This is a genomic window from Propioniciclava sp. (genome assembly GCF_029977985.1).
Taxonomy (GTDB): domain Bacteria; phylum Actinomycetota; class Actinomycetes; order Propionibacteriales; family Propionibacteriaceae; genus Propioniciclava.
The window spans coordinates 1-57,046 of the sequence record NZ_JARKOT010000231.1 but is presented as its reverse complement, the minus strand read 5'-3'; the positions used below and the strand labels follow the sequence as shown (position 1 = coordinate 57,046).

Here is a 57,046-nt window from a genome sequence, read left to right as displayed (position 1 = left end):
TCGTCGGTCAGCATCGCGTGCACGGCGGTCGGATCGGCGGGGTAGCTCTGGGCTGCGGTGATCTTCATGCGTCCTTCCTACCGGATGCGTCCGTTCGGCGCCCACTCGCGAGCCATCGGCGGGGGGCCTCCGCCCCGGCGGAGTACGTTCCGCGCGGGCGCCACGGTAGGCTGGTCAACGGCAGTTGTGTTCAAGGAGGAGCGTCGCTGTGTCTGTTGACGAGAAGATTTCGTTTCCGGTGGGCGAGGCGGCGCAGATCATCGCGTCCGAGTTGCCCGACTTTCCTGAGCCGGCCGGCTTCGCCCGCGCCTGGTTCCCGCGGCAGATCGACGCCGGCGGCGTCCTGGTCGGCGAGCCGCGGCTCGCGGCCTCCCACGCGCGGCTAGGGGCCGTCCGCGCCCCCGGCGAGGACCTCATCGCCAGCTTCACCCCCCGCGAGGCCACCGACGGGTGGGGGGTGCGGGGATCGACGATCCTCCAGGTCGTCACCGACGACCGGCCGTTCCTCGTCGACACGGCCACCCTGGTACTGACCGAGGCCGGCTGGACGGTGCGCGGGCTCCACCACCCGATCCTCTCCGTCACCAGGGACGCCGCCGGTCGCCTCAGCGGCGTCGGCGCCGGCGGCGCCTCCGAGTCGTGGATCACGATCGAGGCCTACCCGCCGCTCGGCCGGTCGGCGGACGCGGAGCTGCCCGGCGTCCTGGAGCGGCTGCGGGCCGGACTGGCGGCGTCCCGCCTTGCCCACGACGACCGCCCGGCCATGTTCGAGCGCCTTCGCGCGGCCACCGCCGCCCTGGAGGACACGCCGCAGCCGGCCTCGGCGCGCGAGGTGGGGCGCATCACCGACTTCCTGGGCTGGGTGTCCGACGGCAACCTCGAACTGCTCGGCTACCGCGAGTACACGGTCGACGCCAGCACGTTCACCCCTGTCGCGGGCACGGGGCTCGGCATCCTGGCGGGCGACGTGACCGATCCCTTCCACGCGGTGCCGGACGCCGCGGCGCCCGAACTGCTCGTCGTCACCAAGGACTCGCGGCGCGCCCCGGTGCACCGTAACGGTTACCTCGACTACGTGGCCGTGCGGGTGTTCGACGGCGGCGTCCAGGTGGGGGAGAAGCGCTTCCTCGGCCTGTGGAGCGCGAGTGCCTACTCCGAGCCGGTCGACCGCATCCCTCTCGTCGCCGACAAGGCACGCCATGTCTGGGCGGCCCTCGGCATCACACCCGCGACCCACGCCGCACAGGTCGCCCAGGACGCCTTCGCGACCCTTCCCCGCGAGGAGTGGTTCTCGGCCGGCGTCGACGATCTCGCAGACCTCGTCCGCACCATCGCTACCGTGCAGGAGCAGCGGCAGACGCGGCTGCTGCTCCGCGAGGGCGCCTACGGCCGCTTCTGGTCCTGCCTCGTCTTCGTGCCCCGCGACCGTTACCGCACCCTTTTCCGCGAGCGCGTGAGCGCCATCCTTCTCGAACGGCTCGGCGGCGAATCGATCGACTTCCGCGCCCTCGTGAACGAGACCGCGATGGCCCGCCTCCTGCTCGTCGTCAAGCGTCCGGACGCCGCCGCCCCCCTCACCGTGGACGTCGCCCGCTTGGAGGCCGACGTGATGGCCGCCGCGACCACGTGGGACGACGAGTTCAGCGCCATGGCCGACTCCTTGCCCGCGCAGGAGCGCGGCGTCGAGTTCGGCGAGGCGTACGAGTCGGAGTACACGGTCAGGCAGGCCCTCGCCGACCTCGCGCTGGCCAACGAGTTGACCGACCCGGGCGACCTCCGGTTCGCCGTGTACGCTCCCGACGACCCCGACGACCCAGCCACGCTGCGGTTCAAGGTTGTCACGGGAGAGGCGATGTCGCTCACCCGGGTCATGCCGTACCTCAACGCCCTCGGCGTCACCGTCACCGACGAGCGACCCTACGAGTGGGATCTGCGCGGCAAGCCGCTCTACGTCTACGACTTCGGCTTCCACCTGCCCGACGGCGACACCGCCGCCGACTGGGACGCCGCCGACCGTGCGCGGTTCGCCGAGGCTTTCCGGGCGTCCTACACGGGCGCCTGCCACGCCGGCGAGATGAACCGCCTCGTCATGGGGGCGGGCCTCACGTGGCAGCAGGTCACCTGGCTGCGCGGCATCGCGCGCTATCTGCAGCAGGCAGGAATCCCGTACTCGCAGGTGTACGTCGCGTCCGCCCTCAACGCGAATCCGGACATCGCGGGAGCACTCGTGGCGGCGTTCGAGTCCCGGTTCGATCCGGACCAGCACGCGACGCCTGAGGCGCGCGAGGAGGACTTCGACGCCGAGATCGCCGAGATCCTGCGCGCCCTCGACGCCGTCGAGAGTCTCGACCAGGACCGGATCCTGCGCATGTTCGTGGCGGTCATGCGCGCCATCGTGCGGACGAACGCGTTCGCCGCCGACCAGCCCGCCCTGGCGTTCAAGATCCGGCCGACGGAGCTCGGGTTGCTGCCCGAGCCGCGGCCGGCGCACGAGATCTTCGTGTATAGCCCGCGCGTGCAGGGCGTCCACCTGCGGTTCGGGGCGGTCGCCCGTGGCGGCCTGCGCTGGTCCGACCGGCGCGAGGACTTCCGCACCGAAGTGCTCGGCCTCGCGAAGGCGCAGATGGTGAAGAACACCGTCATCGTCCCGGTGGGTGCCAAGGGGGGCTTCGTGCCGCAGCGGCTGCCCGACCCGCGCGCCGACCGCGCCGCCTGGCTCGCCGAGGGGGTCGCCTGCTACGAGATCTTCGTGAGCTCACTGCTCAGCCTCACCGACAACCTGGTCGACGGCGCAGTCGTGCCGCCGCCCGATGTCGTCCGGCACGACGGCGACGACACCTACCTCGTCGTCGCCGCCGACAAGGGCACGGCCACCTTCTCCGACATCGCCAACCGCATCAGTGTCGAGCGCGGCTTCTGGCTGGGCGACGCGTTCGCCTCCGGCGGTTCGGTCGGCTACGACCACAAGGGCATGGGCATCACCGCCCGCGGCGCGTGGGAGTCGGTCAAGCGGCACTTCTTCGAGCTCGGCATCGACTGCCAGACCGCCGACGTCACCTGCATCGGCATCGGCGACATGGCGGGCGATGTGTTCGGCAACGGCATGCTGCTGAGCGAACACATCCGGCTCGTCGGCGCCTTCAACCACCTCCACGTCTTCCTCGACCCGAACCCGGACGCCGCCGCCTCCTTCGCCGAACGCAAACGGCTGTTCGAGACGCCGCGCTCGACGTGGGCCGACTACGACCACCACCTGATCTCTGCCGGCGGCGGGGTCTGGCCGCGGACGGCGAAGTCGATCCCGATCGGCCCCGAGGTGCGGCAGGCGCTCGGGCTGGCCGACGGCGTTTCGTCGCTGACACCCAACGAGGTGATCAAGGCGCTGTTGTCCGCGCCCGTGGACCTGCTGTGGAACGGCGGCATCGGAACGTATGTGAAGGCGTCCACTGAGACCGACGCCGAGGTGGGGGACAAGGCGAACGACGCCGTCCGGGTGGACGGGCGCGACGTGCGGGCGCGGGTGGCGGGCGAGGGCGGCAACCTCGGCTGGACCCAGGCCGGACGCATCGAGTTCGCGCACGCCGGTGGAAGAATCAACACCGACTTCATCGACAACTCGGCCGGCGTCGACACCTCCGATCACGAGGTCAACATCAAGATCCTGCTGCAACCCGAGGTCGCCGCCGGACGGCTGGACGCCGATGCGCGGGCCGAGCTGCTGGCGTCCATGACGGACGAGGTGGCGCAGCTGGTGCTGGCGCACAACGTCGACCAGAACCTGGCGCTATCGGTGGGGCAGGCGCAGTCCGTGGAGATGGCGAGCGCCCAGGAGCAGTGGATGCGGACCCTCGAGGCCGACGGTCTGCTCGACCGCGACCTGGAAGGACTGCCGAGCCGCGCCGAGATGGCCCGCCGCATCGAACACCACCAAGGGCTGACCCGGCCCGAGCTCGCGGCGCTGCTGGCGTGGACGAAGATCCGGCTCGAACAGCTGGTGCTCGCCTCCGACCTGCCCGACGACCGCTACCTGGCCGACCGGCTCGTGACGTATTTCCCCAAGGCGCTGCGCGAGCGGTACGCCGACGCGATGGCCTCCCATCCGCTGCGCCGCGAGATCGTGACGATGGTGACCGTCAACCGGTTCGTGAACTCCCAGGGGATCTCGGCCTACCACCGGCTGGCGGAGGAGACGGCGTCCGATGTGCGCGAGATCGTGCGGGCGCAGCTCGCAGCGCGCAACGTGTTCGCGGTGGCGCGCGACGAACTGTCCCTGCCACGGCTGGGGCTGGACGCCGACACGGAGATCCGGATCCGGGTGGAACTGCAGCGCATGGTGGAACAGACGACGCGCTGGTGGCTGCTCAACCGGCGCGGCAATCTCGACATCCTGGGCGAGTCTGCGGCGTTCACCGAAGCCGTGGCGGCGCTGCGCGCCGACTTCGAGCAGCTGTGCACCACCCGCCAGCGGGAGCACTACGAGGCCGACCTGGCCTGGTACCGCGAGCGCGAGGTGCCGGCTGAGTTGGCCGAGGGGATCGCCAAGGCCCGCGGCGCGCACCTGACGCTGCCGGTTGCGCAGCTGGCGAGCGAACTGGGGCTCGACGTGCGGCTCGTCGCGCGGGTGTACTTCGCGCTCGCCGAACGCCTCGGGCTGGACCGTCTGCTCGAGCGGGTCAACGAGCTGCCCCGCGTGGACCGCTGGGACACCATGGCCCGCGCGGCACTCCGCGACGACCTCGGCCGGTTGCAGGCCGACCTGACGCGCGCCGCTCTGGCGGTCGGCTCCGACGCGTCGGACGCCGCGGGCGTGGTGGCGGCGTGGGAGGAGTCCGTGGGCGGCGTCGCCCGCGAGGCGGCCGAACTCGCCGAGATCACCGCGGACGACACGTCCTTGGCCCGCATGTCCGTGGGCCTGCGGACCGTCCGCACGCTGCTCGTCTGATCCGCCGAGAGCCCCGGGTTTATGCGCCGAGAGTCCCTCGCACCGCCTGCTTCGGTGACACTGAGCCGGTGGGACTCACTGATCTTCGCTGGCCGCGCCGGACGGCGCGCCTGGAGTTGCGGCCGTTCACGATCGCGGATGCCGAGGCCGTGTTCGCCTACCGAAGCCTGCCCGAGGTGGGGCAGTGGCTGTCCGGACTCCTCACCGACGTCGAGTCGCTCCGGGCGCGGGCGGCGGACTGGCAGAGCGCCCAGCTCGTCATGCTTCATCAGGGGGAGGTCGTCGGCGACCTCATGCTCAGGATCGAGGACGCATGGGCACAGGCTGAAGTGGCCGAGCACGGCAGGGGCGTCCAGGCGGAACTGGGTTGGGTCGTCGCGCCGTGGGCCCAGGGCCGCGGCTTCGCGCGCGAGGGGATCGCCGAGCTGCTCGTCGTCGCCTTCGACGAACTCGGGCTGCGCCGGGTCACGGCGAACTGCTTCGCAGCCAACGAGGCCTCCTGGCGCCTGATGGAAGCGTTCGGCATGCGTCGCGAACTCCACGCCGTCGCCGAGAGCCTCCACCGCGACGACGGGTGGCTGGACGGCTACGGCTACGCCCTCCTGGCCGACGAATGGCGTGAGCGGCGGCGTCCAAACGCCGTGTGACGGTCGGGGAGCACCCCCGTGTTGCGGTTGGGGCTCACAAAGAAGGCGCTCCAGCGCCCCATCCGTGAGCCCCAACCGTCACACAGGGGAGGGCCCCGACTGTCACACGGGGGGGCGGGTGATTGGGGGACGCCGTGGGCGGAGCTGGGACGGGGCGTGGGGATGGTTGACTGGAACCATGCGCATCGACCTCCACACGCACTCGCTGGTCTCCGACGGCACGGACACGCCCACCCAGCTGGTACGCAAGGCGGCCGAAGCCGGGCTGGACGTCATCGCGCTCACCGACCACGACACCTTCGACGGGATCCGTGAAGCCAAACTGGCCGCAGAGCGCGCCGGCATCGACGTCCTGGCCGGCGTCGAGATGTCGACGCAGCTGAACGGCAACTCCGTCCACCTCCTCGGCTACGGGTGCGATCCGCACGACCATGCGCTTCTCGATGAGCTTGCCCGCGTGCGCGTCGGCCGCTCCGACCGGGTGCCCGCCATGGTCGCCAAGCTGTCCACGCTCGGGCTGCCGCTCACGGTCGAGGACGTCCTGGCGCAAGCGGGGGGTGCCTCCCTCGGACGCCCCCACGTCGCCGACGCGATGGTCGCCAAGGGCTACGTCGCCACCCGCGACGAGGCCTTCGCCGGCTACCTCCACGATGGGGGGCTCGGCTACGTCGACCGCTACAGCACGCCGCTCACGACCGCCATCGACCTCGTGCACGGCGCTCATGGGGTGGTCGTGCTCGCCCACCCGTGGGGACGCGGCCGGCGCGAGGACCTGCCCGAGGCGTATCTCACCGAACTGGTCTTCGAGCACCGGCTCGACGGGGTCGAGGTCGACCACCCCGACCACGACGACGACACCCGCGCCGCGCTGCGCGCCTTCGCTGAATCCCTCGGTCTCCTCACGACCGGTTCGAGCGACTACCACGGACTCGGCAAGACCCGGAATCCGCTCGGCGCCCACTCGACGCACGCCGACGTCCACGCCGAGATCGTCCGCCGCATCCGGTCTCGCGGCGGCCAGCCGTGACCGGCGGCGTCCGGTCTGGGGGTAGGGTGAGTCCCATGCAGAGCAGGGGGTGGTGGCGGCCGTGACGACGGCCTGCTGATCCACCCTGCACGACGGCCGTCCCGCGGGCGGCCGTTTCGCATGCTTGCGGGACCTCACTGACAAGGAGTAACCCCATGACCGACCAGGTCACCGACACGACCGAGGCCACCGAGGACGCCCTCGCCTCCTCCACGTCGGACGCCTCGCTGCGCCGCTCCGAAGAGCGCAGCCGCGCCATCGAGGAGCAGATCGCGCGAGACCCGTCCGGCTTCCGGATGCTCACGGGCGACCGCCCCACCGGCCACCTGCACATCGGCCACTATTTCGGCTCGCTGATGAACCGTGTCCGGCTCCAGGACGCCGGCGTCGAGACCTTCGTGCTCGTCGCCGACTACCAGGTGATCGCCGACCGGGACGGCACCGGGCCGATCCACGAGCGCGTCACCTCGCTCGTCACCGACTACCTCGCCCTCGGCATCGACCCGGCGAAGACCACGATCTTCGCTCACAGCCAGGTGCCGGCGCTCAACCAGCTCATGCTGCCGTTCCTGTCGCTCGTCTCCGATTCGGAGCTCTACCGCAACCCCACCGTCAAGGCCGAGCACGAGGCGACGGGCGGACGCCCCATGTCCGGGCTCCTGCTCACCTACCCCGTGCACCAGGCCGCCGACATCCTGTTCTGCAAGGCGAACCTGGTGCCCGTCGGCAAAGACCAGCTTCCGCACCTCGAGCAGACCCGCGTCGTCGCGCGCCGGTTCGACGAGCGCTACGGTCGCGTCGATCCGGCCACCCCCGTCTTCCCGCAGGCGGAGGCGCTGCTGTCGTCGGGGTCGCTGATCCTCGGCACCGACGGCACGAAGATGAGCAAGAGCAAGGGCAACACGATCGAGTTGCGCATGAGCGCGGACGAGACCGCGAAGATCCTCAAGAAGGCCGTCACCGACTCCGACAGGTTCATCACCTACGACCCGGTGAACCGGCCGGAGGTGTCCAACCTGCTGACCCTCGCGGGCCTCGCTTCGGGGCGCGATCCGGTCGCCATCGCCGACGAGATCGGCAACGGTGGCGGGGGTGGTCTCAAGAAGTACCTCATCGAGGCGCTGAACGAGTTCTTCGCGCCGATCCGGGCGCGGCGGGCCGACCTGGAATCCGATCCCGGCCACATTCTGGACGTCCTCCGGCAGGGCAACGCCCGCGCCAACGAGGTCGCCGACGCGACGTTGGCCGAGGTGCGCCAGGCGATGGGAATGGCCTACTGATGCCTGCGCGCTGGCTCGTGAGCCGCAGGGTCGGCGTCCGCGGGTTCTGGGGAGCTGTCGCGGTGCTCCTGTTCGGCTACGCCGCGACGCTGGCCCTCGCCGACGCGGTGCGCGCGCCGAGCGTGCCTTCGGTGGTGTTGTTCGTCATCCTGCTCACGTTCTTCGCGATGGCGGTGGTGCTGGCTTTGGAGTCGGTGTCGTCGGGGTTGCTGCGCCTCGGCGCCGACGGCTACCGAACCCTTCTCGGACGCCGCCGACGCTGGTCCGAGGTGCTCGCCCTGGGAACCGGGCGCGTCGACGGGCGGGACGCCGCGGTGGTCGCTGTGCGCGCCGACGGCGGCGGGCTGGTCGATCAGGATGCTTTCACGGGGTTCGCCGAGGACGAGACCGCCCTGGTCGTCGCCGCCCTCCGCGAACGGGCGCCGGTGACGCCCGGCTTCCGCGAGGTGGTGGCGGGCGCCGACCACTGGCGTGCCGTCGAGGCCGAGGCCGATCGGGCGTCCGCCTCGGCGAGGGAGGTTGCGGGCCGGACGCCGCTGGTGCGCGAACGCGTCGCCTACGGTTTCCCGGGGCTCGTGGACACGATTCGGCTCGATTACGGCACGAACGCGGCGGGGGAGGGCGTGGAGATGCTCGTCCGCGACGGTGTCGACCTGGCGCTCGTCACTCACGGACGCCGCTGGATCCGGCAGACCCGACGCCGTTCCGCGTACGCACCCACGCAGGTCGGGTTGCTGTTCGGCGAGCACGCCTCGGTGGTCGAGGGGGCGACCGCCGGGGGCTTCGACCGCCTCGTCGTGACCGTCCCCGGCCGGCGCGATCTCGTCTTCAACGCCGAGGAACCCGACCGGTTCTGAGGCGTCCGTCGCCTCCAGTTTCCGTCGCCTAGAGTGGTCCGGTGCCGACCTCGGAACCTGCTCCCGCAACCGTCGACGACCGCCCCGAGCCGCCCGCCACGGCCGGAGAGGCTGATGCGACGCTCGGGTTCCTCGGCGTCCTGCGAGCTACGATCGATGGGAGCACGGGCCAGTGAGACCGCGCCTCGAGGCCACATCGGTGTCGATCTCGTCGCCGCGGCCCCCCGAGTTGGCCGCGTTCTACGCACGACTGCTGGGTGTCGCGGTGGCGGCGTCCGAACCGGGCTGGGCCCAACTGCGGCCCGAACCCGGACGCCTCCGCATGACTCTCAACTTCGAGCTCGACGAGCTCCACACCCCGCCCACGTGGCCCTCGGTGCCCGGCGCGCAGCAGCCGCAGGCGCACCTGGACGTGTGGGTCGACGACCTGGACGCCGCCGAACGGTGGGCCCACCACTGCGGCGCCACGACGCACCCCCACCAGCCCCAAACCGACGTCCGGGTGCTGCTCGACCCCCATGGCCACCCGTTCTGTCTGTTCACCGCGCACTGACCGGGGGCGACGGCGTCCAGAGTGTCAACCTCGCCGCCCTGCTGTTCGTAGGACAGAGTGTGACCGTGGCGACCCGAACACGGGACGAGGAGTTCACGGACTTCGTGCGCGAGGCCCGTGCCACGCTCATGCGCTCCGCGGTGCTCATCGCGGGCAGCCGCACGGCGGGGGAGGACCTCGTCCAGGAGGCGCTCGTGCGCGCCTACGTGCGCTGGGGGTCGATCGAGCCGGCCACGGCAGTGGCCTACATCCGGCGCATCATGGTCAACCTGGCGACCGACCAGTTCCGCCGCCGCAAGCACGAACCGGTGGCCATGGATCTGGACGGCGACCGGGCGTGGGCGGAGGCGCCGGCGTCGGCCCGGGATATCGGGGCGGTCGACGACCGCGCGGACATCGTCGGGCGCCTGCGCGTCCTGAACGCGCGGGAGCGGGCCATCGTGGTCTTGAGGTACTACTTCGATCTGTCGGAGATCCAGGCGGCTGAGGAAATGGGCGTGAGTGTGGGCACCATCAAATCCACCTGCAGCCGCGCGTTGGCGAAGATGCGGGCGGCTCCGGGCTACGCGACCCCTGGGGGACACCATGGGTGACTTCGACGACGAGTTCGGCCGTTCCCTCTTCCGCGATGAGGCGACCGGCGACGCGGCCTGGGGGGACTTCGCCCGCCAGATGCGGCAGGCACCCATGCCCGAACTCACGGACGCAGCCATCGCGGACGTGATCGCGCGGGGTCGTCGCGAACGGCTCCGGCGCATCGTCTTCCTCAGTGTCGCCGCGGTCCTGGCGATCGCGCTCGGCGTCGCGACGATCGTGACGCTCGACGCCTGGCAGCGCGACCGACAGGCCGTCCCCGGACCGAACCCGCTGGCCAGCGCGTCGGCCACCGCCTCGCCGACGAGCGAGCCGTCGCCGGTTCAGTCGACGAGCCCCACGGCGGCCTCCACGGCGACGCCGTCGCCGAGCGCCGCCACGGGCACCCTGACGCCGCCCACGGGGACGCTCGTGAACGCCGCCGATTATCTCGACGAGTCGATGGGTGCCGGCCACTACTACGCCGTCGCGCCGTCGGGCAACATCGCGTGCGGGATCTTCACCGATGCCCTGGGCGGCATCCAGGCGGGCTGTCAGGCCAACTACCCGGTCGCGCAGGTCGACTGCGGTGCCAATCCCGACTTCGCCCAACCCCTCGCCACGTGGGACGCCGCCGGTGCCCTCAGCGTCACCTGCACGTCCGAGGGCATTTTCCGGCCTTCGACGGCCGCCCGGCCGTTGCCGTACGGGTCAAGTCTGACGGTCGGTGACTACACGATGACGTCGACCGAGCAGGGTGTCTGGATGGTCCGCAGCGACGGCACCGGGTTCCGCGTCAACCGCGGCGAGGGCATCGTCAGCTTCCGCTGACCTCGCCCTGGGCCGCCTGCTGCTCGCCCTGGCCCTGGCTTTCGCCCTGGCCACGGCCGCGTCCGCGGCCACCGCGGCGACGCCGCCGGCGAGGCGCCCCGTCCTGCTCGGACCCGGGGGACGCCTCAGCAGCCTCCGCGCGCGCCGCATTCTCGACAGGCGCCGGGGCCGCACCGGCGGCGTCCGACCCCTCGACGGGCTGGCCGTTGCGGAGGCGACGGCGGTTCCGGTCGCGCTTGGGGCGCTCCTCGCGGGGCTTGCGCTCACGGGGGGCGGCTTCCTCGCGCGGACGCGGCTCGCGGAGGCGACCCTTGGTGCCGGCCGGGATGTGGAGGTCGGCGAACAGGTGCTCGGAGGTCGAGTAGGTCTCGGGCGGCTCGGGGAAGTCGAGGTCGAGGGCCTTGTTGATGACCTTCCAGCGCGTGACGTCGGCCCAGTCGACGAGGGTGACGGCGACGCCCTTGGCGCCCGCGCGGCCCGTGCGTCCGATGCGGTGCACGTAGGTCTTGTCGTCGTCGGGGCACTCGTAGTTGATGACGTGGGTGATGTCGGCGACGTCGATGCCGCGGGCGGCCACGTCGGTGGCGACGAGCACCTTGACGCGGTCCTCGCGGAAGCGGGCGAGCGCCTTCTCGCGCATCACCTGCGACAGGTCGCCATGGATGGAGGTGGCGGCGAAGCCGCGCTCCTCGAGGTCGTCGGCGAGCCGCTGGGCAGCGCGCTTGGTGCGGGTGAAGATCATCACCTTGCCGGCGTGGTCGGCCTGGAGGATCTTGCTGACGATCTCGGGCTTGTCGAGGTCGTGCGCCTGGTAGACGAACTGGGTGGTGTCCGGCACGGTGGCCTGGGCGTCGTGCGCCTCGGCGCGGATGTTGACCGGCTGGCTCATGTGCATGCGGGCCAGGCCGGCGATGGCCGAGGGCATGGTCGCGGAGAACAACAGCGTCTGCCGGGCGGAGGGCGTCCGGGCGATGAGGCGCTCCACGTCGGGCAGGAAGCCGAGGTCGAGCATCTCGTCGGCCTCGTCGAGCACGAGGACGCGTACGTGGGACAGGTCGAGGGAGCGGCGGTTGGCCAGGTCGAGCAGGCGGCCGGGCGTGCCCACCACGACGTCGACGCCAGACGCCAGCGCGTCGAGCTGCGGCTCGTACCCGACGCCGCCGTAGACGGTGAGGATGCGCGCGGCCCGCACCTGCGAGGCGTCGGCCAGGTCGCCGGCGATCTGGAGGGCGAGCTCGCGCGTGGGCGTCATGATGAGCGCCTGCGGCTTGCCGGGGTGCTCGAGATCGGCATATGCCTCGTCGGTCGGAACCGCGATGCGCTGCAGCAGGCTGACGCCGAACGCGAGTGTCTTGCCCGTGCCCGTGCGGGCCTGGCCGATCATGTCCGTGCCCGCCAGCGCGATCGGGATCGCCATGGACTGGATGGGGAAGGGGTGAACGATGCCCTTGTGGGCGAGGGATTCGACGATTTCGGTGCGGACGCCGAGGTCGTCGAAGGTGGTCTGTGTATCTGCCTGGGGCAGGTCCGAGATGGTCAGCGTGGTGCCTCACTACTCACCGGCCGCGAGGCCGGGCGGAACACCGCAGGGACGGGGCGCTCGCACTGGGCGCGCCCATCGCCGCGGGGGCGCGCGGGTGCACGCGCCGCACGCAGTCTACCGGTCAGGCGGTGACCGCGCCGAACCCCACCGGCCGGGTGTGTTCGCTGCCCAGGTCCACGTAGGCGATCTGCTGGGCCGGGATGAGAACCTTGCGGCCCTTGTCGTCGGTCAGCGCGAACACCCCGCCGGACGCGATCGCCGCGGCCAGTTGCTCCTCCAGGGCGGCCGCCGTGGCCTTCGTCTCGAGCGAGACCTCGCGCTGCACGTTGCGGATACCGACCTTGACCTCCATGGGCCCTCCTTCTGATCGCCGCCCACCCTAGCCGGGGCGCCGCCGTTGCCGGCTGGTCTTCGCCGCGGGCGAACGCCGCAGAGGAATGATTCAGGCGGGCAGGACGCCGCGGGCGCCGGTGAGCAGCGGGGCGAACAGGTCGCCGTGGGCCTCCACCCGGTCGAGCACGTCGGCGGCCTCGAACCGCAGCGGCGAACCGCCGGCGGCGGCGTCCTCGACCTCGTCCCAGGCGAGCGGGGTCGAGACGGTGGGGGCGTCCTTGGCGCGCAGGGAGTAGGCGCACACCGTGTTGCGGCCGGCGAGGTTCTGGTTGACGTCGACGAGGATCTTGCCGGGTCGGGCGGCCTTGGCGATCTCGGTGAGGAACAGCTCGGGATGGGCCGCGGCGAGCCGCGCGCCGAGGGCGCGGGCGTACGTGATGACCCGGCCCGCCGGCGTCGGTTCGAGCGCGGCGTAGAGCTGGAGGCCCTTGCTGCCGGAGGTCTTCACGTGACACAGGAGCCGGTCGTCGGCGAGTGCGCCGGCCACGAGCAGCGCGGCGGAGGCGATGAGGGGCATGGCGACGCCGGGCCCCGGGTCGAGGTCGAGGACGAGCTGGTCGACGAGGAGTTCCTCGGTGAGCTCGGTGGCGGACGCGCCGGGCGCGGCGCGCCACTGGTGGGTGTGGAGTTCGAGGGCGGCGAGGTTGGCAAGCCACACGAGGGTGGCGAGGCTGTCGACGAGGGGGTAGTCGATGTCCTCGCGGCTGCCGGCGACGTGGTGGACGGTGACCCACTCGGGCGTGCCGGCGGGCACGTTCTTCTCGAAGAACGACGGCGCCTGGGTGCCGTTCGGGAACCGGATCCGGGTCACCGGCCGGCCGGCCAGGTGGGGGAGCATGACGGGGGCGATCCGCCGGTAGTAGTCGATCACCTCGCCCTTGGTGAAGCCCGAGGGGTAGAGGACCTTGCCGAGGTTGGTCAGCTTGAGCGTCCGGCCGTCCACCTCGGTCGTCACGTCGGTCATGGCGGCCAATCTAGATTGTCGGCGGGGTGTGGTGGGATGGCGAGCATGATCAATCCGGTGGCTGACGCAGCTGGCCCGGTGCTCGTCCTCGGCGCGGCGGCCACGGGGAAGACGACGCTGCTCGTGGACGCCGTCGCTGCCCGCATCCGCGCCGGCGCGCTGCCGCCGCTGGTGTTCGCGCTGACGCGCCAGGCGGCGTCCGAGTTGCGCGACCGCATCGTGCGCGCGGCCGGGCGCACCACGCTCGCCCCGCAGGTCATGACCGTGCACGCCTTCTGCCTCACCCTGCTGGCCCGGTTCGCCGACGCGGAGGACGCCGCGCCCGGCCTGCTCACCGCCCCCGAGCAGGAGTTCCGCATCCGGGAGCTCCTGCTCGGCAGCCCCGCTCCCTGGCCGGCCGAGCTCGAGGCCGCCCTCGGCACCCGCGCCTTCGCCACGCAGGCGCGCGCCGCGCTCGCGCGGGCGCGCCACCTGGGTCTCGACCCCCACGAGCTCACGGACGCCGCGGCTGCGGCCCGCGAACCCGGCTGGGGGGCGCTCGGGGCGTTCATGGCCGAGTACCTCGACGTGCTCGACGCCGAACAAGCGCTCGACTACGCCGAACTCGTCCATCGCGCCCGGCTGCTGCTCGAACGGCCGCCGGTGCTCGCCGCCCTGCGCGCCGAGATCGCGGCCGTGTACGTCGACGAGTGGTGCGAGCTCGACCCCGCCCAGATCGGGCTCGTCCGGGCGCTGGCCGGCGACGCCCTGCCCGTGGTCGCGCTCGCCGACCCCGACACCGCCATCTACCGCTTCCGCGGCGCGCACCCGCGCGCGGCCGCCGAGTTCGGCCCGCTCTTCGGCGACGGCTCGGTGGCACCGCGGGTCGTTGCGCTCGGCGTGGCCCACCGGCGTCCTCCCGAGCAGGTGGCCGCCTGCACGGCCGTCGCCCGCCGGCTCGGGGTGCCCGCCCTCGAGGCAGGCGCGGTGCAGGCCTACCGGGCGGCGACGGGCGGGGGTTCCGGGCGCCTCGACGTGTGCACGTTTCCCGACTCGGCCACGGAGGCCCGCCACATCGCGGGTGAACTGCGCGCCGCCCACCTCGACCACCAGGTGCCGTGGGGCGACATGGCCGTGCTCGTGCGATCGGGGCGCACGCAGTTGCCGCCACTCGCCCGCGTCCTCACCGATGCCGGCATCCCCGTCGAGGTCGCCGGCGACGAGATCGGTCTCGGCGCCGAGCTCGCCGTCCGGCCCCTGCTGGTCGGCCTCGAGGTGGCTGCCGCGGGCGGCGTGCCCGATGCCGACCAGGCCACGCGGCTCCTGACCTGTTCGTGGGGCGGGCTGGACGCCGTCGCCCTCCGTTCGCTGGGGCGCCGGCTGCGGGCGGCCGACCCGCGCGCGGTCGGAACCCCCACCGACGAGCTGGTCGCCCAGGCGCTGGCGGGGCGGCGTCCCCTGCCCGACGGGGCCGACGCGGTCGCCGCGCGCCGCGACCTGCTCGCCCGGGCTGCCGCGCTGGTGGCGGCAGGGTCGCGGCCCGAGGCCGTCCTGTGGGAGCTGTGGTCGGGCACCGACTGGCCCGAGCGGCTCCGTGCCGACGCCGTGCGCGGCGGCGACGCGTCCCCGCGGGCGCACCACGACCTCGACGCCGTGTGCGCCCTGTTCGACCTCGCCCGGGAATCGCTCGGCCCGGGCGGCGAGGCGGGCGTCGCGTGGTTCGTGGCGGAGGTGGCCAACCAGCAGATCCCGGCCGACTCGCAGCGCGAGGCGGCGGTCGCGGGCCGCGGCGTCCGGCTGCTCACGGCCCACCGGGCCAAGGGTCGGCACTGGAGGTTCGTCGTGGTCGCCGGGGTGCAGGAGGGCGTCTGGCCCGACGTGCGGCGGCGCGGCTCGGTCTTCGACCCGCAGCGGCTCGGAGCCGGGGCGACGGGGGCCACCCTCGGGGCCGGGATCACCACGCGCGACCTCGTGGCGACCGAACGGCGGCTCTTCCTGCTCGCCTGCTCGCGCGCCGAGGGGCGGCTGCTCGTCACCGCCGTCGAGGGCACCGACGGGGAGGACGACCGGCCGTCGAGGTTCCTCACTGAACTGGGGGTGCCGGTGCGCCACCTGCTCACCGCCCCGCCCCGGCTGCACACGCTGCGCGCGCTCGTGGCCGAGCTGCGGCGCGTCGCGCAGGACGCCACGGTCTCTGAAGGACTGCGGGACGCCGCCGCCGCCCGCCTCGCGCGTCTCGCGGACGCGGTCGACGACGACGGTCACCCGCTCGCCCCGGACGCCGATCCGGCCCGGTGGTGGGGCGTCCGGGAGCCCACGGGCACCCGCGCGCCCGCCGGCGAGGGGCCCATCCGGCTCAGCCCGAGCCAGGTCGAGTCGCTGCTCACCTGCCCGCGCAAGTACTTCCTCGCGCGGGAAGCCCGCGCCGAACCGCCGCGGGAGATCCGCACCATCCTCGGCTCGGTGATCCACGCGGTGGCCGAGCGGGCGGCCTCGGGCGAACTGGGCCCGGGCGACGTGGACGCCGCGCTCGACGGGGTCTGGGCCGACATCCCCTTCCCGGCGGCGTGGCTGTCGGCGTCCGAACGGGCCGAGGCGGACGCCGCCGTGCGGCGCTTCCTGGCCTGGCAGGAGGGGCACGACCACGCCGATCTCGTCGGCGTCGAGGTGCCGTTCGCGGCCGAGGTGACGGTCGACGGCCGGCAGGTGAGGCTCGTCGGGGCGGTCGACCGGCTGGAACGGCGCGAGGACGGTTCGCTCAAGGTGGTCGACTTCAAGACGGGCCGCACCAAGCCGTCGCAGGCGGCCGCCGAGGCGACGCCCCAGATCGGGGTGTACCAGTTGGCGGTCGAGGCGGGCGGGTTTGGCGAGCCGGCACCGAGCGCGGGGGCGAGCCTGGTCTACCTGCGCGTCGAGGACGGCGAGAACTGGCCCAAGGAGTTCCGGCAGCCGTCGCTGCGCGAGCGGCCGCACCTCACCGACGATCCGGCCGAGCTCGCCTACCCCACGTGGGTGCATCACCAGGTTGCCCGGGCGTGCGACGTGCTCGAGGCCGGCCGTTTTGACGCGCAGCCGGGCGAGCACTGCACCTACTGCCCGGTGCGGTCCAGCTGCCCGGCCCGCAGTGGGCAGGTGGTCTCGTGAGGCGCTTCACCGACGTGGCCGAGGTGTCGGACGCCCTCGGCATCGGTTTCTCCGACCAGCAGCTGCGCGCCATCGCGGCACCGCTCGAGCCGGGCGTCATCATCGCCGGGGCGGGCTCGGGCAAGACGACGGTCATGGCCGCGCGGGTCGTGTGGCTCGTGGGCTCGGGCCAGGTGCGCCCCGAGGAGGTGCTCGGCCTCACGTTCACGCGGAAGGCGGCGGCCGAGCTGAGCGGCCGCGTCCGGGTCGCCCTCGCTCGGGCGGGCGTCGTGGACGCCGAGGGTCTCGACGACGCCGGCGAGCAGCTCATCATGACCTACGACGCGTTCGCCGCCCGGCTCGTCGCCGACCACGGGCTGCGCATCGGCGTCGAGGGAGAGGCGCGGCTCATCACCGGTGCCGCGCGGTTCCGGCTCGCCTCCCGCGTCGTGTCGGCCGCCCCGGGCCCGTTCCACCAGCTGGCCCGGCTGCGCCCCGACAGCGTGACCGACCGCGTCCTCGCCCTCGACGGCGACCTCGCGGCGCACCTCGTGGACAGCGACGCGCTGGTGGACCACGCCGACGAGGTGCTGCGCGGGGTCGCCGGCTCGCCGCTCTCGCGGCGCAAAGAGCTCTACGCGTCGATGAAGCAGGCGGCGTCCGTGGCGGCCGAGCGCGTCGAGCTGGCCGGGCTGGTCGACGGCTACCAGCGGCTCAAGCGTTCGCTCGGCGCGGTCGAGTTCGCCGACCAGATGGGCGTGGCCGCGCGGCTGGCGCGGCTCGTGCCCTCGGTGGGGGCGTCGCTGCGCCAGCAGTTCCGCGTCGTGCTGCTCGACGAGTACCAGGACACGTCCAGCGCCCAGGCCCAGCTGCTCGCCCAGCTGTTCGGCGGCGGTCACCCCGTCACCGCCGTCGGCGACCCCTGCCAGGCGATCTACGGCTGGCGCGGCGCGGCGGCGGCCAACATCATCACGTTCGCCGAGCAGTTCCCGCGGGCCGACGGTTCGCCGGCCGCCCGGTACGCGCTCACCGTCAACCGGCGCTCGGGGCAGGTGATCCTGGACGCCGCGAACGCGCTCGCCGCGCCGCTGCGCGCCGACGAGGAGCTGCAGTGGGACGGCATCGACGTCGACCTCGTGGCACCCGAGGGCACGCCGCCCGGCGACATCACCGTCGCCTCGTTCGACACGTGGCCCGACGAGGTCACCTGGGTGGTGGACCGCATCGTGGCCAGCCGCGAGACGGGGCTGGCGCCGCGGTGGTCCGACATCGCCGTGCTCGCGCGGCGCAACGCCCACATCCGGCCGCTGTACGCCGCGCTGGCCGCCCGCGACGTGCCCGTGGAGATCGTCGGCCTCGACGGGCTGCTGCAGGTGCCGGAGGTGGCCGACGTGGTGGCCGTGCTGCGCGTGCTCGCCGACGCCACGGCGAACCCGGACGTCATCCGTGTGTTGACCGGGCCGCGGTGGGCCATCGGCCCGGCCGACCTGGCGGTGCTCGGACGCCGCGCGCGCGAGCTCGCCGGCGACGACCGGCCCGTCGACGACGCGACCGCCGCGGAGGAGATCGCCGCGATCATCGATGCGACGACGTCGGCCCGGGCGCCGTCGCTCGCCGAGGCGCTCGGGGACCTCGGCGACGGCCCCTACACCGCCGAGGGGCGGCGCCGGCTGACGGCGGCGGCGTCCGAGCTGGCGGCGCTCCGGGCGCGGGCCAACGCGCCCGTGACCGAGCTGGTGCGCCGCGTCATCGCCACGCTCGGGCTGGAGGTGGAGTGCGGCCTGCGCGGCCCCGACGGCCTGCGGCAGCTGGACGCCTTCGTCGCGCAGGTGGCGGGCTACGCCGACATCGACGGCGATGGGTCGCTGACGGGCCTGCTGGGCTGGCTGCGGGCCGAGGAGGAGCACGGCGTGGGGCTGGAGCAGCCGGTGCCGACGCGCGACGACTCGGTCAAGCTGCTCACCATGCACCGGGCGAAGGGGCTGGAGTGGGAGGTGGTGTTCTGCCCGGCGCTGGCCGACAAGGTGTTCCCCTCAGACCGGGTGCAGGGCAACTGGCTGCGGAACGCCGCCGTGCTGCCGGCCGACCTGCGTGGGGACGCCGCCAACATCGCGCAGCTGGCCGACCTGAGCGACGCGGCCGCCAAGGAGTACGCGGAGGCGCTGAAGGACGAGGCCCGGCGGGCGGACGATCGGCTCGCCTACGTGGCCGTCACCCGCGCCCGGCAGCACCTGGTCGCGACGACGCACGCGTGGTCGGAGCTGCTGCGGCCCCGCGCCGTCTCGCCGTACCTGCGCGTGTTGGAGCGGTTCGCCACCGAGGTCGACCATCGGGACGTGTCCGCCGAGAACCCGCTGGAGGCGGGCGGGCGGGCGGTGGAGTGGCCCGTGGCGCTCGACCCGGCCGGCCGGGAACGCCGCGTGCGTGCGGCGCAAGCGGTGGCGGCTTACCGCACCGGCGGCGTCCGGGAGGAGGAGCCGCTGCCGCTCGACGAGGCTGCGCTCGTGGCCTCCTGGGACGCCGCGGCCGACGTCTTGCTCGCTGAGGCCGCCGCCAGGCGGCGAGGGAGCGAGGTGGCGTTGCCGCCCTACCTGTCGGCTACCGCACTCATCGCGCTCGGGGCGGACGCCGAAGGGTATCTCGCCCAGGTGAACCGGCCCATGCCGAGGCCTCCGCGACCGGCGGCGCGGACCGGCGAGCGGTTCCACGCGTGGCTGGAGCGCCGCTTCGGCTCGCCGGCGAGCCTGCTCGACGACGGTCCCGACGACGGGGCGCCGGTCGACGCCGACCTCGCGAGCCTGGTGCAGGCGTTCGAGGCGGGTCCGTTTGCGCACCGGACGCCGCAGGCCACGGAGGTGCCGTTCTCGCTGTTCCTGGGCGGCACCGTCGTCCGAGGCCGTATCGACGCCGTCTTCGAGGAGTCCGACGGCCGAGCCCCGGCCGGGGCGGCTGATCGAGGACAGGCGTTCCTCGTCGTCGACTGGAAGACCGGAAACGCCGCGGGCGCCGACCCACTGCAGTTGGCGCTGTACCGGCTCGCCTGGGCAGAGCTGCAGGGCGTGGACGTGGACTGCGTGGACGCCGTGTTCTGCGACGTGCCCACCGGCCGGATTGTCCGCCCGGCGCGCCTGGTGGGCCGGGTCGAGTTGGACGCGATGGTGAGGCGTGCGGTCGCAGCGCGCTAGTTTGGCGGCGTGGAGCCCTGGGTCCCTGACAGCCGTTTGGATCGCGTCCTCGCCGGGCGCGCCGATGTCCCCGCCGTGGCGGCGTGGTGGGCCGACCCGACCTCGCGTGTTTTCGGGGTCGACGACCAATCGTTCGTCACGGCGACCGACGGCGAGCTCCGGTCGGAGCGGCCGCGCGGCGGCTACGTGCCCGAGCGGCACCTCCTCGTCGGGCTGGTCGATCAGGCGGCGTGGTTCGTCGCGGAGGCGTCGGACCTGTCTGGGCAAGGGGAGACAGCGTCGCTGCGCGAGCTGGCCACCGGACTCGACGAGACGATGGCCGACGTGGTCACGACGGGCGTGGCGCTCGTGAACTGGCACCGGGTCGCTCCCCACTGCGGGCAGTGCGGCGCCATAACGCAGGTGCGCGAGGGCGGCCACCAACGGTGGTGCCCGGTGTGCGAGCGGCCGCGCTTCCCGCGGACCGACCCTGCCGTGATCGTCGCCGTGCTGGACGCCGACGACCGGCTGCTCCTCGCCCACCAACGTGTCTGGGACACCGGCCGCGTCTCGATCCTGGCCGGGTTCGTCGAGGCGGGGGAGTCGTTGGAGCAGGCCGTGCACCGGGAGATCGCCGAGGAGTCCGACCTGACCCTCACCTCGCTCGCCTATGTGGGCAGCCAACCGTGGCCGTTTCCGCGGTCGCTCATGCTCGGCTTCGTGGCCCGTGCCCAAGGCACCGAGATCACAGTCGACGGCGAGGAGATCGAGTGGGCGCGCTTCTTCAGCCGCGAGGAGCTGGCCGCTGCTGTCGCCGCCGGTGAGGTCAAGCTGCCCGCCAGCGTCTCCATCGCGAGCCGCATCATCGCTGAGTGGCGGGCCGGACGCCTGGCCTGAGCGGCACGATGGGCGGGGCACGTCGGGCGCTTCGACTCAATTGATGCGCTCGCCATTGTCACGCCCATTCGGGTGCTTCGGCCGTGACACTTCCCAACCGATGCCCGGCCCGACGCGCCTCCCGTCAGGTGAGCCGACGCGCCAGGCCGCTCATGCGTCGAACGGGATGCGTGACCGCCTCGCGGACGGCGTCCGCCGAGCCGACGAGCAGCACCGACGACTCCGCCCGGGTCACAGCCGTGTAGAGCAGTTCGCGCGTCAGCAGGGGCGAGCCGACGGGCGGCAGCACCACGCTCACGTGCGCGAACTGGCTGCCCTGCGCCTTGTGAACCGTCATGGCATGCACGGTGGTGAGCCCGTCCACCACGAAGGGGGAATGGCTGCGTAAGTCGTCGCCCTGCCGGAACCAGGCCCGCGGCCCTGTCGCCGAATCGGCGATCAGCACGCCGGTGTCCCCGTTGTACAGGCCGAACTCGGGCGCGTTCGCTGTGACCATGACCGGCCGGCCGGTCGCGAACTCGCCCTCGGACGCCAGCTCGGGCGCGGCCTCGGACAGCCAGGCGACGACCTGCCGCGTCCAGTGCTGGACGCCGAAGGGACCCCGCCGATGCCCGCACAACAGCCGGTGCTCGTCGAGCGCGGCCAGCGCGGAACCCACCGAGCCGGACGCCGCCGCCTCCAGGAGTCGCACCCCCGGCTCCACCACGCGCTGCCGGAGCCGTGACGCCGCCGACGGGCCGTCGGCGAGGGACACCTCCTCGCCGCCGGCGCCCAGGACGGCGAGGGCGGCGTCCGGCTCTCCGTCGCGGATGGCCCGGGCCAGCGCCGCGATCGTCCGGTTGAAGCGGTGGTTCCGCTCGAGCCGCGCCACCACGCCTTGCGTGGCCGGGGCGCGAGCGATGTCGGCGAGGACCGAGCCGGCGTCGACCGAGGCCAGTTGGTCCGGGTCGCCGACCAGCACCAGGCGGGCCGTCGGCTTGAGGGCCGCCAAGAGCCGGGACATGAGGAGCATCGACACCATGGACATCTCGTCGACGACCACCACGTCATGCGGCAACGGATTCGTGGCGTCGTGCACGAAGCGGTTGCGGGAATCCGGCCGCCAACCGAGCAGCGTGTGCAGGGTCGCCGCGGTGAGGCCGACCGAGCGCAACGACGCGGTCATCCGCGCCGCGGCCTTGCCCGTGGGCGCGGCGAGCGCGACGAGAGCGTCCGGTTCGGTGGCCCGCAACTGCTCGATGAGCAGCCGGATCGTGTGCGTCTTCCCCGTGCCGGGGCCACCCGCGATCACCGACACCCGCTGGCCGAGCGCCAGCAGGATCGCCGCCTGCTGCTCATCGGTGGCCCCGCTCGCCGGGACGGCCTCGGCAGGCGGGGCCGGCGCAGGCTCGACCGGCACAGGCTCGATCGGCACAGGCTCGACCGCCGCAGCCAGCCTGGCGAGGAGGCCCAGACGAACGGCTTCCTGGTCGCCGAAGTGGCGTTCGAGGTACAACGCGTCGTCGGCGAACCGGAGCGGCCGCTGACCCGGTGCCCCGTCGCCCACGGTCACGGCGGGGCTCGCCCGGAGCGCGTCCAGCCAGCCGGACTCCTCCGGCCACAGCACCTCGGGGACGTCGGCGACGGCGTCCTCCCCGAGACCCAACTCGCGCACGCGCGCCCACTCGAGGCAGATCGAACCCGACCGCAACGCCCGCACCGTGAGGGCCAGCGCGAGATGGACGCGCTCGTCGGCCTCCCCGAACAAGTGGGCCAGTTGTTGGGCGGGGTGGACGTCGCCCCACGTCAGGACGCCGGCGGCAGAGAAGGCGGCCAGGAGCCCGCGGGAGCTCACGGCGATGTCGGTCATGCCTCACCTCCGGCGAGCAGACGCGAGACGGCCAGCACGAGCGCGGCCGGCGGCTGCCACGTGAACACACCCAACGGTGCGCCGCCGTCGAGCGGGGTGTCCGCGCCGGCCATGCCGCGCACGAAGAGGTAGGCGACGCCGGCGAGGTCGCGTTCGGGTTCGTAGCCCGCCAACCGCAACGCGAGGAACCGGTGCAGTGCCACACAGTAGAGCAGCGCCTGCAGCGGATAGTGCTGCGCCATCATCGCCTCGGCCATTGCGGCGCGCGTGTAGTGCCCGACCGTCAGGGTTTCTCCCGCCGGTGCGAGCCGGTTCGTCTTGTAGTCGACCACCAGATACCCCCGTCGCGGGCTCACCCCGTCGAGCTTCAGCACCGCGTCGATGGACCCCGTCAGGAACCCCAGCAGCCGCTGAGGAGCGAGCAGCGGGTGCGCCAGCCGGGTGGGGTAGTCGACCAGCGGGTCGTCGGGGGGCAGATGCGCCGTGAGCAGAGCCGCCACGTCGGCCAGGGTGGCGTCGGGGCTCGTCAGGGCGAACTCGAAGTCGAGCTCGGCCAAGCGGTGATCGGGGCCGAAGTCACGCAACACCGCGCCCGGCGCCAGCGGGCCGAGGGGCGTCTCCAGCGACGGCACCAGCGCGGCGGCGAGTGTGGCGGCGTCCACCCCGGCGACCGGCCAGCGTGCCAGCCCGGACGCCGTCGCCTCCGCCAGGCGGTCGAGCCAGTCGGGTCCGGAGGTGTCCGCGTACTCGTAGACGGCGTGCACCAGACTGCCGAACGCCGGCCCTGCGGGCAGCCCGTCCATCGGCGAGGGCGTCGCCGACGGCGCGTCGGACTGTTCGGCGGCGAGGGTGGCGACCACGTCGGCGTCCAGCTCGGGCTCGTCGGCGACGAACGCCGCCTCGGGGGCGGCATGCGCGAGTTCGTGCGCGGCGGCCGTCAGCCCGGAGTAGGAGGTGCGGCGCCAGACGCGATCGATCGTGCGGTTCCAGGGCCGCACGCCCAGCGTAGGCGGGATGCTCTGTGCACGCCCGGGGGCCGGGGCGTCCGGGGCACCCAGCACCGCGACCGCGACCTCGGTTCCCGACAGCGGGGCCACCGCGCGGGGGCTGCCGCCGGACTCCAGGCCCGCGCTCGGGTAGGCGAGCGCGGGCCGTACGGGGCCCGCGGCGTCCCGCTCGGCATGCAGCAGCCGGTGGAGCGGAGCGGCGGCCACCCGCCAGTGGTGCGACCACCAGGTGACCACATGCGACTCGGCCCGCGTGAAGCCGACGTAGAGCGCCCGAAGCGCCTCGTCGCCCTCCTCCATCAGCCACGTCGTCCAGCGTCCGTCACGGCCTTCTCCGGCGCGGCCACCCACGTCGATCGTCCGGCCCGTCTCACCGGGCACGATGAGCCGGCCCCCGTCGTCGACCGGGTCGCGGGTCACGACGCCCGCTTCCGGCAGCAGCACGACCGGCCATTGCAGGCCTTTGGCGCGGTGGATCGTCATGATCTGCACGGCGTCGGCGTCCGTCTCGAGGCGACGCGTCCGCTCGGCGTCGCCGGAGGCCAGCGCGATCTCGGACGCCAGCCACGCGGCCAACTCCCGCGGCCGTGCCACATCGCCTCGCGTGCGCTCGTGGAGGATCTCCGCGAGGTGCCGGTGGTCGGTGACCAGCCGCTCGCCCCCCGGATGGCCGAGCAGGCGTGCGGACAGGTCGGTGTCGGCCTCGACCGCGGCGAGCAGCGGCCACACGCCACCGCGTGCGAGCACCCGCGCCCACGTGTGCACGAGCAGGGACCAATGGGCCGTCCGCGTCTCGTCGGCCAGGGCCAGTTCGGTGAGCGTCGCCCCGACGAACGTGGTCAGCCAGGCGCGTTGCAAGTAGGGGCGGCGCCTCCGGTCGAGCGCCCGCAGCAGCGCGAGCCAGTCCCGGGCGGCGTCGGAGGCGAACACCGAGGCGGTCCCGGAGAAGGTGGCCGCGATGCCGGCCGACGTGAGCGCTTCGGCGAGAGCGGCCCCGCGACGGTTCGACCGCACCAGGACCGCCACGTCACGTGGGCGGAGCGCTCCACCGGCGACCGGCCGCAAGGGGGCGGCGTCCGACAGCAATCCGCCGACGACGCCGACGAGGTCGGTCGCGATCTCCTCGTTGGCCTGCCAGGGGCTGACGGCGTCGTCGTGCTCGAACGTGCGTATCTGGACGCCGCGCTCCCACGGCGTGCCCGGCTCGCCGCGGAGCCGGGGCGCGTGGGCGGCGACCACGTCGGGAACGTCGATCTGCTCGCCGAGTGCGAGCCCGCCGAACAGGGTCGCCACGCCGGCGACCACGCCCGGATCGGAACGGTGGTTGGTGCGCAGCGTCGTGAGGGCACCCGCCTGCCGGGTGGCGCGCGTGTACAGGTGCACGTCGCCGCCGCGGAAGCCGTAGATCGCCTGTTTCGGGTCGCCGATGAGCACCACCGTGGACGTCGGCGCGAACGCCTGGGCGAGCACGCTCCACTGCACTGGGTCGGTGTCCTGGAACTCGTCGACGAGCACGATCGGGAACCGGTCCGCGAGCCGCCGCCGCGCCAGCGGTCCGGTCACGGGGTCGGCGAGGGCCGCATCCAGCCTCGTCAGCTGGTCGTCGAACGAGTAGAGCCGCAGGTCGGCCTTGCGGCGCGCGACCTCCTCCCGGACGCCGGCGGCGAAGGCCACCCGCTCCCGCACGGCGACGTCTCCCTCGAGCGGGGCGATCGACGCCGGGTCGGCCACAGCATCCCGGGCGATCTGCCGCGCGCCCGGGTCGTCGCTCGGGCGACCGGCGCCGAAGGGGAACGGCGGCCGTTGCCGGGTGCTCGCGTAGCGCTGCACGTAGAGGTCGGCTGCCGCCTCGTCGGCGAGCCAGCCGAGGTCCTCGGTGAGCGTGGACTGCGGCGTCTGCGGCGCCAGCACCCCCAGCCCGACGAGCATCGCTTGGCAGAACTCGTGGGTGGTCATGATGGTGGCCCGGTCGAAGTCGGCGAAGGCACGGCGCAGCAGCGCGGCGCGCTCGGCCACCTCGGCGGCCGGCGCGGCGGCCAGGGCCGCGTCCACCGGGTCGGCCGGCGGGACGCCCCCCGCCGCGGCCGTCAGTGCCTCCGCGCTCGACCGCAGGCGCTCGCGGACGCGCAGGCGCAACTCCGCCGTCGCCGCGCGCGAGAACGTCACCAGCAGCAACTCGGGCATCGCCGCCCGGCCCTCCGCCAGGAACCGCGCCGCGAGGGCAGCGATCGCATAGGTCTTGCCCGTCCCCGCGGAGGCCTCGAGCACGGTGACCCCCGTCGGCAGCGGCCCGGTGAGGTCGAAGGTCGTCGTCATGGTCTCACCCTCCGCTCGCGGTCACGATGGGCGCCCAGGCGACGGCGGCCAGCGCGCCGAGCTGACTGCTCTCGCCCGGGTGCCCCCAGGGGTCGGTCTCACGCGGCATCCGCCACGGCTTGCGCCGGAGCGGCAGCACGAGGCGCCAATCCTCGTCGTGGTCCTGACGCCAGGCCGCGTCCAGCTGCCGTTCGGACGCCAGCGGATCCTCCCCGCGCGCCCGCAGCACAGCCCAGCGGTGGGCCACCGTCGGCGGCATCGGCAGAATCTGCTCGCCCGCGGCTGCGTAGAGAGCCACGAGGTCGCCGAGCAGCTGGCGAGCAACGGTCGGCGGGGGAGCGACGAGTCGCTCGGCACCGCGTTTGCCCACGAGCACCGCGCCGATGCGTTCGCCGGTGGCCGCGGTGAGCGCGAGACTGCGCACCCAGGCGTCGGCGAGGTGCTTGCCGCCGATCTTCGCGTAGAAGGAGTCGGCGACCCGCCCCGCGCGCGTGGTCACGCGGCCCGTGACCCGCACGCCCTCGACCTCCAGATCGACGAGCTGCGCGTCGGTCGCGCCGTCGGCAGCTTTCTCGTACTCGTCGTGGATGCGGCGGACGGTCTGCGTCACCTGGTCGATGGCCCGGCGGCCCAGTTCACCCGGCGGCACGTCACCCGACAGCCACTCGGCCGTGACGAGAGGGTCGAGCTCCTGCCCGGCGCGCAAGGCGGCGAGCATGCGCGTGCCGATCTGCCACTCCTCGAGTGCGCCGATCTCCAAGGGCAGCTCCTCGGGCAGCGGCTCGTCTCCGGTCAGGGTCAGCCCGGTCCGCTGCCGCAACCACGACCGGACCGGATGCTTGAGCAGCAGCGCGAGCGCAGGCAGGTCGACGTTCGTCAGCGGCGCGGTGCGGTGGACGTGCCCCACCGCCCAGACCGGCGGCGGCGGCGTCCGATCGGCCACGAGAGCGCGCGCTGCCCGCAGGGACGCCGCGTCGAACGACCGCGGCCCCCCAGCGCCGACCGCGAAGTTGGCGGGTGCGAACCCCTGCAGCGGCTCGTGCCTCACGGCGTCCGGACCGAACGCCTCGATCAGCTCCAGGACGCCCGCGGGCGGCGGATGGTCCTCGTTCGTGTGGGCAGAATGGCCCTGGTAGACGATCACCAGCCGCTCGCCGGCGGCCAGCACCGCGTCGAGCACCGCTTGCCGGTCGTCCGCGCCGGGGTCGGGGTCGTCCTCGGCGGGGGCGCGCACCAGGAGGTCGTCGCCATCGCCGAGCCCCCGCCGCGGGAAGCTGCGCTCGTCGAGGCCGACGAGACAGACGACCCGGTGCGGGACCTGCGCGAGAGCGTCCATCGAGCACACGACCAGCGACCCGTTGCCGTAGGTCGGCCGGGTGCCACGCCAGGCGAACTCGCCGGTGAGCAGGGCCGATGCGTCCGCCGACCCGAGGGTGGCCGCGGAAGCAGCCCCACGCGCCGCGAGCGCGTCGAGAGCCGACCACAGCTGACCCAGCTGCCAGCCCTCGGCGAGCGGCACGTCGACGAGAGCGTCGATCGCCGAGCGCATCCGCTCGGCCCACTCGGCGATCGTGCCCGGCTCGCCGAAGGAGTGCACGACCCGCGACGTCCGGCTCACCAGTTCGGCGAGCGCGCCGATGAGCTCGGTATCGGTGGACGCCACGTCGTCGACCGTCGCCACGCTCCCGAACGACGTGGGCCGGTCGCCCGAGAACGCCTCTCCCAGCGTCAGCCGCTGCACGCCGAGCTGCCACGTGGCCTGCGGGAACGCCCCGAGGCCGAACCAACCGCGGTGTTCGCGATTGATTCCCCAGCGCACCCCCGCCCGTTCGAGCAGTTCCTCCAGACGATCGACGTCCTCGCCGTCGAGCCCGAACCGGCGGGCGACGAACGGGTGTGTGGCGAGCGCCAGCAGATCGGACGCCGTCGCCCGCGCGTGCCCCAGCCGCAACAAAGTGACGAGCAGCCCGTACAGCCGGTTGGCGTCGGACGCCGCCCCCTCGGCCACCTGCACGCGCAGCGTCGTGCCGGGGTGGGGCACGGCCGTCCCGGCAGGCCCCGCGACCGGGCCGAAGACCGCCGCCAGTTGAGGCGCGAGCTCAGCGGGCCGGGGCGTGGCGATGACCACGTGGCGTGGCTCCAAGGTGGGATCGTCGGCGAACACCCCGGTGAGCACCTCGCGCAGCACCTCCACCTGCCGCGAGGGCCCGTGGCTGGCGTGGATCGAGACCGACGGGTCCCATGGCTGGGCGGACTCCGCGGCTCCCGCCCGGATCGCGGCCTGCAACCGTCCCAGCGCGCTCGGCGGCACGGGTGGCGTCCAGTGATCCACGATGCGGTCGGCCACCTGCTCCCAACCCGCGCGCCACGTGCGCCCGCGGCGTCCGAGGGCCACCCCGACCGGGTGCGCGGTGTCGAGCGGACCGCTCGCCGGCAGCCACACCGACACTCCCACGCGACCGGCAAGGGCCCGGAGCAACTCGCGCTGGACCGGCGTCGCGCGCCGGGGCGCGAACACGTGCACGTGAGGCCAGGCGACCGGCTGCTCGCCGGCGGCCAGCCGCCGCACCAGCGCCTCGCGCCGCACCAGCGGATCGGGTGCGTCGACCACCCCGTGCAGCCGCCGCCAAAGGACCACCTGCCAGCCGTCGAAGCCCAGGCCCGACGCCGCCGCCCCTGGATCGGCCGACCACCTGCGCAACAGCGAAGGCCGGTGATCGGCGTAGTGGCCGAACAGGCGCGCGATGCGGAGGGCGTTGGCGTACCGCTGGTCATTGGCCGCGAGGTGCGCGGCGACGGGGGCCAGCGCCGCATCGTCGCCGGACTCGACGACGGCCAACACCGCCCAGACCAGCCGTTCCGCGACCCACGCGTCCTCGGTGGTCGTGCCCGCCAGCAGCGATTCCAGGGCCGCGAACCGCTGGACGTCGAGCCCGGCCATGATGCCCTCGGCGCCGGTGGCGAGCGCCACCTGCTGCCCGAGCCAGCGGGCCATGCCCGCCCCCGGCACGAGCAGCAGCGGGCGCGCGAACGGGTCGCCGGCCACCATCGCCTCGGCGGCGAGGGCGGACGCCAGCGCCGCGGCATCCGCGGCGGTGTGCAGGACGAGTTCGTTCATGGTGCGACCCACCCTAAAGGGACCGGCCGACAGTTTCGTCAGGCCCGTCACCTAGGCTGCCTCCCGTGCATCCGAACAGGATCCTCGACGGCCTCGATCCCGAGCAGCGGCTGGTCGCCACCGCGCTCGAGGGGCCGGTCGTCGTGCTCGCGGGCGCGGGCACGGGCAAGACCCGAGCGATGACCCACCGGATCGCCTACGGCGTTGCCACGGGCGCCTTCGCAGCCAACGCGGTGCTCGCGCTGACGTTCACGACCCGCGCCGCGGGGGAGTTGCGGGGGCGGCTGCGACGGCTCGGCGTTCCGGCTGTGCAGGCACGCACGTTCCACTCCGCGGCGCTGCGGCAGGCACAGTACTTCTGGCCACGGGCGTACGGCTCCGAGCTTCCGGCCGTGGAGGCCAACAAGGCCGGCCTGGTCGCGGCGGCGCTGCGTCGCGAACGCCTGGCTCCGGACACGGCGCTGCTGCGGGACACGGCCGCAGAGATCGGCTGGGCGAAGGTGAGCAACGTGGCGCCGGGGGAGTACGCGGCCGTGAGCGCCCAGCGTGGGCGCACGGTCGCCGGCCTCGCCCCCGACCAGGTGGGTCGTGTCTTCGCCCACTACGAGGCGGTGAAAGCGACCCGCGGCGTCATCGACTTCGACGACATCCTGCTCTGCACCGCCGGCCTGCTCGCCGACCACCCCGAGGTGGCGGGCGAGGTGCGGCGCACGTACCGGCACTTCGTCGTGGACGAGTACCAGGATGTGAGCCCGCTCCAGCAGGCCCTGCTGGACTTGTGGCGCGGCGACTCCGAGGAGCTCTGCGTCGTCGGCGACCCCGCCCAGACCATCCACACGTTCGCCGGGGCTCAGGCCTCCTTCCTCACCGGCTTCCACCGGCGCCATCCGCGGGCGACGCGCATCGAACTGGTCCGCGACTACCGGTCGACGCCGCAGGTGGTCGACCTCGCCAATCGCGTGATGGCCGGTCAGGGCCCCCGGGTCGAACTCCGGGCGCAGCGCCCCCCTGGCCCCGAACCGATCCTCACCATGGCCACCAGCGAGGCGGGCGAGGCCGCTGACGTCGCGGCCTGGCTCACCGGGCTGCACCGTCGCGGCACCCCGTGGAACGAGATGGCCGTCCTCTACCGCATCCACGCCCAGTCCCCGCCGCTCGAGGCTGCGCTCGCCGACGCCGGGATCCCGTTCGTCACCCGCGGCAGCGAGGGCTTCTTCGAGCGCGCCGAGGTGCGCGTCGCCCTGCGCGCGCTGGGGGCCGCCGCCCGCACCACCGACGACCCGGCCGCCGACGCCCTGCACACCGTCCTGGCGGGCCTCGGCTGGACGCCCGAGCCGCCCGCGGGTCAGGGCGCCGTTCGCGAACGCTGGGAGTCGTGGGACGCCCTCGCCGGGCTCGGCACCGAGTTCGCCGCCGAGCATCCCGCCGCCACCGCCCAAGACCTCCTCGAGGAACTCGACGCCCGCGCCCGCGCCCAGCACTCGCCCGACGGCCAGGGCGTCACCCTCGGCACCCTCCATGCGGCCAAGGGCCTCGAGTGGGACGCCGTCGCCCTCGTCGGTGCCCACGAGGGCAGCCTGCCGTTCGTCCTGGCCACCCGCCCCGACGACATCGCCGAGGAACGTCGTCTCTTCTACGTCGGCATCACGCGTGCACGCGAGCATCTGCGCATCTCCGGGTCGACCAGCCGCAAGGGCACGGGAGCCCGGCGGTCGCCCACCCGGTTCCTCGACGGGCTGGTCGCGGTGCCCACCGAGGGGTCCGCGTCCGGGGCCGGACGCCGCCGTCGCGGCTCCGCCCAGTCGCGCACGTGCCGGGTGTGCGACCGGCCGCTCGGCAGCGGCGCCGAACGCAAACTGGGTCGCCACTCCGATTGCCCGTCCACCTACGACGAGGCCCTGTGGGAGGACCTGCGCGCGTGGCGCAAGGCCGAGGCGGACGCCGCGGGCGTGCCGGCGTTCGTGGTCTTCACCGATGCCACCCTGCTCGCCGTCGCCGAGCAGGTGCCTGCGAACCGGGACGACCTCGCCGGCATCGGGGGCATCGGCCCGGCCAAGCTCGCCCGCTACGGCGACGGCTTGCTCGAGGTTCTCACCCGGCATCGCTGACCTACCCGGCCCACCGGCAGCCGCACTCGGGGTGCTGGGGCCACCGGCGTGCTTCGAGACGCCAGGTCGCGGCGTCCAGCTCGATCGTGGCGCCCACCGCTTCCGGACGCCGCCCCGCCCACCAGGCGCGCAGTTGCGCGGTAGCCGTCGCGGCGACCCAGGCCGCGGCGGCGGCGTCCGGGGCGGACTCCATGCGGCAGAGCTGCGCCAGCACATGGGGCCAGCGCGCGTCGAGGTCGGTGCGGACGAGGTCGAGGCAGCGGGTGCAGGGCGTCCGGCCGGCTTCGACGAAGGGTCCGACCACGGCACGCTCGGCTTCCACGCGCACCACCAGGTGTGGGCGGTGCTCGCCCTGGAGATCCTCGAGGAGGTGCCGCTCGGGTTCGACCCGCTGCGTAGCGACGAGCACCGGCGGCGGCTGCTGAGGGGTGCGGGCGGCCGGCTGCCGCGCGACGACCTGGACGCCCGTGGACGTGAGCAGCGACCGGCAGGCGGTGGCGAGCGTGCCGCTGCCGACCACGGCGACGACCCTCGGCGGGGGTGGCTCCTCGGTGACGAGCCCGCTGGAGCGCAGGGCAGCGAGGGCGGCGGGCAGCCAGTCGCGGTCGCACGGGTGGAGTTCAAGCGCGGCTCGGGCGGGCGAGCACCCGCGGTCGATCGCGCGGAGCGCCACGTCGGCGCCGCGGGGCGCGTCGGGCAGCAGGAGACCGCGGGCGCCGTCCAACCCGACCTGGACCACGTCGGGGGAACGGAGCGTCACGGTGAGCGGGGCGGTGAAGCGGAGTGGCGCCATGGCCCCACTCTGAGCCCTGGGAGGCCACGCCACGCCGGTGGGTGCTAGACCGCCAACACCGTGCCAACACCTGCGGTGGGCCGGGGACGACGACGGGCGCCGGGGGACGATCACGTCCCCCGGCGCCCGTCGGGATGGGTTCAGGCCGACTTCGGCAGGAAGCGGGTGAGGTTGGTGCCGCACTCGGGGCACTTGGCCTTGGCGATGCGAGTGCCCTTCTCGTTCACCGACACGGCGCCCTCGGCCTCGCGGTGGTCCTTGCACTTCACGCAGTAGAACTTGCCGCTGTAGGTGTCGTTCGACACGTGGATCCTCCTGATGCTCTGCGGTCCGAGCCGCCGTCACGACGGCGCGGTCTGACGCGGCTAGCATAGGCCACCCTGCCCACCGAATGCCGCAATCGACAAGGCAAGACCCCCGGAGTGTCGGGTCGCACGCCTTCCCCTGCGTGCACCCCGTCGACCGAGGGTCTTGGTAGGGACAAAACTACCGGTGCGGCCGACCCCGGGTCAAACGGTGCCAGCGGGTTCGGCACGGAAATCGTCGGAGGGGGCTCGTAGGCTGCTCGCATGGTGACGACGGCCTACGACATCCGCATCAGCCGGCGCCGCACGCGCACGATCGCCGCCTTCCGCGAGGGTGGGCGGCTGGTGGTCGTCGTTCCGGCCCACCTCACCGAGGGGCAGCGTCGCGACCTCATCCCGCCGTTGGTCGAGAAGTTCCTCGCACGCGAGCAGCGCAAGCGGGCCCCGCGCGGCGATGCCTCCCTCACCCGGCGTGCCGAGGTGCTCTACGACGCTCACGTGGCGCCCCACGTCGAGGGTCCGCGGCCCGTGTTCGGCGTCCGTTGGGTGTCGAACATGCGCAGCCGCTGGGGGTCGTGCACGCACGCCACCGGCGAGATCCGGATCAGCGACAAGTTGCGCACGATGCCGGACTGGGTGGTCGACCATCTGCTCATCCACGAGTTGACCCATCTGCACGTCCAGGGGCATCCGCCGCGCTTCCACGCCGTCGCCGGCGCGCACCCGGGTGCCGAGCGGGCCGAGGGCTTCCTCGCGGCGCTGGAGCACCTGGGCGTCAACCAGAAGGCCGACTGATCACGGCGTCGGTCCGGGCGTCTCCGGTCCCTCCTGCCCGGACCCCTCGCCGGTCTCCTCGTCGAGCAGCGCGGCGAGGGCGGCGTCCATGGCGTCGCCTGTCCGGTCCACATGCCCGCCGTTCTCAGCGAACGCGAGTGGGTCGTCGAGGTCGGACGCCGTCGGCACGAAGTCGGGATGCGCCCAGACGGCGTCGCGCGCCTCGACACCCTGGGCGGCGCGCAGCGCGGCCCAGGCATTGGCGGCGTCCCGGACGCGGCGCGGCCGCAGCTCGAGGTTGAGCAGCGTCTTGAGCGCACTCTCGGCCGGTCCGGCGGACGCGCGGCGGCGCCGGACCAGTTCGAGCAGCGCGTCGTGGGGGAGCAGACCGGCGGTCGTCTGCGCGACGACGTCGTCGACCCAGCCCTCCACGACCGCGACCAGGGTCTCGAGGCGTTCGAGAATGTCGATCTGGTCGGGCGACAGGTCGGGCTGGAACAGCTTGCCGGCCACCGACGTGCCCAGTTCGGAGAGGTTCTCGGGCGAGAGCCCGCCCGACAGCTGCGCCTCGATGGCCTGTTCGAAGGACGCCGCGTCGATGCTGATCCCGCGCGCGTAGTGCGCGATGAGGGCCAGCATCTGCGGACCGAGCCACCCGACGCCGGCGAACAGCCGCTGGCGCGCTGTCTCGCGCAGGGCAAGGTAGAGCCGCACGTCGTCGAGGGGCACGTCGAGCCCTGCGGCGAAGGCGGCGACATTGGCGGGCAGCAGTGCGACGACGGGCTTGGGCGTGAGGGGGAAGCCGAGGTCGGTGGCGCTGAGGACAGCGGTGGCGAGTTGGCCGATGCCCTGCCCGACCTGGGCAGCCAGCATGCCCGCCGCGGCCTGCCGCATCATCGGCTCCATCATCGCGGCCATGGGCGCCATCTCGGGTTCGGGGCGCTGCAGGACGCCGGAGATGGCCTCGGTGAGCGATGCCGACACGCTGCCGACGAGCTCCTCCCAGGTCCCCATCGTGGCTTCGACCCATTCGGCGCGGCTCCACGCGGCGGGCGCGGTGTTGGTGCGTTCGAAGCTCGTGTGCTGGTCGAGCCAGAGGTCGGCGAGTCCGGCGGTGTCGCGCACGGCGGCGGCGTCGGCACTCGACGGCGACGGGTCCGGCCCGGACGCGGCGGTCACCTTGCGGGCGACGTCCTTCACGAACGTCCAGTTGAGGCCCTGGCTGCCGTCGCCGCCGCCCATGGCGTCCATCTGACGACCGAACTGATTCATCGCCTGCTGGAGCGGCCCCATCAGGGCGTTGATGTCATAGGTGCCGTCGGGGCCGGGCTGGATCCCGAACTGCCGGAGGAACTCCTCGAGCGGGTTCTCGTCGTCGCGGTCGGGCATGGTGAAGCTCCTCTTCTCGATCGGGTCCATTGTTCCGCACGGGGCAAGGCGGGCGCGGGAGGGTCCAATGACGCACGGTAGGATCGCGGTCATGACGAGGCAGACGTGGACCGCGGCCGTGTCCTCGCTCTGCTTCCTCGTGGCAGCCGTCGTCATCGCGGTCGTGCCTACCCCCTTCGTCACCTACGCGCCCGGGTCGACGTCGAACCTGCTCGGGGTGGCGGGGGACGCCGACGTCGTCTCCGTCGAGGGGGTCCAGACGTTTCCGGCGTCCGGTGAGATCCTTGCGACGAGCGTGAACGTGTCGTCGTCGCTGAGCCGCGTGGCGCTGCCCGAGGTCCTCTACGCCGACTGGGCGCCCGACCGGGACGCCGTGCCGCGCGACTGGCACTACGCCGTGCGCGTCACCGAGACCGAGCGGACCGCCCGCAACGCCCAGCAGTCGGCGTCGTCGCAGGCGTACGCCGCGGCGTCCGCGCTGCGCTCGGCCGGCGTGCAGGTGGACCAGATCCCGATGGTCCAGTCGGTGGCGAGCGCGGGCCCGGCCGTCGACCTGCTGCGCCAGGGCGACTTCGTGCTGGCCGCCAACGGCACCGCGACCCCGACGGTCGCCGCCGTGCGCGCCGTCGTCGAGCAGTTGCGCCCGGGCGACCCGATCACGTTCACGATCCTGCGCGACGGCCTGCAGCAGCCGGTCACGCTGCAGCTGGCGGCGTCCAACACCCAGAGTGCGGTGCCGGTGTGGGGCGGCACGCTCGTCATGGGTTACAGCTATGCGCCCCAGGTGACGTTCAACGTCGCAGCCGACGTCGGCGCCGACAGCGGCCTCATGCTCGCCCTCGCGCTGTTCGACCGGGTCACGGACGGCGACCTCGTCGGCGGCCAGGTGGTGGCGGGCGTCGGCCGCATCGACGGAGCCGGCAACGTCTCCGAGGTGACCGGTGTCCACGAGGCTCTGGCCGCGGCCGAGGACGCCGGCGCGACGGTCTTCGTCCTCCCCGTCTCGAACTGCGCCGACCTCGGCAACCACTCCGACACCGTCCGCGTCGTCAGCGTCGCCACGCTCGACGACGCGATCAATGCCCTCGACGCCCTCGCCGACCCGGCGACGGCGGGCCTTGTGGAGGGCTGTTCGTGAGCACCGATGCGCTGGTCGCCGCCCTCGCCGAGATCGAACGCCACGTCGCCCATGCCGGCTGGGACACCCCCGCGCGGCTGTTCGCCCTCGTCCCGACGGCCGAGCTCCTCGCCGCCGAGCGCAGCCTGGCGGGTCAGCTCGCCGCTCCGACCGCCCCGGACGCCCTCAGTTCGATCGAGCAGGACGGCTTTCACGCCGGCGACGACGTCGTGGACGCCCTCGCCCGCATCTCCTGGCCGCCGACCGTCTTCGGGGCCGCGCTGGTCCTCGAGCGCCTGTTCCTGCCGGCCGGCCTCGAGGCTGATCTGCCCGACGACCCGGACGCCGCCGCGGCAGCCGTCGCCGCGCACCCGGCCCGGCAGGACGTCCGCGTCGTCGTGGGCGTCACCCGCGACGGAGCGCACCACGGGCTGGCCCGGCTCAAGAGCCATCCCGAGGACCTGCTCGCCGCCCCCGATCTCGTGCCCGGGCTGGCCGATGCCCTGGCGCAGACCCTGCACGACTGACTTTCGACCGAGGAGCCCATCGCCGTGCCAACCGCCATTCGCCGCCGTCGCAGCCCCGCTCTGCCCACCATCGTGGGGGTCGCGCTGATCGTCGCCGCGTTCGTGATCTACGCGACGGTCTGGAGCGAGAAGCTGTGGTTCGATTCGATCGGGTTCACCCAGGTGTTCACCACCCAGCTGCTCACGCAGGTGCTGCTGTTCGTGGTCGGCACGGTCGTCATGGGTGGCGCGATCCTCGGCAACATGGCGCTCGCCTTCCGGACCCGTCCGCCGCACCGCCGCACGGGGGCGTCCGCCGTGCTCGACCGCTATCGCGACCTGCTCGAGCACAACCGCGTGACGACGATGGTCGTCCCCTCGCTCATGTTCGGCGCCATGGCCGGTCTGTCGGCCGCGACGCAGGCGCTGCCCGTCCTGGCGTGGCTCAACCGGCAACCGGCGGGTGTCACCGAGCCGACGTTCGGTCTCGACGTCTCGTTCTACCTGCTCGAGTACCCGGTCTGGCGCCTCGTCGCGGGGCTCGTGATGAGCGCCCTGCTCTTCGGCCTCGTCGCCGCGGCGGCCGTCCATTTCGCCGTCGGCAACCTCGGCACCGGGCGCGGCAACCCGCGCTCGCGGGCGGCGTCCACTCATCTGTCCCTGCTGGCGGCGGGCATCCTGCTGATGTACGGCGTCCAGAACCTGCTTGACCGGTACGGGCTGCTGCTCGACCAGGGCACCTTGTTCACCGGCCTTCACTACACGGACGCCCGCGCCCGACTCACTGCCAAGCTGGTCGTGGCGGTGATCTCGTTCCTCGTCGCCGGCCTGTTCGTGGTGAACGCGTTCCTGCACCGGGGCATCCTGCCCATGGCGGGCGTGGTGCTCATGATCGTGTCGGGCCTCATCCTCTCGCTGATCTACCCGATGATCGTCCAGGGCCTGCAGGTGCGGCCCAACGAGCCCGACTACGAACGTCCCTACATCCAAGCGCAGATGAACGCGACGAAACAGGCCTACGGTGTGGCGGACGTCGCGATCACCGAGTACGAGGCGGTCACGCAGGTGCGACCGGGGCAGTTGGCCGCGGACGCCGCCGCCCTGCCCGGCATCCGCCTCATGGACCCGAACGTCGTCGCCCCGACCTTCGAGCAACTGCAGCAGGTGCGCGGCTACTACACGTTCCCCGACATCCTCGACATCGACCGCTACACGATCGACGATCAGGAGACCGACGTCGTCATCGCGGCGCGCGAGATCAACCCGGACGCCATCCCGGACCCGAACTGGAACAACATCCACACGGTGTACACCCACGGCCACGGTTTCGTGTCGGCCTACGGCAACCGCCGGCAGAGCAACGGCGAGCCCGTCTGGATCACCCGCGACATCCCGCCCACAGGCGCCATCGAGGAGACCCAGTCGCGCGTCTACTACGGCGAGCAGTCCACGAACTTCGCCATCGTCGGCCGCGAGGACGGCCAGGCTCCCATCGAACTGGACAGCCCGGGTGGCGCCCAGGGCGGCGGCGAACAGTACAACGTGTACGACGGGCTGGGCGGCGTCCCGATGGGCGACTACTGGCGGCGGATGGTGTTCGCCACCCGACTCGCCGACCTCAACATCCTGCTGTCCGACCGGGTCAACAGCCAGTCGCGCATCCTCTTCGATCGGACGCCGCGCGAGCGCGTCCAGAAGGTCGCGCCGTGGCTCACGGTCGACGGCAACCTGTACCCGGCGATCGTCGACGGCCGGCTGGTGTGGATCGTGGACGCCTACACGACCAGTTCCACCTACCCCAACAGCCAGCGGGTCTCGCTGCAGCGGGCCACGACCGACACGCAGACGACCGTCACCCAACTGGACGCCCCCATCAACTACATGCGCAACTCGGTCAAGGCGGTCGTGGACGCCTACGACGGCACCGTCGATCTATACGCGTGGGACGAATCCGACCCGCTGTTGCGCACCTACGAGCAGGTGTTCCCCGGCACGGTGAAGCCGCGCTCGGAGATCTCGCCCGATCTGCTGAGCCATCTGCGCTATCCCGAGGACCTGTTCAAGGTGCAGCGCGAGATCCTCGCCCGCTACCACGTGAGCGACCCGTACGTCTGGTACGGCTCCACCGACCTGTGGGAGATCCCGGTGGATCCGGTCCAGACGGACGCCCAACTGCGCGAGCCCACCTATTACCTGTCGATCCGCTGGCCGGGTGACGAGACGCCGGTGTTCAGCCAGACCGCCGTCTTCGTGCCGCGTGGCCGCCAGAACCTGGCCGCCTACCTGGCCGTCAACGCGGACGCCGCGAGCCCGGACTACGGGTCGTTGCGGATCCTGCGCATGTCGGACACCCAGCAGATCGACGGGCCCGGCCAGACGCAGAACGCGATCACGCAGAACCCCGACGTGGCGGCCCGACTGCTGCCGTACCAGCAGACGCGTGGGTCGGCGGCGGTCCGGTTCGGCAACCTGCTGACGCTGCCCATGGGCAACGGCCTGCTCTACGTGGAGCCGATCTACACCGAGCGTTCCGGCTCGGCGGGCGCGTACCCGGCGTTGACGTTCGTCGTCGTCCGGTTCGGTGAGCACGTGGGCATCGGTTCGACCCTGCAGGAGGCTCTCGATCTCGTCTTCGGCGGCTTCGCCGGCGCCGAGACCGGTGAGTTGCCGACGGGCCAGGCGCCGCCCACCGAGGGTGGGACGCCGTCCGCCCCCACCACGCCGACGGCTCCGGGCACAGGCGACCAGCAGGCCGCCCTGGACGCCCTGCAGCGGGCGGAGTCAGCCTTCAACGAGGCCGAGGTCGCGCTCCGCGAGGGCGATCTGGCCACCTACCAGGCGAAGAACAACGAGGCGAAGGCTGCGCTGGAGGAGGCCCTCCGGGCCATGGGCCGCTGACGAGGCCGGTGGGGCGGGGGAGCTCAGAGCGCCGACCCCGCCGGTACGACCTCGGCCGCGAACCCTGCAGCGGCGAGTTGCGGCGTGAGGGCTTCGGCGTCGCCGACGACGACGAGCGTCGCGGCGTCCGGACGCAGCAACTCCGCCGCCGCCGCTGTCGCTTCCTCGGGGGTGACGGATCCCCACGCGGCCAGTTGCGCGTCGATGAAGTCGGGGCCCAGGCCGGCTGCGACCAGGGAGGTCAGGCTCTCGCAGAGCCCGCCGGCGGTCGCGTACCGCAGCGGTGTGACGCCGACGAGATAGTCACTGGCACGGTCGCGCTCGGCGAGGGTGAGGGGGGCGTCCGTCACGTCGACGAGGCCAGGAAGCAGCCGGAGCGCGTCGCCGACCACCTCGGTGCGGAACGATCCCTGCGCATAGGTCAGCCCACCCGAGCGCAGCGGCGCGGTGACGAGACTGGCGCCGTACGTGTAGCCCTTCTCCTCGCGCAGCACGCCGTTGAGGCGGCTCAGGTACGCCCCGCCGAGAGCGTGAGCGGCGATCTGGAGGGCGCCGAAGCGCGGGTCGGTGCGGTCGACGGTGAGCCAGCCGTAGCGCAGATCGGCCTGCACCGAGCCGGGCCGGTCGACGAGCACGACCCGCGGCGGCTGAGCGGCCGCCGCCTCGTGCCGGGCCCGCTCCTGGCGGGGGTTCTCCCAGGCTGCGAGCGCGTCGGCGAGGAGGGCGACGTCGGCGTCCGTCACCTCGCCCGCCACCACGAGCGTCGCGCCCGCCGGACCGTAGAAGCGCCCGTGGAAGGCGCGCACGTCCGCGCCGGTGACGGCGGCCACCGTGTCGGCTTCGCCCGCTGCGAGCCGCTGGGAGCGCAGGGCTGGATCGATCAGGACGTGCCGGAACACCTGGTTGGCGCGATCCGCGCCGCGGGCGCGCTGTTGCTCGAGCTGGGCGAGCCGCAGGCGGCGGTGACGGTCGACGTCGGCGTCCGCGAGTTCCGGATCGGCCAGCGCCTCGGCCAGCAGGGACGCCGCCGGCGCGAGGTGCGTCGTCGGCACGTCGAGGTGGACGGCGACGTGGGAGTGGCCGGAGCCGGCGTGCAGGATCGCGCCGCACGCCTCGACGGCGTCGGCGAACGCGGTGCCGGGGTGCGTGGCGGTGCCCTGGTCGAGCGTCCCCGCGGTGAGCGCCCCGACCCCCTCCCGGTCGCGCGGCTCGGCCGTCATCGGCAGGTCGGCGACGAGTGCGACCGAGGTCACGTACTGGCCGGGCATCCGGAACGCGAGCACGCGCAGCCCGTTGGCGAGGGTGGACGCCGCCGGTGCGGGCGCGTGCCACGCCGCCGGCGGGCGGATGGCGGGTCGGGTGGTCATGCGTCCTCCTCGCAGGCCTCGGCGCGTGGTGCACGGTGGTACTCGAGCACGGCCCGGTGCTCCGGGCGCAGCCAGGCGCGGGCTGCGCCCCTGATCTCTCCGGTGGTGAGGGCGGTGTAGTCGGCCAGACGGGAGTTGACCCGGTCGGGGTCGTCGAACTGGGTGGTGAAACCGCTGATGAGGTCAGCGCGCGCTTCGACGCGGGCGCATTCGCTGAGCCAATGCCGCTCGTACTGGACGCGGACCCTGGCCAACTCCTCGTCGGTGGGTCCGTCCGCGGCGAACCGCTCGAATTCGGCGCAGGCGGCGTTCTCGACGGCGGCCAGGTCGGCGCCGTCGAGTGCCCGGGCGAGCGCGAAGCCGAGCGAGTTGCTCCGCGCGAGGCCGACGACCCCCGCGCCTGCGGTCGAGCACGTCTGGTCGCCGAGGACGAGGCGCCGATGCAGCCGCGACGTTTCGCTGCCGCCGAGCACTTCGAGGGCCAACTCGGCGGCGTCCGCCTCCCGGGTGCCCGCGGGCGGAGTTCGGAAGGCGAGGTAGAGGGCGTCGGCGGGGACGTCGGCGCTCGTCACGATCCGCGGGACCCCGGCGTGCGGCCCCAGGGTGGCGACCGTCGGCCGGGTGGGCAGCGCACGCGTGGGCAACGCACCGAAGTGGCGTGCGGCGAGGGCGAACGCCTCGGCCGGCTCGATGTCGCCGACGAGGGTGAGGACCGCGTTGCCGGGCGCGTACCAGGTGGTGAAGAAAGCGTGCACGTCGCTGACGCCGGCGGCGTCGAGATCGGCCATCGAACCGATGACGGTGTGGCCGTAGGGGTGGTCGGGCGGGAACGAGAGGGTCAACAGGTGCTCGATCATGTCGCCGTAGGGGGCGTTGTCGTAGCGCTGCCGCTTCTCTTCCTTGACGACGTCGCGCTGATTGGCGAGGTTCTCGTCGTTGACCGCATCGAGCAGGTGGGCCATGCGATCCGCCTCCAGCCACAGCGCAAGTTCGGTGACGCCGGAAGGGACGGTCTCGAAGTAGTTGGTGCGGTCGAACCAGGTCGTCGCGTTGCAGGAGGCCCCGTTCGCCTGGAGCAGGTTGAGGTGCTCGCCGGAGGCGACGTGCGCGGACCCCTGGAACATGAGGTGCTCGAACAGGTGGGCGAAGCCTGTGCGACCGACGGTTTCGTCGCGCGAGCCCACGTCGTACCACAGGTTGACCGCGACGACGGGGGCGTTGTGGTCGGGGCTCACGATCACCCGGAGGCCGTTGTCGAGGGTGCGTCGATGGATCGGGTACGCGAGGCGTCCGGTGGTGCTCACCCCGTCATCCAAGCACACGGTGCGGTGCGGGGACGTCAGCGGATGCGTGGGCGCTGCATGGGCGGCGCGAACGCGAGCAGCAGCCCCGCGATCACGATGCCGCCGCCGAGGAGTGGGGTGATCGGCGTGTTGGCCAGGTCGGCGAACGAGCCGGGGCCGGGCTGCGGCGTTGGCGGCTCGGTCACGGGGGCAGGGGTGTCCTCTTCCGGTGTGGCTGACGCGCTGGTCGTGGGTCCGGCGGTTGCCGCGCTGGGCGCGTGGGTCGGCACCGGTTGCCCGCCCTGTTCGAGAGGGCCCTCGGACAGGGGGCCGCCCTCAGGTGTGGGTGCGGCGACCGGGTCGTGCGACGTCGTGCCGGACGCTCGGCCGGGGACGTCGCCAGGTGTCCTGGGCACGGTGGGGGCCGTCACAGGCGGGACGATCACGGGAGGGGCGGTCAGTGGAGGAGAAGTCCAGGGAGGAGAGATCCCGGGCGGCGCGCTGATCGGCGGTGCGCTGATCGGCGGGGAGGTGACCGGGGGCGCGCTGATCGGCGGGGAGGTGACCGGCGGGGAGGTGACCGGCGGGTCCGTTCCGGGCGGCTGCGTCACCGGCGGCGAGGTGGTTCCCGGGTCGGCTGCCTGGCCTTCCACCACGAACGTGAGGACGCCGTCGGCTTGGCCCGGGTCGTTCTCCCGCCACCCGACGCCGGCGTTGTTCGGGTTGAGTACGGCCGTGTACGTCCTTGTGGGCAGCTCGTAGCCGGCCGGCACGCGCTTGACGCTGACCTCGACGGTGATCGTTGTGTAGGCGCCGGCGGGCAACACGGTGGTGCGGGCGATGAGGTCGCTCACGCCGCCGATGGTGCGCTGGTTGTCGTCGAGCACGGTCGACGCCGTCACACACTGTTGACCGGCCGGGCCGGTGACCTTGGTGCAGACCGTGAAGTCGATGACGGCGCTCAGCGCCCGCCTCGCCGTGTCCACCACGGTGACCATCGGCCACGGGTTGGTGGGGCTGGGCGTGAGGGCAGGCCCGGCGCCGGCGGTGGGCGGCACGATGCCCGGGGACGGGACGCCGGCGGCCACCGGCTGACCAAGAGCCAACGCAGCGACGAGCACCACGGCGGCCGCGGACGCCCGGACGCGTCCACGGAGTCGCGGCCCGGCGTTGGTCCTCGTCACTCGCTTCCCCCATGAGATCAGTCTGCGATCAGCCTACGGTCGAGACCTCCGGGGTGGCTTCCCCCCTTTCGGGGGACACCGAAAGGTACAAGTGCCACCGTTGCTTTCGGTGGGCCGGCCCACGTCGGCCGCTCAAGCTCCCCGGAAAAAGCAGCTGGCCCCGGGACGTGCCCGAGGCCAGCTGCTTCGTAGCGGGGACAGGATTTGAACCTGTGACCTCTAGGTTATGAGCCTAGCGAGCTACCGAGCTGCTCCACCCCGCGGTGCTCGACCTACTCTACCTGTTGCCATCCGGGTGGCCAAATCCGGGCCCCGCGAGGATCGGTTGTATAAGCTGACCGCGCCGTTCCGGCCCGTTCACCAGGGGGATCTCATGTCGCCAGCGCCATCCGAGCCGTTCCGGTTCTCGCGACGGTCGTTGCCGCTTGTCGCAGGCATGATCGCGGCGGCAGCCACGTCGGCGTGCACCACCGGGCCGGCACCCACGGCGTCCGGCACCACGGGCTCTCCGGCGACCCCGGCGGTCCGCAGGCGACTGGTGATCGGAGCCACCGCCGAGCCCCCCTCGCTGGACCCCACGGCCTACGCGGCGGCGGCTGGCGCGCAGGCGCTGCTCTACAACGTCTACGAGACGCTGCTGAAGCTCGACCCGGAGGGGAATCTGAAGCCCCTGCTGGCCCGTGCGTGGGATCTGTCGCCCGATCGGCTCACCTACACCTTCCAGCTCAACCCGCTGGCGCACTTCGCCGACGGCACCCAGGTGACGGCCGACGCGGTCAAACAGAACATCGAGCGCATCAAGACGCAGCCGGTGGCCGCGAAGCTGACGACCTCGATGTCGGTCGTCGACACGGCGGTGGCCGTGGACGCGACGACGCTCGAGGTGCACCTCACCCGCCCGTCGATCCTGTGGCTCTACGACATGGCCTCCACTGCCGGCATCGTCATGAACCCGGCGGGTTTCACCGACGCCGCGACAGCCACGGCCGGCTCCGGCCCCTTCGCCGTCTCCGCCTGGACCCCCGGTGACTCGATCACCCTGGATCGCAACGCCAACTACTGGGGAACGCCCGCCAGCTTCGACGAGGTGGTGTTGCGCTACATCAGTGATCCCAACGCCCTCAACGCGGCCCTGCTGAGCGGCCAGATCGACGTGATCAGCAACCTGCAGGCGCCGGACGCCCTCGCCCAGTTCGCCGACACCAGCAGGTTCACCGTGATCGAGGGTACGACCAACGGAGAGGTCGTCCTCGGCCTGAACAACGCGACTCCGGCGCTGGCCGACCCACGCGTGCGGCAAGCGCTCACGATGGCGATCGACAAGAGGGCGCTCGTCGCCACGACCTGGGCTGGGAAGGGCGTCGTCCTCGGTTCGATGTCGGTGCCCACGGATCCCTACTACGAGGACCTCACCGGCCTGTTCCCCTACGACCCCGAGCGCGCGAAGCAGCTGCTCGCGGAGGCCGGTCAGACCAACCTCACGCTCCGCCTCAAGCCCGCCGCGTTGCCGTACGCCACCCGCGCGGCCCAGTTCGTCGCCAGCCAGTTGGCGGCCGTCGGTGTCACCGCCCAGATCGAGGAGCTGCAGTTCCCGAACCGCTGGAGCGAGGTCGTGTACACCAACGCCGACTACGACATGACGATCGTCGCCCACGTGGAGGCGCGCGACCTCGTCACCTTCACCAACCCCAACTACTACTGGCGCTACGACAACCCGGCGCTGGACACGCTCGTCGAGCAGGCGGACGCCGGCACGATGGAGGAGTTCGTGGCCGGCATGAAGGCGGCGGCGAAGCTGCTCGCAGAGGACGCCGCCGCCATCTGGCTCTACTGCCTGCCGAACCTGGTGGTCACCCGGGCCGGGATCACCGGCATCCCCACCAACGCGACCTCGTTGTCGTTCGACGCCACCACCATGGCGAGCGCGTAGAGGATCGGGTCCTGACCCCCCGACGGGCCGGCGTGGGGCTGGCCATCGGCATCCGGCTGGGCGTTTTCGCGCTCAGCCTGGCCGTGGCGTCCGTCGTGATCTTCGTCGTCACCCAGGCGCTGCCGGGGGACGTGGCGCGCGTCCTGCTCGGCGACGGGGCGTCCCCCGAACAACTGGCCGCCAAACGCGCCCAACTCGGCGTCGACCGACCGCTCGCCGCCCAGTACGTCACCTGGATCGGCGGCATGCTGGCCGGCGACTTCGGCACCTCGTGGACCTCCAGCCTGCCCGTCGCCGGACTCATCGCCCCACGCATCGGCGTGACCGCATGGCTGGCGTCGTTCGGACTGCTCCTCGCAGCGCTCGTCGCTGTCCCGCTCGGAGCGGTCGCGGCCTTGAAGCGACGACGTCCGGCCGGATTCGTCACGTCGGCGGCGGCGCAGGTGGGGATGGCGATCCCGGCGTTCTGGGCGGGCATTCTGCTCGTCCTGGTGTTCGCCGTGACGCTGCGCTGGTTCCCCTCCGGCGGCTACGTGCCGCTGGGCACCGACCCGATGGGGTGGGCGTCCCACCTCGTGCTGCCCGTGCTGTCGCTCGGGCTCGTGCAGGGCGCGGTGCTGATCCGGTACGTCCGGTCGGCCTTCCTCGAGGTCCTCGGCGAGGACTACTTCCGTACCGCCCGCTCCATCGGCTGGACGCCGTGGCGCGCGCTGGCCCGCCACGGCCTCCGCAACGCCGCGGTCTCGCTCGTCACCGTCATCGGGCTCCAACTCGCGGCCGTGCTCGTCGGCGCCATCGTGGTGGAGCGCGTGTTCGTTCTGCCCGGCTTGGGTTCGCTGCTGCTCCAGTCTGTGACGAGCTACGACCTCGTCACCGTGCGCGGGGTCGTCATGCTGCTCGTGTTCTCCGTCCTCGTCATCAACGCGCTCGTCGATCTGAGCTACGTCGTCATCGACCCGCGCCTGCGCACGGGGGTCGATCGGTGAAGCGGCTGGAGCTCGCGGTCGGCCTCGTCCTCGTCGTCCTCGTCGTCGGGATGGCCCTGCTCTCCTATGCGTGGACGCCCTTCGACCCCACGGCGGTCCTGTCCGCCCCGCCGCTCCAGGCCCCCGGCTGGCCGCACGTGCTGGGCACGGACGGCATGGGCATCGACATCCTGAGCCGCATCCTGGTGGGCGCCCGGTCGGCCATCTACGTCGGCGTCATCGCGGTCGGGCTGGCCGCGGTGGTCGGCGTCCCGCTCGGCTTGCTGACCGCCCAGCTGCCGCGTCCGCTCGCCGAGGCCGTCCTGCGCGCCACCGACATCGCCTACGCTTTTCCGGCGTTGTTGCTGGCCATCTTGTTTGCGGCAGCGTTCGGCGGGTCCACCGAGACCGCGATGGCGGCCATCGGCATCGCATCGATCCCCGCTTTCCTGCGGGTCAGCCGGGCGGGGGCGCTGAGCGTGCTGGCGTCCGACTTCGTCCTGGCTGCCCGCTCCTGCGGGACGCCGCGCCTCGCCATCACCGGCCGCCACGTCCTGCCCAACATTGCGCCCCTCATCGGCGTGCAGGCGTCGGTGACGTTCGCGCTCGCGATCCTCGCCGAGGCGGCGCTGAGCTACCTCGGTCTCGGCACGCCGCCCACGACGCCCTCGTGGGGCCGCATGCTCATGGACGCGCAGACCTACCTCTTCAACGCCCCGCTGCAGGCGCTGTGGCCGGGCCTGGCGATCGCCGTCGCCGTGCTCGGTTTCAACCTCGTCGGCGACGGCCTGCGCGATTTCCTCGATCCCCGGCTGCGGGACGTCGCATGACCGCCCCGGCGGGCGCCGGGGGCGCCCTGCTCCAGATCACCGACCTGACGGTGGCGTTCGGACGCCGCCCGCCCGCCGTCCGGGGCGTCACCCTCACGCTCGGCGCCGGCCGCCGCTTGGGGATCATCGGCGAGTCGGGCTCGGGGAAGACCGTCACCGCGCTGGCCGTCATGGGTCTGCTGCCCGACACGGCCCACGTCACCGGGTCGGTCCGGCTCGGCGGCCGCGAGCTGGTCGGCCTGCCCGACAAGCAGATGGCCCGGTTGCGCGGCGACGTCGTGAGCATGATCTTCCAGGAACCCATGACGGCCCTCGATCCCACGATGACCGCCGGCCGCCAGGTGGCCGAGGCGTTCCGGCTGCACCGCGGCGCCGACGCCGGCCGCGCCCGCGACGCCGTGCTGCGCATCCTCGGCGAGGTCGGCTTCGAGGACCCAGCCCGCGTCGCCGACAGTTACCCGCACCAGCTCTCCGGTGGCCAGCGGCAGCGCATCGTCACGGCGATGGCTCTCGTCAACGCGCCCGACCTCGTCATCTGCGACGAGCCGACGACGGCGCTCGACGTGACGGTCCAGGCACGCGTTCTCGGCGTCCTCGACGCGGTGTTGGACGCCGCCGGCGCGGCCTGCCTGTTCATCAGCCACGATCTGGCGGTCGTCTCGGGTGTCTGCTCCGACGTGGTCGTCATGCACGACGGCGTGATCGTGGAGGCCGGCACGGTCGACCAGGTGCTGCACGCCCCCCGGCACCCGTACACCGCCGGGCTCGTGGCCGCGGCCCGCCTCGATCTCGTCGAGCCCGGCGCCCGCCTTCCCACGGTCGAGGACGGCGGGTGGACGCCATGAGCGCGCCGCTGTACGAGGTGGAGCACCTGACGCGCGTCTATGGCCGCGGCGAGCGGCGCGTCGTCGCGCTGGACGACGTGGGCCTCACGGTCGCCCGGGGACAGCGGCTGGGCATCGTGGGGGAGTCGGGCAGCGGCAAGTCCACTCTCATCCGGCTCATGGCGGCGCTCGACCGGCCGACAGCGGGGACGGTCCGGTTCGCGGGCCAGCAGGTCAGCGGCACCCCGGAGCGCGCGCTGGGCTTCCTCCGCGCTCGCGTGCAACTCGTCTTCCAGGATCCGCGCGCCTCTCTCGACCCGCGCATGCGCATCGGGACGATCATCGCCGAGCCGTTGCGAGCGCCCGCGATCCAGGGTGAGCTGGCTCGGCGCGGTGTTCCCGTCGACCGCTCGGCCCGGGAGGCCCGGGTCGCCGACCTGCTCGCCGCCGTCGGTCTGCCGGCGGACGCCGCCGGTCGTTTCCCGCACGAGTTCTCGGGCGGCCAGCGCCAGCGTGTCGCGATCGCCCGCGCGCTCGCGCCGGGGCCGGAGGTTCTCATGGCCGACGAGGCCGTCTCGGCGCTCGACGTGTCCGTGCGCGCCCAGGTGCTGAACCTTCTCATGGACCTCGTCGCCTCCCTCGGCCTCACCCTCGTGTTCATCAGCCACGACCTGTCCGTCATCCGGCACGTGTGCACCGATGCGATCGTCCTCCAGGGCGGCCGCATCGTAGAGGCCGGGCCGACGGCGTCCGTCTTCGCGCAACCGCAACACCCGTACACGGCCGGGCTGCTGGCCGCGGTGCCCCGGTTCGGGGCACGCCCTTGGGACGACTGAGTGCGCGTTGGCCCGGGCACCTCGTTTCGGCTCTGTGCAGAAGCGCCGCGTCCTAGACTCGCGCGGGTGAGGGCCGGTGCGACGCGGGTATTGCTGCTGGAGAACATCCACCCGGAGGGGGTGCGGGTGCTGACCGAGCGCGGGTTCGAGGTGGAGACGCACCCGTCGGCCCTGGCCGAGGACGACCTGATCGAGGCGCTGGACGGCGTGGGATTGCTCGGCATCCGCTCCACCACGCAGGTGACGGCCCGGGTGCTCGCTGCGGCGCGGCACCTGAGGGCCATCGGTGCCTTCTGCATCGGCACGAACCAGGTCGACCTGGAGGCCGCCACCGAGCACGGCGTCGCGGTCTTCAACGCGCCCTACTCCAACACGCGCAGCGTCGTCGAGCTGGCCATTGGGGAAATCATCGCGTTGGCCCGCCATCTCACCGACCACGACGCCCGCATGCACGCCGGACAGTGGGTGAAGTCGGCCGTGGGCAGCCACGAGATCCGCGGCAGGACGCTCGGGATCGTCGGCTACGGCAACATCGGCAGTCAGCTGTCGGTGGTGGCCGAGTCGCTGGGCATGCGGGTCAAATACTACGACGTCGTCGACAAGCTGGCTCTCGGCAACGCCGAACGCTGTGAGAGCCTCGCGCAGCTGCTCGCCGAGGCCGAGACCATCAGCCTGCACGTCGACGGGCGGCCGGCGAACCGCGGCCTGTTCGGGGAACGGGAGTTCGCGCTCATGCGGCCCCGGTCGCTGTTCCTCAACCTGTCGCGCGGGTTCGTCGTCGACACGGGCGCGCTCAAACGACACCTCGATTCCGGACACCTGGCAGGTGCCGCCGTCGACGTCTTCGAGACCGAACCCAAGAGCAACGGTGAGGAATTCTCCAATCCGCTGCGCAACACCCCCAACGTCATCCTCACGCCGCACATCGCCGGCTCGACGCTCGAGGCCCAGGAAAACATCGGCGTGTTCGTCGCCGGGAAACTGGCCGACTACGCCGACCACGGCGCCACGGTCCTGAGCGTCAACCTGCCCGGTGTGCCCGCCCCGCGCCCTGCGGCGTCCGAGGCAGGGCATCGCATCCGGCACCTGCACCGCAACGTGCCGGGCGTGCTGGCGACGCTGAACACGATTCTCGCCGCCCACGGCACGAACATCGAGCACCAGACGCTGGCCACCCGCGGTTCGGTCGGCTACGTGGTCCTCGACGTGTCCGGTACCGCCGACGACTCGGTCGTCACCGCCTTGCAGGCGATGCCCGAGACCATCCGCGTCGACGTGGACTGATCAGTCGAGCGCCTCGAGGTCGCGGGTGGGCTCGGTGGGCTGCAGCGCGGCCAGCACGGCGTCGTGAAGCAGCCCGTTCGTCGCGAGGGCCCCGGGGCCGCCGACACCGGGCGCGCCGTCGATGCTCGTGAACCGCCCCCCGGCTTCGCGGACGATGACGTCGAGCGGCCCCATGTCGTGCAGGGCCAGTTCGGGTTCGGTGGCGATGTCGACGGCCCCTTCGGCGACGAGCAGGTAGCTCCAGAAGTCGCCGAACGCGCGCGTGCGCCACACCTCGCGCATCAGATCGACGAACTCCTGACCACGGCCGGAGTCGACCCAGCCGTGGATCGACGAGTAGGACAGGAACGCGTCGTGCACGGCGCCGACCGAACTCACCTGCAGCCGCGTGGCGCTCGCCAGTGACTTGCCCGTGTAGGCGCCGGCGTCCTTGGAAGCCCACCACCGGCGTTGCAACGCGGGTGCCGACACGACGCCCACGACGACCTCATCGCCCTCCATGAGCGCGATGAGCGTCGCCCACACCGGGACGCCGCGCACGAAGTTGGCGGTGCCGTCGATCGGGTCGATCACCCAGCGGCGCGGTCCCCAGCCGGTGTCCTCGCGCTCCTCGCCGTGCACGGCGTCGCGCGGACGCGTCCTGGCCAGCACCTTGCGGAGGGCGTCCTCGACGGCGGTGTCGGCGTCCGTCACCTCGGTGAGGTCCGGCTTGGTCGAGACCTGGAGGTCCTGCGCCTTGAACCGCGTGGTGGTGATCTGGTCGGCGGTGTCGGCGAGGACGTGCCCCAGGCGCAGATCGTCCACGTACGAGTGCTCAGCCATGCTGGCAGCCTAGGGCAGGGGGACGCCGCGGGCGCGGCGCCACCCTCACGCGCGGTAGGACTCCGGCGCCATCCACACCCTCTCCATGCGCCGGAACGACTCCAGCCGTTCGGGGCGGAGCCGGCCAGCCGCGACGGCGGCGTCGAGGGCGCATTCGGGTGCCGCTGAGTCGTGCCGGCAGCCGCGAGGGCACTCCTCGACGAGGGCGGCGAGATCGTCGAAGGCGGCGAGGATCGAGTCGGTCGTCACGTGGGACAGCCCGAAGCTGCGGACGCCCGGGGTGTCGATCACCCAGCCGCCCGGGTGGGGCAGTTCGAGCGCCACCGCCGATGTGGACGTGTGCCGACCGCGCCCCGTGACCTCGTTCACGTGCCCGACCGCGCGGGCGGCGTCCGGGATGAGCGCGTTCACGAGCGTCGACTTGCCGACGCCCGAGTGACCGACGAACACGGTGCGGTGGCCGGCCAGGAGGCCGCGCAGGGTGGTGAGGTCGGCGCCCGGCTGGACGACGACGGCCGGGATGTCGAGGCCCGCGTAGGCGGCCAGGAGGGCGTCCGGGGCAGCGAGATCGGCCTTGGTGAGCACGAGCAGCGGGTCGAGGCCCCCGTCGTAGGAGGCCACGAGGATGCGGTCGATCATGCCCATGCGCGGCGGCGGGTCGGCGAGCGCGGTGACGATCGCGAGTTGGTCGGCGTTGGCGACGATCGGCCGCTCGAACGGATCGTCGTCGTCCGCCGTGCGACGCAGGACCGTGTCCCGGTCCACCACCTCGACGATGCGCGCCAAGGTGCCCTCGGCGCCGGACGTGTCGCCGACGACACGGGCCCGGTCCCCGACGATGACGCCCTTGCGGCCGAGCTGGCGCGCCTTGGTGGCGAGCGCGGTGCGATGACCGGCAGCGGTGTCGAGGACGACGGTGTACCGGCCGCGGTCGACGCCCACCACGATGCCGACCTCCGCTGCCGAGTAGTCGGGCCGGTCCTTGGTGCGGGGCCGGGAGCGGCGCGCGGGCCGGCCGAAGCCGTCCTCCTCGTCGCGCTCGGCGCGGCGGGGGCTCACGCGCCCACCAGCGTCCGCCAGAGGCCGTCGAAGTCGGCGAGGGTCTTGGTCGTGGCGCCCACGTCGTCGAGTCGGATGCCCGGCACGGCCAGCCCGAGCACGGCTCCCGCGTGGGCCATGCGGTGGTCGGCGTAGCAGTGCCACGGTCCGCCGGTGAGCGGTGCCGGCTGCACGAGGAGCCCGTCGGCGGTCTGTTCCACTCCGGCCCCGCGGGCGCCCAACTCGGCCTCGAGGGCGGCGAGCCGGTCCGTCTCATGGTGTCGGATGTGGCCGACGCCCCTGATGCGGCCAGGTCGGTCGGCCAGCGCCAGCAGCGACGCGGCGATGCACGTCAGCTCGCTGGCGCGGGTCAGGTCGAGGTCGGCGCCGGTGACGACGCCGCTGCCGTGCACGGTCACCGTGTCGTCACCGTGTTCGACGCGCCCCCCGAGCGCGGTGAGCGTGTCGAGGATGTTTTCGGCCGCCTGCGCGGTGTGCCGCGGCCAGCCCACGGTCACCGCGCCGCCCGTGACCAGAGCCGCCGCGAGGAACACCGCGGCGTTGACGAGGTCGGGTTCGATCGCCTCGTCGCGGGCGGCGATGGGGCCGGGTTCCACGCGCCAGGTCGGCCCGGACGCCGTCGCGGTGACTCCGCGGTCGGCCAGCATGGCGAGAGTCAGCGCGACGTGGGGCGGCGAAGGCACGCGGTCGCCCTCGTGATGCAGCGTCAGGCCAGCCTCGAAGCGGGCGGCGGGCAGCAGCAGCCCGGACACGAACTGGCTGGACGCCGACGCGTCGATCCGGGCGCTCCCGCCCGGCACGTGCCCGACGCCGTGGACGGTGAACGGCACCGCGTCGGGGTGGTCGATGCGGACGCCGGCCTGGGCGAGCCCGTCGAGCAGTGGCCGGATCGGCCGCGCGGACGCCTCGGGATCGCCTGTGAACCGGCTCGCTCCGTCGGCGAGCGCGGCAACGCCGGGGAGGAACCGCATCACGGTGCCGGCCAGGCCGCAGTCGACGTCACCGGCGGCGAAGGCGTCCGGAGGCGTCACCCGCACGGCGGCGTCCGGCAGGTCGGAGAAGCCGACGCCGAACGCGGCCAGCCCGGCCCGCATCAGGCGGGTGTCGCGGGCGTCGAGGACGCCGGTCAGGACCGAGGGTGCGTCGGCGAGGGCCGCGAGGACGTAGGAGCGGGCCGTCCCCGACTTTGAGCCGGGGACGACCAGAGCCCCGCGGACCGGACCCGACGGGGTCGGGGCGATCCACGGGGCCGCGGGGGAGACGGGAGCGGGCAACGTCAGGGCAGCTTGGACTCGAGGCTCTTGCGGGCGACCTTCGCCTGCAGCCGGGCCTGCTTCTTGAAGGCCTTGAGGTCCTTTCCGGCCAACTGGGTCATGTGCGAGGCGTCCTTGGCGACCGACTTGGCCGCGCGGTCAGCCTGGCGGGCGAGCCGGACGCGGGTGTCGTTGGCGCGCCAGGCGAGGCTGGGGCGTCCCTTGGTGTCCTGGGACACGACGAGGGCGGCACCCAGCAGGGCCAGGTTGCGAACGACGAGGCTACGCGCGGTGTCCTTGTCGAGCGTGGAGCTCTTCGCGGCCGCCACGTGGGGCAGCATCGAGAGCGCGGCCAGCGCACCGCCGCCCTTGGTGGAGATCCCGGTCACCATCCCGAGACCGCCGAGCACGGACGCGACGCCGTTGAGGCGCACGAGGGTCGCGGTGTCGCGCGGCACGTAGGCGGCCGCCTCGTCGGGCAGCGCGCGCTGGGCCAACGGAACGACCTTGTCGGCAAGCGGCTGTGCGGCCGCGACGAAGGGTTCCGGGTCGCGCACGGCCTTGACACCGTTGGCAATGAAGAAGCCGCCGAGCAGGATGCGGCCGACACCACGCAGAAGGTTCATGGACCATTCCTACCACCCAGCGCTGACGAGCGGGAATATCCGGACGGCCGAAGCGCGTTCGGGGCTGTGTGACGACGATGGTGGCGACCCCGGTGGCGGCGGCGCGGGCGGCGGTGCATCCGCTGCTCGGGGTAGGCTCGTACGTGATGAACCTGCCCAGCACCGACACCCCGCTCGACACCACGCTCGCTACCGACACCCCGATCGACACCGAGGCCACGCTCGTCGACCCGGCCACCGAGACGGAGGCCGAACGCGCCGAACGCTTCGAGCGGGACGCGCTGCCCTACCTCGACCAGTTGTACGGCGCGGCCCTGCGCATGACGCGGAACCCGGCCGATGCCGAGGACGTGGTGCAGGAGGCTTACGCGAAGGCGTTCGGCTCGTTCCACCAGTTCAGGCCGGGCACGAACTTGAGGGCGTGGCTGTACCGGATCCTCACCAACACCTACATCAACAGCTACCGCAAGAAGCAGCGCCAACCACAGCTCGCGGGCGGCGAGGACGTCGAGGACTGGCAGCTGCACCGGGCCGAGCAGCACAGCTCGACGGGGCTGCGCAGCGCCGAGATGGACGCCCTCGACAACATGCCCGACTCCGTGGTGAGCGAAGCGATGAACGCGCTCAGCCCCGACTTCCGGCTCGCGGTCTACCTGGCCGACGTCGAGGGCTTCTCCTACAAGGAGATCGCGGAGATCATGGGGACGCCGATCGGCACCGTCATGAGCCGCCTCAATCGCGGGCGCACCCAGTTGCGTGGCATGTTGGCCGAGCACGCGGCGTCCTACGGCATCGGGACGGGGGGGGCGGAATGACCGAGCTCCCGGAGGAGTGCCAGGCGCTGGCGTTGCGCATCCATGAACTGCTGGACGGCGAGCTGGACGAGGCCAAGGCCGACGAGCTGCGGGTGCACATCGACGCGTGCGAGCGGTGCATCGCGGTCGCCGAGCTCGCGGACAAGCTCAAGTCGATGGTCCGCCGGTCCTGTTCCGGGCAGGTGGCACCCGCGGGGCTACGCGCCCGCATCGTGACGCAGATCACCTACACGCGCATCCAGATCCGCCCCGAGGGCTGAATCGCAGACCGTCGGCGGCTTGCGTCGACAACCCGGCGGTTCGTGCCGCGGTCTCCCCCGACAACGTCGAAGGCCCCTCCCCGGAGCGGGGAGGGGCCTCGGCTGTCCGGAGCGGTGCTCAGGCGTTGGGACGCTTGCCGTGGTTGGCGGCGTTCTTCTTGCGGGACCTGCGCTTGCGGCCACCCTTACCCATGGTGTCTCCTCAGTGGTTCGTGGCGCCCCCGTCAGGACGCATCGACCCATTCTCGCATGCGCCGGCGACTGCGGAAAATCGGCGATGGGCGTGGCAGAGTGGGCTTCCGCCAGAGCCGTACCATGACGCCATGCTCATGCTCGCCGACGTCGTCGCCCAGCACTGTGACCTGTCGGGCGAGGACACGCTGTGGCTGGCCGGCCTCACCGACCAGTGGGATCTGCTGGCCGACCTGTCGTTCTCCGACCTCATCTTGTGGGTGCCGGACGTGGACGACAACGTGTTCTGGGCGGCCGCCCAGTGCCGGCCGAACACGGGTCCGACGGCGCTGGAGGACGACGTGGTCGGCGAGGAGGTCGCCTACGACCCCGAACACCTCGTGACCGAGGCCTACCTGAGCCGCACGATCACGTCCATCGGCCACAACCAGCTGCGCGCGGGTATCCCGGTCGACGTGCACGCTGTCCCCGTCCTCCGGTCCGACCGCGTCATCGGCGTCGTCGAGATGCACACGAACCGCATGGGCGTCCGCGCCCGGGGCCTGCTCGAGGACACCTACCTCGAGGGCGCCCAGCTGTTGGCGGGCATGGTGCACCGCGCCCACTACCCGGTGATGGGCGACAAGCCTGTCCCGTGGAGCAGCCCCCGGGTCGGCGACGGACTGTTCCGCGTCGCCGCCGACGGCACGATCCTGTATGCGTCCCCGAACGCCGTCAGCGCCTACCGGCGGCTCGGGTGGGTCGGCGACCTCGTCGGGGAGAACTTCGCCGACGTCACCGGCTCCCTCGCAGCCGCTCCGCGCGAACCGGTGGAGGAGGCGTCCGGCCCGCTGCTCGCGCCGCGCCGCGCCCGCGAATCCGATCTCGAGACGCGGACGGCCGTCGCGCGGCTCCGCACCGTCCCCCTGGAGGGGGAGGACGGGCCGCAGGGCTGGCTCGTCCTGTGCCGCGACGCCACCGACCTGCGCGCTCGCGAGCGGCAGCTCGTCACGAAGGACGCCACGATCCGAGAGATCCACCACCGGGTCAAGAACAATTTGCAGACCGTCGCCGCCCTGCTCAGGCTGCAGGCACGCCGCACATCGAGCGAGGAAGCCATCGGCGCCCTCTCCGACGCGCAGAAGCGTGTCTCGGCGATCGCGGTCGTGCACGAGATCCTGTCGCAGGGTTTCGACAGTTCGGTCCAGTTCGACGACGTGGCCGACCGCCTCATGACCATGGTGCGCGACGTGGCGTCCACGAGTTCGATGGTGTCGATGCAGCGGCGGGGGAGCTTCGGGTCGATCCCCGCCGATGTGGCGACGAACCTGTCCCTGATCTTCACCGAGGTCGTCCAGAACGCCCTGGAACACGGCGTCCAGGCCGACGCCGGCCGCGTCGAGGTGCACCCTCATCGCCTGGGGGCGTGCCTCGTGGTGGACGTGACCAACGACGGCGAGCCGCTCCCCGGTGGTTTCAGCCTCGACGACGAACACTCGCTCGGGCTGTCGATCGTCCGGGCGCTCATCGCCGATCTGGACGGCTCGTTCGAGATGGAACCCCTGCCCGACGGGGAGACGCGGGCGCGCATCTCGGTCCCGCTGGGCTGATTGGGGCGGACGCCTCCGGCGCGGCCTCGTCCGGACGGCGCCTGCGCGGGCTCGTCCAGGACGCCGAGCGCTCGGTCAGCCGCGCACGCGGGCGCGGGCGTTGCGGCGCTTCATGGCGCGCCGCTCGTCCTCGGACAGGCCGCCCCACACGCCGTGGTCCTGCCCGGCCTCCAGCGCCCACGCGAGACACTCGGCGCGCACGTCGCACCGTTGGCAGACCTTCTTCGCCTCCGCGATCTGCATGATCGCAGGACCGGTGTTGCCGACCGGGAAGAACAGCTCAGGGTCCTCGGTCAGGCACGCCGCCTTATGGCGCCAGTCCATGGTGCAACCACTCCTTGGTGCGGAAGAGAACGGAAGTTCAACGAGCACCCCGGTGGTCCGGCTGGTGCGACTGTCCAGACTGCCAATTCCGGGACGCGAAAACAAGGGTGACGCCATGGTTGCCGTGGGGAGTTGCCGTCCGCCCGGTGTTGCCCTGCGTACAGTGGGGCCGATGACCGTGCCGATCCCGCCGCCCGAGGCCGCCCGTCCGCGCCCGTGGGGACTCGTCGTCGCCAGCGTGGCGACGGCCGGGTTCGCGGTCTTCTTCGTGGTCATGGCGGGCCTGTCGCTGGCGGGCGGGCACGGCGAGTTCAGTGGGCACATCGCCCTGGGCCTGGTGGTGTGGGCGCTGCTGGTGGGGGTCGCAGCGGTGGTGCTGTGGCGCCGGCTCCGCTGGGCACGGGGGCCGGTCGTGGCGGTCGGCCTGTTGCACTTGCTCGCGTTCGGCCAGTCGACGCTCGTGACGCCGTGGGCGGCGGTCGGGGCCCTCGCCGCGCTGCTCGCCGTCGTCGGCGCCCTGTGGCCCAGCACCCAGGCGGCCCTGGGCGAGCACGTGGCGCGGTGATGCTGCGGACGCCCCCCGCGCGCGGGTGCCCCCCTGTGTGACGGTTGGGGCTCACGAAGAGGGCGCTACAGCGCCCTCTTCGTGA

General features: G+C 72.8%; 42 protein-coding genes, 1 tRNA gene and 1 pseudogene. 26 read left to right on the top strand and 18 right to left on the bottom strand.

Features of this window, described 5'->3' with window-relative positions; all coding sequences use genetic code 11:
• Positions 1-208: 208 nt before the first annotated feature.
• From Q1K57_RS13295 to Q1K57_RS13260, 8 genes are all read left to right on the top strand, one after another.
• The gene (locus tag Q1K57_RS13295; protein ID WP_300083412.1) at positions 209-4,942 is read left to right on the top strand and encodes an NAD-glutamate dehydrogenase; all 4,734 of its coding nucleotides are present in this window, start codon (positions 209-211) and stop codon (positions 4,940-4,942) included.
• A 68-nt stretch (positions 4,943-5,010) separates the two neighbouring features.
• Positions 5,011-5,589, top strand: a complete 579-nt coding sequence (locus Q1K57_RS13290) for a GNAT family protein (RefSeq protein WP_300083410.1) — start codon at positions 5,011-5,013, stop codon at positions 5,587-5,589.
• Positions 5,590-5,767: 178 nt separating this feature from the next.
• Positions 5,768-6,616, top strand: coding sequence for a PHP domain-containing protein (locus Q1K57_RS13285; RefSeq protein WP_300083408.1), 849 nt, complete (start codon positions 5,768-5,770; stop codon positions 6,614-6,616).
• A 155-nt stretch (positions 6,617-6,771) separates the two neighbouring features.
• Positions 6,772-7,896, top strand: a complete 1,125-nt coding sequence (gene trpS / locus Q1K57_RS13280) for a tryptophan--tRNA ligase (RefSeq protein WP_300083406.1) — start codon at positions 6,772-6,774, stop codon at positions 7,894-7,896.
• Entirely contained in the window at positions 7,896-8,753 is an 858-nt protein-coding gene (locus tag Q1K57_RS13275; RefSeq protein WP_300083404.1) for a hypothetical protein, read from the top strand. Before trpS ends, Q1K57_RS13275 begins: the two co-directional genes overlap by 1 nt.
• A 172-nt stretch (positions 8,754-8,925) precedes the next feature.
• Positions 8,926-9,306, top strand: coding sequence for a VOC family protein (locus Q1K57_RS13270; protein WP_300083402.1), 381 nt, complete (start codon positions 8,926-8,928; stop codon positions 9,304-9,306).
• A gap of 65 nt (positions 9,307-9,371) precedes the next feature.
• Positions 9,372-9,899: a SigE family RNA polymerase sigma factor gene (locus tag Q1K57_RS13265; RefSeq protein ID WP_300083400.1), complete on the top strand. Its 528-nt coding sequence runs from the start codon at positions 9,372-9,374 to the stop codon at positions 9,897-9,899.
• The gene (locus tag Q1K57_RS13260; protein ID WP_300083398.1) at positions 9,892-10,710 is read left to right on the top strand and encodes a hypothetical protein; all 819 of its coding nucleotides are present in this window, start codon (positions 9,892-9,894) and stop codon (positions 10,708-10,710) included. The genes Q1K57_RS13265 and Q1K57_RS13260 overlap by 8 nt, the downstream gene beginning before the upstream one ends.
• Positions 10,711-10,894: 184 nt before the next feature.
• On the opposite strand, the pseudogene Q1K57_RS13255 reads toward Q1K57_RS13260, so the two are convergent.
• From Q1K57_RS13255 to ligD, 3 genes and pseudogenes are all read right to left on the bottom strand, one after another.
• Positions 10,895-12,127 (bottom strand): annotated as a pseudogene (locus Q1K57_RS13255) (DEAD/DEAH box helicase); the annotation flags it as partial.
• Between the two features lie 247 nt (positions 12,128-12,374).
• Positions 12,375-12,605, bottom strand: coding sequence for a DUF3107 domain-containing protein (locus Q1K57_RS13250; protein WP_300083396.1), 231 nt, complete (start codon positions 12,603-12,605; stop codon positions 12,375-12,377).
• Between the two features lie 90 nt (positions 12,606-12,695).
• A complete protein-coding gene (gene ligD / locus Q1K57_RS13245) occupies positions 12,696-13,610 on the bottom strand; it encodes a non-homologous end-joining DNA ligase (protein ID WP_300083394.1) in 915 nt (304 codons plus the stop codon).
• A gap of 57 nt (positions 13,611-13,667) precedes the next feature.
• Between ligD and Q1K57_RS13240 the strand changes: the two genes are divergently transcribed.
• From Q1K57_RS13240 to nudC, 3 genes are read left to right on the top strand one after another with little or no spacing between them, the layout of a single operon-like run.
• Positions 13,668-16,733: an ATP-dependent DNA helicase gene (locus tag Q1K57_RS13240; RefSeq protein ID WP_300083391.1), complete on the top strand. Its 3,066-nt coding sequence runs from the start codon at positions 13,668-13,670 to the stop codon at positions 16,731-16,733.
• Positions 16,730-19,897: an ATP-dependent DNA helicase gene (locus Q1K57_RS13235; RefSeq protein WP_300083390.1), complete on the top strand. Its 3,168-nt coding sequence runs from the start codon at positions 16,730-16,732 to the stop codon at positions 19,895-19,897. Before Q1K57_RS13240 ends, Q1K57_RS13235 begins: the two co-directional genes overlap by 4 nt.
• Before the next feature lie 9 nt (positions 19,898-19,906).
• Entirely contained in the window at positions 19,907-20,773 is an 867-nt protein-coding gene (gene nudC, locus Q1K57_RS13230) for an NAD(+) diphosphatase (protein ID WP_300083388.1), read from the top strand.
• Between the two features lie 124 nt (positions 20,774-20,897).
• On the opposite strand, the gene recD is transcribed toward nudC, so the two are convergent.
• From recD to Q1K57_RS13215, 3 genes are read right to left on the bottom strand one after another with little or no spacing between them, the layout of a single operon-like run.
• Positions 20,898-22,622 (bottom strand): exodeoxyribonuclease V subunit alpha, encoded by a 1,725-nt coding sequence (gene recD, locus Q1K57_RS13225; RefSeq protein ID WP_300083386.1) that lies wholly within the window; start codon positions 22,620-22,622, stop codon positions 20,898-20,900.
• On the bottom strand, positions 22,619-25,945 hold the full coding sequence (locus Q1K57_RS13220; RefSeq protein WP_300083385.1) for a UvrD-helicase domain-containing protein: 3,327 nt from the start codon (positions 25,943-25,945) through the stop codon (positions 22,619-22,621). The genes recD and Q1K57_RS13220 overlap by 4 nt, the downstream gene beginning before the upstream one ends.
• Positions 25,946-25,949: 4 nt before the next feature.
• Positions 25,950-29,063 (bottom strand): exodeoxyribonuclease V subunit gamma, encoded by a 3,114-nt coding sequence (locus Q1K57_RS13215; protein ID WP_300083384.1) that lies wholly within the window; start codon positions 29,061-29,063, stop codon positions 25,950-25,952.
• A 65-nt stretch (positions 29,064-29,128) separates the two neighbouring features.
• Between Q1K57_RS13215 and Q1K57_RS13210 the strand changes: the two genes are divergently transcribed.
• Positions 29,129-31,171 carry an ATP-dependent DNA helicase UvrD2 gene (locus Q1K57_RS13210; protein ID WP_300083383.1) on the top strand — a complete coding sequence of 681 codons (2,043 nt, stop codon included), beginning with the start codon at positions 29,129-29,131 and terminating at the stop codon, positions 31,169-31,171.
• A 1-nt stretch (position 31,172) separates the two neighbouring features.
• On the opposite strand, the gene Q1K57_RS13205 is transcribed toward Q1K57_RS13210, so the two are convergent.
• A complete protein-coding gene (locus tag Q1K57_RS13205) occupies positions 31,173-31,964 on the bottom strand; it encodes a TOMM precursor leader peptide-binding protein (protein ID WP_300083381.1) in 792 nt (263 codons plus the stop codon).
• A gap of 140 nt (positions 31,965-32,104) precedes the next feature.
• Entirely contained in the window at positions 32,105-32,269 is a 165-nt protein-coding gene (locus Q1K57_RS13200) for a DUF5679 domain-containing protein (RefSeq protein ID WP_300083379.1), read from the bottom strand.
• Positions 32,270-32,533: 264 nt separating this feature from the next.
• Here Q1K57_RS13200 and Q1K57_RS13195 point away from each other — a divergent pair, with 264 nt between their 5' ends.
• Positions 32,534-33,064 carry a M48 family metallopeptidase gene (locus tag Q1K57_RS13195; protein WP_300083377.1) on the top strand — a complete coding sequence of 177 codons (531 nt, stop codon included), beginning with the start codon at positions 32,534-32,536 and terminating at the stop codon, positions 33,062-33,064.
• Here the strand turns inward: Q1K57_RS13195 and Q1K57_RS13190 are convergent, their stop codons facing one another.
• Entirely contained in the window at positions 33,065-34,432 is a 1,368-nt protein-coding gene (locus Q1K57_RS13190) for a zinc-dependent metalloprotease (RefSeq protein WP_300083375.1), read from the bottom strand. It abuts the gene before it with no gap.
• Positions 34,433-34,523: 91 nt separating this feature from the next.
• Here Q1K57_RS13190 and Q1K57_RS13185 point away from each other — a divergent pair, with 91 nt between their 5' ends.
• From Q1K57_RS13185 to Q1K57_RS13175, 3 genes are read left to right on the top strand one after another with little or no spacing between them, the layout of a single operon-like run.
• The gene (locus Q1K57_RS13185; protein ID WP_300083373.1) at positions 34,524-35,570 is read left to right on the top strand and encodes a PDZ domain-containing protein; all 1,047 of its coding nucleotides are present in this window, start codon (positions 34,524-34,526) and stop codon (positions 35,568-35,570) included.
• Positions 35,567-36,076, top strand: a complete 510-nt coding sequence (locus Q1K57_RS13180) for a PPA1309 family protein (RefSeq protein ID WP_300083372.1) — start codon at positions 35,567-35,569, stop codon at positions 36,074-36,076. The genes Q1K57_RS13185 and Q1K57_RS13180 overlap by 4 nt, the downstream gene beginning before the upstream one ends.
• Positions 36,077-36,100: 24 nt before the next feature.
• Positions 36,101-38,953 (top strand): UPF0182 family protein, encoded by a 2,853-nt coding sequence (locus tag Q1K57_RS13175; RefSeq protein ID WP_300083371.1) that lies wholly within the window; start codon positions 36,101-36,103, stop codon positions 38,951-38,953.
• Positions 38,954-38,976: 23 nt separating this feature from the next.
• Here the strand turns inward: Q1K57_RS13175 and Q1K57_RS13170 are convergent, their stop codons facing one another.
• The 4 genes from Q1K57_RS13170 to Q1K57_RS13155 all read right to left on the bottom strand — a co-directional run bounded on the left by Q1K57_RS13170 (position 38,977) and on the right by Q1K57_RS13155 (position 43,050).
• Entirely contained in the window at positions 38,977-40,320 is a 1,344-nt protein-coding gene (locus Q1K57_RS13170) for an insulinase family protein (RefSeq protein ID WP_300083370.1), read from the bottom strand.
• On the bottom strand, positions 40,317-41,624 hold the full coding sequence (locus Q1K57_RS13165) for a pitrilysin family protein (protein ID WP_300083369.1): 1,308 nt from the start codon (positions 41,622-41,624) through the stop codon (positions 40,317-40,319). The genes Q1K57_RS13170 and Q1K57_RS13165 overlap by 4 nt, the downstream gene beginning before the upstream one ends.
• 35 nt (positions 41,625-41,659) lie before the next feature.
• Positions 41,660-42,787 carry a hypothetical protein gene (locus Q1K57_RS13160; RefSeq protein WP_300083368.1) on the bottom strand — a complete coding sequence of 376 codons (1,128 nt, stop codon included), beginning with the start codon at positions 42,785-42,787 and terminating at the stop codon, positions 41,660-41,662.
• Positions 42,788-42,976: 189 nt separating this feature from the next.
• Positions 42,977-43,050, bottom strand: a tRNA-Met gene (locus Q1K57_RS13155).
• Between the two features lie 110 nt (positions 43,051-43,160).
• On the opposite strand from Q1K57_RS13155, the gene Q1K57_RS13150 reads away from it, so the two are divergent.
• The 6 genes from Q1K57_RS13150 to serA all read left to right on the top strand — a co-directional run bounded on the left by Q1K57_RS13150 (position 43,161) and on the right by serA (position 49,456).
• Positions 43,161-44,717 (top strand): ABC transporter substrate-binding protein, encoded by a 1,557-nt coding sequence (locus Q1K57_RS13150; protein ID WP_300083367.1) that lies wholly within the window; start codon positions 43,161-43,163, stop codon positions 44,715-44,717.
• A gap of 32 nt (positions 44,718-44,749) precedes the next feature.
• Entirely contained in the window at positions 44,750-45,703 is a 954-nt protein-coding gene (locus Q1K57_RS13145; protein WP_300083366.1) for an ABC transporter permease, read from the top strand.
• Positions 45,700-46,512, top strand: coding sequence for an ABC transporter permease (locus Q1K57_RS13140; protein WP_300083365.1), 813 nt, complete (start codon positions 45,700-45,702; stop codon positions 46,510-46,512). The genes Q1K57_RS13145 and Q1K57_RS13140 overlap by 4 nt, the downstream gene beginning before the upstream one ends.
• Entirely contained in the window at positions 46,509-47,357 is an 849-nt protein-coding gene (locus tag Q1K57_RS13135; RefSeq protein ID WP_300083363.1) for an ABC transporter ATP-binding protein, read from the top strand. The genes Q1K57_RS13140 and Q1K57_RS13135 overlap by 4 nt, the downstream gene beginning before the upstream one ends.
• Positions 47,354-48,172 carry an ATP-binding cassette domain-containing protein gene (locus Q1K57_RS13130; RefSeq protein ID WP_300083362.1) on the top strand — a complete coding sequence of 273 codons (819 nt, stop codon included), beginning with the start codon at positions 47,354-47,356 and terminating at the stop codon, positions 48,170-48,172. The genes Q1K57_RS13135 and Q1K57_RS13130 overlap by 4 nt, the downstream gene beginning before the upstream one ends.
• 66 nt (positions 48,173-48,238) lie before the next feature.
• Positions 48,239-49,456 (top strand): phosphoglycerate dehydrogenase, encoded by a 1,218-nt coding sequence (gene serA / locus Q1K57_RS13125; RefSeq protein ID WP_300083361.1) that lies wholly within the window; start codon positions 48,239-48,241, stop codon positions 49,454-49,456.
• On the opposite strand, the gene Q1K57_RS13120 is transcribed toward serA, so the two are convergent.
• Genes Q1K57_RS13120 through Q1K57_RS13105 form a run of 4 tightly spaced genes read right to left on the bottom strand, consistent with a single transcriptional unit; the run spans position 49,457 to position 53,216 of the window.
• Complete coding sequence (locus tag Q1K57_RS13120; RefSeq protein WP_300083360.1) at positions 49,457-50,278, bottom strand: inositol monophosphatase family protein; 822 nt, start codon at positions 50,276-50,278, stop codon at positions 49,457-49,459.
• A gap of 45 nt (positions 50,279-50,323) precedes the next feature.
• Complete coding sequence (gene rsgA / locus Q1K57_RS13115) at positions 50,324-51,337, bottom strand: ribosome small subunit-dependent GTPase A (protein ID WP_300083359.1); 1,014 nt, start codon at positions 51,335-51,337, stop codon at positions 50,324-50,326.
• Entirely contained in the window at positions 51,334-52,611 is a 1,278-nt protein-coding gene (gene aroA / locus Q1K57_RS13110; protein ID WP_300083358.1) for a 3-phosphoshikimate 1-carboxyvinyltransferase, read from the bottom strand. Before aroA ends, rsgA begins: the two co-directional genes overlap by 4 nt.
• A 2-nt stretch (positions 52,612-52,613) precedes the next feature.
• Entirely contained in the window at positions 52,614-53,216 is a 603-nt protein-coding gene (locus tag Q1K57_RS13105; protein WP_300083356.1) for a DoxX family membrane protein, read from the bottom strand.
• A gap of 77 nt (positions 53,217-53,293) precedes the next feature.
• Between Q1K57_RS13105 and Q1K57_RS13100 the strand changes: the two genes are divergently transcribed.
• The 3 genes from Q1K57_RS13100 (at position 53,294) to Q1K57_RS13090 (ending at position 56,072) form a co-directional block, all read left to right on the top strand.
• Entirely contained in the window at positions 53,294-54,031 is a 738-nt protein-coding gene (locus tag Q1K57_RS13100; RefSeq protein WP_300083414.1) for a sigma-70 family RNA polymerase sigma factor, read from the top strand.
• Positions 54,028-54,291, top strand: a complete 264-nt coding sequence (gene rsrA / locus Q1K57_RS13095; protein WP_300083355.1) for a mycothiol system anti-sigma-R factor — start codon at positions 54,028-54,030, stop codon at positions 54,289-54,291. Before Q1K57_RS13100 ends, rsrA begins: the two co-directional genes overlap by 4 nt.
• A 323-nt stretch (positions 54,292-54,614) precedes the next feature.
• Entirely contained in the window at positions 54,615-56,072 is a 1,458-nt protein-coding gene (locus tag Q1K57_RS13090; protein ID WP_300083354.1) for a PAS domain-containing sensor histidine kinase, read from the top strand.
• Between the two features lie 75 nt (positions 56,073-56,147).
• Here Q1K57_RS13090 and Q1K57_RS13085 read toward each other — a convergent pair whose 3' ends face one another.
• The gene (locus Q1K57_RS13085) at positions 56,148-56,396 is read right to left on the bottom strand and encodes a WhiB family transcriptional regulator (protein ID WP_300083353.1); all 249 of its coding nucleotides are present in this window, start codon (positions 56,394-56,396) and stop codon (positions 56,148-56,150) included.
• A gap of 172 nt (positions 56,397-56,568) precedes the next feature.
• Between Q1K57_RS13085 and Q1K57_RS13080 the strand changes: the two genes are divergently transcribed.
• Positions 56,569-56,961, top strand: a complete 393-nt coding sequence (locus tag Q1K57_RS13080) for a hypothetical protein (protein WP_300083352.1) — start codon at positions 56,569-56,571, stop codon at positions 56,959-56,961.
• Positions 56,962-57,046 lie beyond the last annotated feature (85 nt).

Coding starts and splice junctions, on each gene's coding strand:
- Q1K57_RS13285 (WP_300083408.1), top strand. CDS start 5,768: ATGCGCATCGACCTCCACACGCACTCGCTGGTCTCCGACGGCACGGAC.
- trpS (WP_300083406.1), top strand. CDS start 6,772: ATGACCGACCAGGTCACCGACACGACCGAGGCCACCGAGGACGCCCTC.
- Q1K57_RS13275 (WP_300083404.1), top strand. CDS start 7,896: ATGCCTGCGCGCTGGCTCGTGAGCCGCAGGGTCGGCGTCCGCGGGTTC.
- Q1K57_RS13260 (WP_300083398.1), top strand. CDS start 9,892: ATGGGTGACTTCGACGACGAGTTCGGCCGTTCCCTCTTCCGCGATGAG.
- Q1K57_RS13250 (WP_300083396.1), bottom strand. CDS start 12,605: ATGGAGGTCAAGGTCGGTATCCGCAACGTGCAGCGCGAGGTCTCGCTC.
- ligD (WP_300083394.1), bottom strand. CDS start 13,610: ATGACCGACGTGACGACCGAGGTGGACGGCCGGACGCTCAAGCTGACC.
- recD (WP_300083386.1), bottom strand. CDS start 22,622: ATGACCGACATCGCCGTGAGCTCCCGCGGGCTCCTGGCCGCCTTCTCT.
- Q1K57_RS13220 (WP_300083385.1), bottom strand. CDS start 25,945: ATGACGACGACCTTCGACCTCACCGGGCCGCTGCCGACGGGGGTCACC.
- Q1K57_RS13215 (WP_300083384.1), bottom strand. CDS start 29,063: ATGAACGAACTCGTCCTGCACACCGCCGCGGATGCCGCGGCGCTGGCG.
- Q1K57_RS13205 (WP_300083381.1), bottom strand. CDS start 31,964: ATGGCGCCACTCCGCTTCACCGCCCCGCTCACCGTGACGCTCCGTTCC.
- Q1K57_RS13195 (WP_300083377.1), top strand. CDS start 32,534: ATGGTGACGACGGCCTACGACATCCGCATCAGCCGGCGCCGCACGCGC.
- Q1K57_RS13190 (WP_300083375.1), bottom strand. CDS start 34,432: ATGCCCGACCGCGACGACGAGAACCCGCTCGAGGAGTTCCTCCGGCAG.
- Q1K57_RS13185 (WP_300083373.1), top strand. CDS start 34,524: ATGACGAGGCAGACGTGGACCGCGGCCGTGTCCTCGCTCTGCTTCCTC.
- Q1K57_RS13170 (WP_300083370.1), bottom strand. CDS start 40,320: ATGACCACCCGACCCGCCATCCGCCCGCCGGCGGCGTGGCACGCGCCC.
- Q1K57_RS13150 (WP_300083367.1), top strand. CDS start 43,161: ATGTCGCCAGCGCCATCCGAGCCGTTCCGGTTCTCGCGACGGTCGTTG.
- Q1K57_RS13135 (WP_300083363.1), top strand. CDS start 46,509: ATGACCGCCCCGGCGGGCGCCGGGGGCGCCCTGCTCCAGATCACCGAC.
- Q1K57_RS13130 (WP_300083362.1), top strand. CDS start 47,354: ATGAGCGCGCCGCTGTACGAGGTGGAGCACCTGACGCGCGTCTATGGC.
- Q1K57_RS13120 (WP_300083360.1), bottom strand. CDS start 50,278: ATGGCTGAGCACTCGTACGTGGACGATCTGCGCCTGGGGCACGTCCTC.
- Q1K57_RS13105 (WP_300083356.1), bottom strand. CDS start 53,216: ATGAACCTTCTGCGTGGTGTCGGCCGCATCCTGCTCGGCGGCTTCTTC.
- Q1K57_RS13100 (WP_300083414.1), top strand. CDS start 53,294: ATGGTGGCGACCCCGGTGGCGGCGGCGCGGGCGGCGGTGCATCCGCTG.
- rsrA (WP_300083355.1), top strand. CDS start 54,028: ATGACCGAGCTCCCGGAGGAGTGCCAGGCGCTGGCGTTGCGCATCCAT.
- Q1K57_RS13090 (WP_300083354.1), top strand. CDS start 54,615: ATGCTCATGCTCGCCGACGTCGTCGCCCAGCACTGTGACCTGTCGGGC.
- Q1K57_RS13085 (WP_300083353.1), bottom strand. CDS start 56,396: ATGGACTGGCGCCATAAGGCGGCGTGCCTGACCGAGGACCCTGAGCTG.
- Q1K57_RS13080 (WP_300083352.1), top strand. CDS start 56,569: ATGACCGTGCCGATCCCGCCGCCCGAGGCCGCCCGTCCGCGCCCGTGG.